The sequence below is a fragment of the Halomonas sp. Cn5-12 genome (assembly GCF_021532545.1).
In the GTDB taxonomy this organism is placed as follows: Bacteria; Pseudomonadota; Gammaproteobacteria; order Pseudomonadales; family Halomonadaceae; genus Vreelandella; species Vreelandella aquamarina.
Genome location: NZ_JAKGAY010000019.1, coordinates 1 through 56698 on the forward strand (window position 1 = coordinate 1; position 56698 = coordinate 56698).

Annotated in this window: 57 protein-coding genes and 1 tRNA gene (1 of these 58 cut by a window edge); 38 read left to right on the forward strand and 20 right to left on the reverse strand. The window is 60.6% G+C overall.

The features are described 5' to 3' along the window. A partial coding sequence (locus L1249_RS11325; protein ID WP_235253603.1) for a transposase occupies window positions 1–307 on the forward strand: 307 nt, incomplete at its 5' end. Here L1249_RS11325 and L1249_RS11330 read toward each other — a convergent pair. The 7 genes from L1249_RS11330 to L1249_RS11360 all read right to left on the reverse strand — a co-directional run bounded on the left by L1249_RS11330 (window position 281) and on the right by L1249_RS11360 (window position 8509). After that, entirely contained in the window at window positions 281–484 is a 204-nt protein-coding gene (locus tag L1249_RS11330) for a CcdB family protein (RefSeq protein WP_137095198.1), read from the reverse strand. The genes L1249_RS11325 and L1249_RS11330 overlap by 27 nt on opposite strands. Beyond that, on the reverse strand, window positions 484–729 hold the full coding sequence (locus tag L1249_RS11335) for a type II toxin-antitoxin system CcdA family antitoxin (protein ID WP_058576328.1): 246 nt from the start codon (window positions 727–729) through the stop codon (window positions 484–486). Before L1249_RS11335 ends, L1249_RS11330 begins: the two co-directional genes overlap by 1 nt. A gap of 195 nt (window positions 730–924) precedes the next feature. Further along, window positions 925–1842, reverse strand: coding sequence for a restriction endonuclease (locus L1249_RS11340; RefSeq protein ID WP_058576329.1), 918 nt, complete (start codon window positions 1840–1842; stop codon window positions 925–927). 256 nt (window positions 1843–2098) lie between these two features. Continuing rightward, window positions 2099–2965: a DUF7281 domain-containing protein gene (locus L1249_RS11345; RefSeq protein ID WP_137093026.1), complete on the reverse strand. Its 867-nt coding sequence runs from the start codon at window positions 2963–2965 to the stop codon at window positions 2099–2101. Beyond that, window positions 2962–4215 (reverse strand): hypothetical protein, encoded by a 1254-nt coding sequence (locus tag L1249_RS11350; RefSeq protein ID WP_137093032.1) that lies wholly within the window; start codon window positions 4213–4215, stop codon window positions 2962–2964. Before L1249_RS11350 ends, L1249_RS11345 begins: the two co-directional genes overlap by 4 nt. A gap of 8 nt (window positions 4216–4223) precedes the next feature. Next, window positions 4224–4853 (reverse strand): condensin complex protein MksE, encoded by a 630-nt coding sequence (locus L1249_RS11355; RefSeq protein WP_062362328.1) that lies wholly within the window; start codon window positions 4851–4853, stop codon window positions 4224–4226. Then, window positions 4850–8509, reverse strand: a complete 3660-nt coding sequence (locus L1249_RS11360; RefSeq protein ID WP_137093025.1) for an ATP-binding protein — start codon at window positions 8507–8509, stop codon at window positions 4850–4852. Before L1249_RS11360 ends, L1249_RS11355 begins: the two co-directional genes overlap by 4 nt. Before the next feature lie 89 nt (window positions 8510–8598). Here L1249_RS11360 and L1249_RS11365 point away from each other — a divergent pair, with 89 nt between their 5' ends. Next, entirely contained in the window at window positions 8599–9708 is a 1110-nt protein-coding gene (locus L1249_RS11365) for a pyridoxal phosphate-dependent aminotransferase (RefSeq protein ID WP_137093023.1), read from the forward strand. A gap of 138 nt (window positions 9709–9846) precedes the next feature. Here the strand turns inward: L1249_RS11365 and L1249_RS11370 are convergent. Continuing rightward, window positions 9847–9933: transfer RNA gene (locus L1249_RS11370), tRNA-Leu, on the reverse strand. 113 nt (window positions 9934–10046) lie between these two features. On the opposite strand from L1249_RS11370, the gene queA reads away from it, so the two are divergent. The 5 genes from queA (at window position 10047) to secF (ending at window position 15631) form a co-directional block, all read left to right on the forward strand. After that, window positions 10047–11078 (forward strand): tRNA preQ1(34) S-adenosylmethionine ribosyltransferase-isomerase QueA, encoded by a 1032-nt coding sequence (queA, locus tag L1249_RS11375; RefSeq protein ID WP_137093022.1) that lies wholly within the window; start codon window positions 10047–10049, stop codon window positions 11076–11078. Between the two features lie 54 nt (window positions 11079–11132). After that, the gene (gene tgt, locus L1249_RS11380) at window positions 11133–12260 is read left to right on the forward strand and encodes a tRNA guanosine(34) transglycosylase Tgt (protein ID WP_082051422.1); all 1128 of its coding nucleotides are present in this window, start codon (window positions 11133–11135) and stop codon (window positions 12258–12260) included. 78 nt (window positions 12261–12338) lie between these two features. Continuing rightward, the gene (gene yajC, locus L1249_RS11385) at window positions 12339–12665 is read left to right on the forward strand and encodes a preprotein translocase subunit YajC (RefSeq protein WP_044628915.1); all 327 of its coding nucleotides are present in this window, start codon (window positions 12339–12341) and stop codon (window positions 12663–12665) included. Between the two features lie 136 nt (window positions 12666–12801). Next, on the forward strand, window positions 12802–14655 hold the full coding sequence (secD, locus tag L1249_RS11390) for a protein translocase subunit SecD (protein WP_228168640.1): 1854 nt from the start codon (window positions 12802–12804) through the stop codon (window positions 14653–14655). 49 nt (window positions 14656–14704) lie between these two features. Further along, on the forward strand, window positions 14705–15631 hold the full coding sequence (secF, locus tag L1249_RS11395; RefSeq protein ID WP_062359889.1) for a protein translocase subunit SecF: 927 nt from the start codon (window positions 14705–14707) through the stop codon (window positions 15629–15631). 83 nt (window positions 15632–15714) lie between these two features. Here secF and L1249_RS11400 read toward each other — a convergent pair whose 3' ends face one another. After that, window positions 15715–16509, reverse strand: coding sequence for an inositol monophosphatase family protein (locus L1249_RS11400; protein WP_074211024.1), 795 nt, complete (start codon window positions 16507–16509; stop codon window positions 15715–15717). Between the two features lie 140 nt (window positions 16510–16649). On the opposite strand from L1249_RS11400, the gene trmJ reads away from it, so the two are divergent. The 15 genes from trmJ to L1249_RS11475 all read left to right on the forward strand — a co-directional run bounded on the left by trmJ (window position 16650) and on the right by L1249_RS11475 (window position 30946). After that, window positions 16650–17429: a tRNA (cytosine(32)/uridine(32)-2'-O)-methyltransferase TrmJ gene (gene trmJ / locus L1249_RS11405; protein ID WP_054641571.1), complete on the forward strand. Its 780-nt coding sequence runs from the start codon at window positions 16650–16652 to the stop codon at window positions 17427–17429. Window positions 17430–17592: 163 nt separating this feature from the next. Continuing rightward, on the forward strand, window positions 17593–18456 hold the full coding sequence (cysE, locus tag L1249_RS11410) for a serine O-acetyltransferase (RefSeq protein ID WP_062359893.1): 864 nt from the start codon (window positions 17593–17595) through the stop codon (window positions 18454–18456). Window positions 18457–18535: 79 nt separating this feature from the next. Next, entirely contained in the window at window positions 18536–19003 is a 468-nt protein-coding gene (locus L1249_RS11415) for a Fe-S cluster assembly transcription factor (protein ID WP_044628921.1), read from the forward strand. A gap of 25 nt (window positions 19004–19028) precedes the next feature. Further along, window positions 19029–20204 (forward strand): aminotransferase class V-fold PLP-dependent enzyme, encoded by a 1176-nt coding sequence (locus tag L1249_RS11420; protein ID WP_371827817.1) that lies wholly within the window; start codon window positions 19029–19031, stop codon window positions 20202–20204. A gap of 54 nt (window positions 20205–20258) precedes the next feature. After that, on the forward strand, window positions 20259–20585 hold the full coding sequence (locus L1249_RS11425; RefSeq protein WP_058579867.1) for a HesB/IscA family protein: 327 nt from the start codon (window positions 20259–20261) through the stop codon (window positions 20583–20585). Window positions 20586–20763: 178 nt separating this feature from the next. Then, window positions 20764–21189 carry a nucleoside-diphosphate kinase gene (ndk, locus tag L1249_RS11430; protein WP_044628924.1) on the forward strand — a complete coding sequence of 142 codons (426 nt, stop codon included), beginning with the start codon at window positions 20764–20766 and terminating at the stop codon, window positions 21187–21189. Between the two features lie 82 nt (window positions 21190–21271). Continuing rightward, complete coding sequence (rlmN, locus tag L1249_RS11435; RefSeq protein ID WP_044628925.1) at window positions 21272–22456, forward strand: 23S rRNA (adenine(2503)-C(2))-methyltransferase RlmN; 1185 nt, start codon at window positions 21272–21274, stop codon at window positions 22454–22456. 118 nt (window positions 22457–22574) lie between these two features. Then, window positions 22575–23309 carry a type IV pilus biogenesis/stability protein PilW gene (gene pilW / locus L1249_RS11440; RefSeq protein WP_044628926.1) on the forward strand — a complete coding sequence of 245 codons (735 nt, stop codon included), beginning with the start codon at window positions 22575–22577 and terminating at the stop codon, window positions 23307–23309. A 40-nt stretch (window positions 23310–23349) separates the two neighbouring features. Beyond that, the gene (locus L1249_RS11445) at window positions 23350–24336 is read left to right on the forward strand and encodes a RodZ domain-containing protein (RefSeq protein ID WP_228168639.1); all 987 of its coding nucleotides are present in this window, start codon (window positions 23350–23352) and stop codon (window positions 24334–24336) included. 8 nt (window positions 24337–24344) lie between these two features. Further along, window positions 24345–25460, forward strand: a complete 1116-nt coding sequence (gene ispG, locus L1249_RS11450) for a flavodoxin-dependent (E)-4-hydroxy-3-methylbut-2-enyl-diphosphate synthase (protein ID WP_062359902.1) — start codon at window positions 24345–24347, stop codon at window positions 25458–25460. Window positions 25461–25528: 68 nt separating this feature from the next. Beyond that, entirely contained in the window at window positions 25529–26836 is a 1308-nt protein-coding gene (hisS, locus tag L1249_RS11455) for a histidine--tRNA ligase (protein ID WP_228168638.1), read from the forward strand. Window positions 26837–26919: 83 nt separating this feature from the next. Continuing rightward, window positions 26920–27579, forward strand: a complete 660-nt coding sequence (locus tag L1249_RS11460; protein ID WP_228168637.1) for a YfgM family protein — start codon at window positions 26920–26922, stop codon at window positions 27577–27579. Next, entirely contained in the window at window positions 27579–28760 is a 1182-nt protein-coding gene (gene bamB, locus L1249_RS11465) for an outer membrane protein assembly factor BamB (RefSeq protein WP_228168636.1), read from the forward strand. Before L1249_RS11460 ends, bamB begins: the two co-directional genes overlap by 1 nt. Beyond that, on the forward strand, window positions 28757–30160 hold the full coding sequence (gene der / locus L1249_RS11470) for a ribosome biogenesis GTPase Der (RefSeq protein ID WP_054644943.1): 1404 nt from the start codon (window positions 28757–28759) through the stop codon (window positions 30158–30160). Before bamB ends, der begins: the two co-directional genes overlap by 4 nt. Window positions 30161–30331: 171 nt before the next feature. Then, window positions 30332–30946, forward strand: a complete 615-nt coding sequence (locus tag L1249_RS11475; protein ID WP_044628933.1) for a hypothetical protein — start codon at window positions 30332–30334, stop codon at window positions 30944–30946. A gap of 15 nt (window positions 30947–30961) precedes the next feature. Here the strand turns inward: L1249_RS11475 and L1249_RS11480 are convergent, their stop codons facing one another. After that, the gene (locus L1249_RS11480) at window positions 30962–31834 is read right to left on the reverse strand and encodes an ATP-binding protein (protein WP_137093011.1); all 873 of its coding nucleotides are present in this window, start codon (window positions 31832–31834) and stop codon (window positions 30962–30964) included. Window positions 31835–31931: 97 nt separating this feature from the next. Here L1249_RS11480 and L1249_RS11485 point away from each other — a divergent pair, with 97 nt between their 5' ends. Then, the gene (locus tag L1249_RS11485; RefSeq protein ID WP_137093007.1) at window positions 31932–32735 is read left to right on the forward strand and encodes a M48 family metallopeptidase; all 804 of its coding nucleotides are present in this window, start codon (window positions 31932–31934) and stop codon (window positions 32733–32735) included. Between the two features lie 26 nt (window positions 32736–32761). After that, on the forward strand, window positions 32762–33019 hold the full coding sequence (locus L1249_RS11490; protein WP_058579636.1) for a hypothetical protein: 258 nt from the start codon (window positions 32762–32764) through the stop codon (window positions 33017–33019). Between the two features lie 65 nt (window positions 33020–33084). Here L1249_RS11490 and aroE read toward each other — a convergent pair whose 3' ends face one another. The 5 genes from aroE to L1249_RS11515 all read right to left on the reverse strand — a co-directional run bounded on the left by aroE (window position 33085) and on the right by L1249_RS11515 (window position 37766). Next, entirely contained in the window at window positions 33085–33903 is an 819-nt protein-coding gene (gene aroE / locus L1249_RS11495) for a shikimate dehydrogenase (protein ID WP_044628937.1), read from the reverse strand. 9 nt (window positions 33904–33912) lie between these two features. Then, a complete protein-coding gene (gene hemF, locus L1249_RS11500) occupies window positions 33913–34845 on the reverse strand; it encodes an oxygen-dependent coproporphyrinogen oxidase (protein ID WP_137093005.1) in 933 nt (310 codons plus the stop codon). Between the two features lie 112 nt (window positions 34846–34957). After that, the gene (locus tag L1249_RS11505; protein ID WP_044628939.1) at window positions 34958–35515 is read right to left on the reverse strand and encodes an L-threonylcarbamoyladenylate synthase; all 558 of its coding nucleotides are present in this window, start codon (window positions 35513–35515) and stop codon (window positions 34958–34960) included. A gap of 48 nt (window positions 35516–35563) precedes the next feature. Further along, entirely contained in the window at window positions 35564–36685 is a 1122-nt protein-coding gene (gene dprA / locus L1249_RS11510; RefSeq protein WP_137093004.1) for a DNA-processing protein DprA, read from the reverse strand. Window positions 36686–36719: 34 nt separating this feature from the next. Next, window positions 36720–37766 carry a LysM peptidoglycan-binding domain-containing protein gene (locus tag L1249_RS11515; RefSeq protein WP_089675175.1) on the reverse strand — a complete coding sequence of 349 codons (1047 nt, stop codon included), beginning with the start codon at window positions 37764–37766 and terminating at the stop codon, window positions 36720–36722. A gap of 174 nt (window positions 37767–37940) precedes the next feature. On the opposite strand from L1249_RS11515, the gene def reads away from it, so the two are divergent. From def to L1249_RS11555, 8 genes are all read left to right on the forward strand, one after another. Beyond that, window positions 37941–38453 (forward strand): peptide deformylase, encoded by a 513-nt coding sequence (gene def, locus L1249_RS11520; protein ID WP_137093002.1) that lies wholly within the window; start codon window positions 37941–37943, stop codon window positions 38451–38453. A 149-nt stretch (window positions 38454–38602) separates the two neighbouring features. Continuing rightward, the gene (gene fmt, locus L1249_RS11525; RefSeq protein WP_228168635.1) at window positions 38603–39595 is read left to right on the forward strand and encodes a methionyl-tRNA formyltransferase; all 993 of its coding nucleotides are present in this window, start codon (window positions 38603–38605) and stop codon (window positions 39593–39595) included. Further along, the gene (gene rsmB / locus L1249_RS11530; protein WP_228168634.1) at window positions 39592–40923 is read left to right on the forward strand and encodes a 16S rRNA (cytosine(967)-C(5))-methyltransferase RsmB; all 1332 of its coding nucleotides are present in this window, start codon (window positions 39592–39594) and stop codon (window positions 40921–40923) included. The genes fmt and rsmB overlap by 4 nt, the downstream gene beginning before the upstream one ends. Window positions 40924–40965: 42 nt before the next feature. After that, window positions 40966–41172, forward strand: a complete 207-nt coding sequence (locus tag L1249_RS11535) for a dodecin (protein WP_054641697.1) — start codon at window positions 40966–40968, stop codon at window positions 41170–41172. A gap of 112 nt (window positions 41173–41284) precedes the next feature. Next, window positions 41285–42658: a Trk system potassium transporter TrkA gene (gene trkA, locus L1249_RS11540; RefSeq protein ID WP_213262770.1), complete on the forward strand. Its 1374-nt coding sequence runs from the start codon at window positions 41285–41287 to the stop codon at window positions 42656–42658. 48 nt (window positions 42659–42706) lie between these two features. After that, complete coding sequence (locus L1249_RS11545; protein ID WP_228168633.1) at window positions 42707–44155, forward strand: TrkH family potassium uptake protein; 1449 nt, start codon at window positions 42707–42709, stop codon at window positions 44153–44155. 38 nt (window positions 44156–44193) lie between these two features. Next, window positions 44194–45447, forward strand: a complete 1254-nt coding sequence (locus L1249_RS11550; RefSeq protein WP_228168632.1) for a TraB/GumN family protein — start codon at window positions 44194–44196, stop codon at window positions 45445–45447. Beyond that, a complete protein-coding gene (locus tag L1249_RS11555) occupies window positions 45444–46355 on the forward strand; it encodes a DMT family transporter (protein WP_228168631.1) in 912 nt (303 codons plus the stop codon). The genes L1249_RS11550 and L1249_RS11555 overlap by 4 nt, the downstream gene beginning before the upstream one ends. Here L1249_RS11555 and L1249_RS11560 read toward each other — a convergent pair. After that, window positions 46352–47128, reverse strand: coding sequence for a tRNA-uridine aminocarboxypropyltransferase (locus L1249_RS11560; protein WP_044628949.1), 777 nt, complete (start codon window positions 47126–47128; stop codon window positions 46352–46354). The two genes, L1249_RS11555 and L1249_RS11560, sit on opposite strands and share 4 nt — an antisense overlap. Window positions 47129–47570: 442 nt before the next feature. Continuing rightward, window positions 47571–47876 carry a nucleotidyltransferase domain-containing protein gene (locus L1249_RS11565; protein ID WP_081136616.1) on the reverse strand — a complete coding sequence of 102 codons (306 nt, stop codon included), beginning with the start codon at window positions 47874–47876 and terminating at the stop codon, window positions 47571–47573. Between the two features lie 170 nt (window positions 47877–48046). Between L1249_RS11565 and bioB the strand changes: the two genes are divergently transcribed. The 6 genes from bioB to bioA are packed head-to-tail and all read left to right on the forward strand — an operon-like array spanning window position 48047 to window position 53761. Beyond that, window positions 48047–49135, forward strand: a complete 1089-nt coding sequence (gene bioB, locus L1249_RS11570) for a biotin synthase BioB (RefSeq protein ID WP_228168630.1) — start codon at window positions 48047–48049, stop codon at window positions 49133–49135. Then, on the forward strand, window positions 49122–50267 hold the full coding sequence (bioF, locus tag L1249_RS11575) for an 8-amino-7-oxononanoate synthase (RefSeq protein ID WP_228168629.1): 1146 nt from the start codon (window positions 49122–49124) through the stop codon (window positions 50265–50267). Before bioB ends, bioF begins: the two co-directional genes overlap by 14 nt. Further along, window positions 50264–50986 carry an alpha/beta fold hydrolase gene (locus L1249_RS11580; RefSeq protein WP_228168628.1) on the forward strand — a complete coding sequence of 241 codons (723 nt, stop codon included), beginning with the start codon at window positions 50264–50266 and terminating at the stop codon, window positions 50984–50986. Before bioF ends, L1249_RS11580 begins: the two co-directional genes overlap by 4 nt. Then, window positions 50983–51768, forward strand: a complete 786-nt coding sequence (locus L1249_RS11585) for a methyltransferase domain-containing protein (RefSeq protein WP_213262779.1) — start codon at window positions 50983–50985, stop codon at window positions 51766–51768. Before L1249_RS11580 ends, L1249_RS11585 begins: the two co-directional genes overlap by 4 nt. Next, window positions 51765–52487, forward strand: coding sequence for a dethiobiotin synthase (gene bioD / locus L1249_RS11590; RefSeq protein WP_213262780.1), 723 nt, complete (start codon window positions 51765–51767; stop codon window positions 52485–52487). The genes L1249_RS11585 and bioD overlap by 4 nt, the downstream gene beginning before the upstream one ends. Beyond that, window positions 52484–53761 carry an adenosylmethionine--8-amino-7-oxononanoate transaminase gene (gene bioA, locus L1249_RS11595; protein WP_228168627.1) on the forward strand — a complete coding sequence of 426 codons (1278 nt, stop codon included), beginning with the start codon at window positions 52484–52486 and terminating at the stop codon, window positions 53759–53761. The genes bioD and bioA overlap by 4 nt, the downstream gene beginning before the upstream one ends. A gap of 41 nt (window positions 53762–53802) precedes the next feature. Here the strand turns inward: bioA and L1249_RS11600 are convergent, their stop codons facing one another. From L1249_RS11600 to L1249_RS11610, 3 genes are all read right to left on the reverse strand, one after another. Beyond that, window positions 53803–54516 (reverse strand): SIR2 family NAD-dependent protein deacylase, encoded by a 714-nt coding sequence (locus L1249_RS11600; RefSeq protein WP_213262782.1) that lies wholly within the window; start codon window positions 54514–54516, stop codon window positions 53803–53805. Window positions 54517–54548: 32 nt separating this feature from the next. After that, window positions 54549–56315, reverse strand: a complete 1767-nt coding sequence (gene aceK, locus L1249_RS11605; RefSeq protein WP_137092983.1) for a bifunctional isocitrate dehydrogenase kinase/phosphatase — start codon at window positions 56313–56315, stop codon at window positions 54549–54551. Between the two features lie 97 nt (window positions 56316–56412). Further along, on the reverse strand, window positions 56413–56698 hold the 3' portion of the coding sequence (locus tag L1249_RS11610; protein WP_062373239.1) for a CIA30 family protein. The gene runs 224 nt beyond the window's last position; 286 of the gene's 510 nt are visible here — the last part of the coding sequence; the start codon falls outside the window, past its right edge — the gene reads right to left on this strand; its stop codon occupies window positions 56413–56415.

Genomic DNA, 56698 nt, shown 5'->3' on the forward strand with positions numbered 1-56698 from the left:
TCCAACGCCCAGAGCGGCTCGGTGGCGCATCACGAACTACCTCAAGGTCATGCAGGCGGCGGTGTCTGAAAAGTCACTGCTGAAGCCGATGGGGAAAGCCCTGGCGACGCTTGAGCGGCACGCCGACACGGTGGTCAGACGCTGGCTCTCGGGACTGACGAACGCAAGACTGGAAGGAATGAATGGTCTGTTCCAAGCGGCTCGGTCACGAGCACGTGGCTACCGGAACGAGGCCAACTTTATCGCCATGATCTACCTGATTGGGAGCCCGGTGGGCCGCCTATTCGATCAGGCCAAATCCACGTGAAGTGACGAAGAACCCAATACTAAAGACAGGATTCAGCCGCTGGGCTGGGGACGGCGCAGAAGATTGGGGCAACAGAGGCACGACAACCCGGGTGTTCAAGCCGCCGAGAAGGTCTGATTGAACGTCCAGCAGATAGCCGCCCCCACCCTCATTGTCGAAGATATCGAAGCGGGCCATCAGAATTGACGGTGCCGCGCGAGAGGCAAACCGTTAGCTTCAACGTATGCGTTCGAACTTGCCAGAGATTTGGCATTCTCTTTTAGCCACTTCTCCTGTTTATGCCGTTTCACAGCCTCCGCGATCCCCGCCTCTGCGGACCGTGAGACATTGATACCCAGAGCTTTTGCCTCTTTCAGAAGCGCACTATCTAGCGATAGGTTCGTTGGCTTTCGGAGAGGTTTCGTCACTTCAGGAGCAGGCATGGCTCAGTCCTCGCGGGGAATGATGCACCTACAATATGCGCATGCTACTTGCACATCAATACTGCGCGACGGTAAGACTTTTCGCGCTATAGCCCCCATGATTCAGCGGCATAACGCCCGGCTCACGCGCCGGTTTGGAGCCGCGAAGCGGCGGAAAATCGGTCGCTGTGCAGCCGATTGTTATAGTTTTTACGGTCAATCTTCTATGAAGAAGTCCGTATCTACTTTTTTGACCTCGTATACCGCCGCAGAACTCACGCCCACACCATGATCGATCATTAGCTGAACTAGATCTGTGCCGTCGATTAGAACAACTTTGGGGTCAATCTGCCCAACATAGTCCAAAGCCTCTTTTGAAAACCGGCTGGTGGTAATGAAAACTCCCTTTTTAGCACGCTGCCCGTGAAGAGCACCGACGAACTTTTGGATCTCTGGCCTGCCAACAACTACCTCCCATCGTTTGGCCTGCAAATAGATTGCATCCAAGCCCAGGCGATCTTCTTTGATGACGCCATCAATACCTTCATCTGCCGTTTTTCTTGTGGCTTTACCAGCATCTTTAACGGAACCACCATAACCCATTGCGACAATAAGATGGACGACCAGTTTCTCGAAAAATTCCGGCGTATTGCCTTTTACCAGATGAAGTAACTCATTTGCCACTTCATCCTTCAATTGCTGATAGGCTTGCTCTAATGTTTCTTCAGGGGTGGTAGAGGACGGCTCGCTCTCAGTAGTATGGGTTACCTTTTCGGTCCTGTTTTTGCTGCTCGCCTGCCGAAATTCCTGGAACTCTTCGAACCGATCCAGATACTTGATGTCAATTCTGTTAGGTGCTTCAGCGAGAATTTTTCGGCCTCGCTCGGAAATATGAAAGCGCCCCCGCTTTGGTGACTCCAAGACTCCTGCCTGTGTGAGATAGACCTTTGCCCATGCCACGCGATTTGCAAATGTGGTTTGCCGACCACTTGGCAGCCTTTCCCGTAGATCCTCTTCGGAAAGTCCCATTACCTTCGCAAGTCCGTCACGAGCTTCTTGCATCGTATGCTCTTCGCCATCAACGGAAAACTTCAGCAATGGCAACATCAATGATTGAAAGTCTGGTACAGCCAAGTGGCACTCCTATTTTTTACCTATAACAGTGCTTATACGGAACGCTGTATAACCCCAATAAACGCGCGCGCTCATTCATTGAGGTTATATAGCCTGCTCCATTGACTCTATCCCAGTGATTCGCCTGAAAGCAAAGGGAAAATAGGCAGCACAGTCCAAAGTTGCATGCTGGCGCGTTTTGCTTTCCCCCAGCGTACCGCTAGAAAAGCACTGCACGGCTGATTCTCCCAGCCAAGCCCAGACAAGAAGCAAGCCGCTAACCAAACCCCACCGCCACCAATTCCCCCTCAAACCACTGCTGTTTGAGGCCGCGCTGTTTTTCCAGCAGCGTGAGGTAGGGCCTCAGTGGGTGTTGAGGCGATAGGCCGACATGAAGCTGTCGCAATCGTCGCTGATAAAGCAGCTGCCCCGCAGGCTGGTGTAGCGGCGTAGCGTGTTGGGTGAGCCACGCCATGTCGGGGAGCAGCAGGTGTGTGGCGCCGCTGTCCAGCGCGAGGGTAACGCCCTTGGCGTCGAAGTCGCCTGCGTAGAGGTGGGGTCGGCGGGTTTTGCGCCACACCTCGGCCAGGTGGGCGAAGCCGCCGCCGTAGTGGCTGTCACCTCGGTAGGCGATGAGCGGCTGGGCGTAGCCGCTGAGGGCGCTGATGTTCGGGTTGAAAGCGTAGAAGCTGTCGAGGTTTTCCACCTGCACCAGCGCGCCGAAGGCTCCTAGCGTGAGGTGGCGAACGTCCACGTCGCGACTGCAGCGCGGCTCGCTTGCAAGCCCCGGAGTGGGCTGGGGCGGCAGGCTGAGCAGTACGCGCCAGGCGCGGGGGCCTTCGCGGGTGGCTTTGTCCTCTTCCACGCCCTCTTTGGCCTGGGCGGCGCTGCTCAGGCCGCTGAGCGAGCGGCCCAGCGGAGCGAGGTGGGCGCTGGCCAGAACGCTATCGATCTGCGCCAGCAGCTCGGCATCGAAGCGCAGGGCCTGGCTGGAAAGCCGCATGCCGAGATCGATATCCTGCTGGCGGCACCAGGCCACCACGTCGTCTACCCACTGGCGGCGGGGCTTCTCCACCGTGGGCTGGCGGAGTAGTTCGCGGGCGACGCCGTTAAGGCCGTTGCGTGCGCGGCTGGGCAGGTTCATACCGCCACCGCCAGGGCCACATCGTGAATCAGCCGCAGGTCATTAAAGGCGCTGGCCTTGCTCTCCTCTTGCTGCAGGCGGAAGGCCTGCTGTTCGCTGCGCGGCAGCCCTTGGTACTCGGCGATCACCTGAAACAGCCAGATTTCATCTGCCCACTCTAGGCCGCTCTGTTGCAGGTAGGCCAGGGCGCTGACGGGCTCGGCGGGCGGCTGGTCGAGCACTGCGAGATAGAAGCGTTCGACGTCCTGCTTGAGCGCCTGCTGGCGGGCGGCGGCCAGGCTCTCTTCGGCGAGCTGCACGGGGTTGGCCACGGCCACGTTTTGTGCGGCGTGGCGTGGAGCGGGCAGCTCGTGCAGCAGCTCGGCCAGTACCCGGGTGTCCAGGGGGCGGTCCAGCGCCGGGGCGGCGGCGGGGTTGAGCGGTGCGGCGCGGTTGAACAGCGCGGGCACCTCGCTGCGCTGGGCGTAGTTGCCGGGCACAAAGCCCGGGTGTTCGCGCAGGAAGGCGGCCATGCCGGTCATCAGACGGCTGCGGGCCTGCTGCTTGCGGAAGCGGGCCATGAGTTCGATCAGCCGCCGCTGCACTTCCCGCAGGCTGGTGTAGTGGTGGCTCAGGCGGTTCTGAAGCTGGCTGATGAGCAGCTTGCGCAGGCTGCCGTCGCTGCCCACCAGTTCGATCAGCTCGTCGAAGTCGATCAGCGCGAGGCCATCGAGTAGCCGCACGATCTGCTTCTGGGCGCGGTCGTTCTCGCGGATCTTGTCGTTGAGCTGGCTGACGAAACCGAAATCGCTGTTGAGCCGCTGCCACAGGCTGTCGATGGCGTCGGCAAAGCGGCCGTTGAGGTCGTCTACCTCCTGGCGCAGGCGCAGTAGCTGCTGCTCCTGGCGCCAGTGTTCGCCCTTGCTGCGGGCTTCCCGGTAGCTATCTACCTGAGTGCGAATCAGCTCCAGGGTTTCGGCCACGTCGGCATTGACGTGGCGGCGGGTTTCGTCGGCGAGCATTTCGGCGATCAGGTCGCGCACCTTGGGCGAGAGTTTGACGCCGCTCTGCTCGTCGGGCCGCCATAGCACCCGGGCGGCCAGCAGCTTGCGCAACGCGCCGTCGCTCAGGCCTTCCAGCGGTACGTCGTCGCGGGTGTAGGCCTGCATCAGCCGTTCGGCGTGCTTGCCCAGCAGCGCCAGGCGTTCCGCGCCGGTCTTGAGCAGGCGGCTCTCCAGCTCGCTCACGCCACTGCCCACCCCATTGCCCATACTTCTACTCACAGCAGGGCCTCCTGCGTGCCGGTGTCCTCGTCGGCATCGATGGGCAGATTCTCTTCGTCGCGGATGAAGCGCACCACGTCCACCAGGTAGTCCATCTTGCCGGTCACCACGAACACTTGGCGTTCGCTGTGGGGCTGCATCAGGTAACCGTGCTCTTTCAGCCGTTTGAAGATCTGCTTCACCTGGGCATCCAGCTGGTCGCTCTGGGAGCCAAAGAAGTTGTCCGTGGCTAGCCGTTCCAAACGCTCGCGCAGGCTCTGGTTGTCTTCGCACTTGGCGCTGAACTCGGCGGGTTTGAGCACGTCGCCAGGGGCGGCCAGGGCGTCGCGGCCCAGCGCTTCCTGCACCAGTTGTAGCCACTCCAGCATGGGCAGCAGGCTGTTGACGGTGTCGGCGAGCTGGCGGGAGAGCTGCTCCCGCGCCGTGTCGCTGAGCTGCCGCCAGGCGAGATAGTAGACGCTGGCGTCTTCGTTGCTGGCCAGCCGTCGGTTGAGCGGGCGCAGGTAGGCGTCGATGGCCTCGCGGGTCTCTTCGTTGGCCAGGTGCCGGTAGGCGTTGTCGTCGCTGACGGCGCAGACGAAGTCGCCTGCCAGCAGGCGTTCGAGCAGGGGGCCGTGTTCGATCATGCGCTCACCTCCTGTTGGCGCTGCTTGATTTTCTGCGCCAGCGCGCTGAGACGCGGCTCGATACGCTTGAGCTGACGCTGTTGCTGGGCGTCCCGTTCGATGAGGTAGCGGTTGGCGAACAGCAGCAGTACGTCGGATTCCGGGTTGGGGAAGGCCCCGACGATATGGATGCGGTTGCTGTCGCAGGCATCGAACAGTTTTTCGACGTTGTGGTAGGCCAGGGTGCCGATCTCATCGATGGGCCAGTGGATGGCGATGTGCGCATCGCCCCGCAGCAGGCGGGTAAACGCCAGCAGGAACTTGCACAGAATCAGATACGCCATGCCGTGGCTGGAGGACTCCAGCAGCTGACGGTCGTTCTTGATCACCAGGTCCGTGCCGCCTTCGTTCAGGTGCAGCTCCAGGCGCAGCAGGCTTTCGAAGCTGTACTGCTGGTCGCTGCGCAGCAAATCGACCACGTCGGCCAGGGCGTTGAGGTAGTCGTCGCTGGGCAGCGTCTGGCCGGACTCCCGCCACGCCTTGTAGCGCTGGGCGAACAGCTTGAGCGGCTCCCAGAAGCCCAGCTCGTCGATGGTGGATTGAATGCGCACTTCCGCCTTGGTGATGCCTTCCAGGCGCAGGTCGTCGGCGACCTCTTCCGAAAGCCGACGGCTCTGGGCGCTGATGCGCCGGTTCAGGTCGCGGAAGACGATGAAGAACTTGTCCAGGTCGTCGCTGAGGTTGCGGCCTTCCTGAATCAGCTGCTGCTGTTGGTCTTCCAGCAGTTTGAGCATGCCGCGCAGCAGCGGCAGCAGTAGCCGGGGGCTGTCGCTGGGCAGCTTGTCGCGCTCGCTTTGCAGGGCATCGGCAAAGCCGCTGCTGGCGTCCTTGATCAGTTGGCTTTCGACGTCCAGGCAGCCTCGGCGCAGTTGCTCCAGCTGCTGGTGGCGGCTGGCCAGGGCCTGGCGGGTGCGTTCGATGCGTTCGTCCACATCGCCCAGGCTGGCTTCCAGCGGCGCGCCTTCAGCCACCAGCTCCAGGCTTTCCAGCTGGTTGAGCAGCGGTGTCAGGGCTTCCAGGGTGCCACGGGCGCTGTCGCGCTGGGCCTTCAGGTCGCTCACCGCCTGCTGGTGGGCCTCTCTGGCGGCGTGGAAGGCGTTTTTCAGATGCGCTTTGTCGCGCTTGAGCTGCTGGTCGCGCTGGGCCAGCTCGGCCTCTTCCGCCACCAGTTGGGGTTTGTGCTGGCCCCACTCGATGCGCATGAAGCGCTGGTACTCGGCCAGCTCCTCCTGGCGGGCAGCGGTTTTGCGAATGCGCTCGTTCTGGGCTTCCAGGCGGGTTCGCGTGGCCTTGAGCTGGGCGGGGTCGACGCCCTGCTCGGCCAGCTCCTGGCTGAAGGCCTCTTCCAGCTCGGCGCGCTGGCGCTGGTGTTCGGCATTGGCATCGCTGAGCTGCTGTTTGTAGGTGCGTAGCTGGGCATCGAGGCTATCGAGCTGGCTCTGGGCGTCGGCCTTGAGCTCCAGCAGTTGGCCCTGGTGGGTTTCGGCCAGCTCGGCCAGGGCGTCGCGCTTCTCGTCGCGCAGCTCGGTTTGGGCCTGCTCCTGGCGGGCCAGGGCGGCTTCGATGTGGGCACGGCGGGCTTTCTGGCTTTCCGCGTGGCGGGCCTGCTGTTGGCGGCGCGCTTCCAGGGCATATTCCACCTCCTGCTCGGCGCGCTGGTGGGCCAGGCGGGCGGTGTCCTGGGCGTCATCGGCCTGCTGTACCCGCTCGTTGTGCTGCTTGAGGGCCTTTTCAGCGGCGGTGCAGGCGGTGTGAGCACGGGCCTTGGCGCTCTCGGCTTCCTCGATGGCGGCCAGCAGGCTGGCTTCGTCCTGGGCGTAGTCGGGCAGCGCGATGGCGGAAAGGTCCAACGCCAGGCCGAACAGGTCGTCGCTGGCGTGGTCGGCCAGTTGGGGGGCGAGGTCGCGGCGCTCCAGCAGTTCCGGGGCGATCACCTTGCCGAGCTGCTGTTCCCAGCCGGGGCGGTGGTAGCGCAGGAAGTGGCGCAGGCTGCCCTGCTCGGGGGTCTGCTGCTGGTAAAGGGTGTAGCAGTGCTGCTCGGCACGCTCCCGCTGCTGACGGCACTGCACGAGATGCTGTTCGGCGGTGTCGCGCTCGCGCTTGTGGGCTTCCAGCTCGCGGCGCAGCGCTTCCAGGGTGGCCCCGGCCGCGCTGCGGGCCTGCTGGGCGTCGTCCAGCCGCGCCTGGGCCAGCTCAGCCTCCTGGGCTTCTTCGCGGGTTTGGCTGGGCATGGCGAGCTGCGCCTTTAGCTCGGCCAGCTGCTCGACGCCTAGCTCCAGCTGGGCCTGATACTCGCTCTCCAAGCGCTGGCGAGCCTGCTGGTAACGCTCGTTGTGCTGCTGTTCGGTTTGCCACTGCTGCTCGCGGCGCTCGGCTTTCTCCTCCACCAGCGCGTCGATCAGTTCCTGGTGCTCTTGAGTCTGGCGGGCGAGGTTTTCCGAGAGTTCGCGCAGTCGGCCATCCAGGCGCGCCTGGCTTTCCTTCACTGCGTCCTGCATCACTTGCAGGTGTTGCTGCAGCTGGTCGCGCTGTTCGCGCCACTGGGGCAGCGCGTTGATGTCCCGCTCCAGGCCGGGCATGTCGGCATCGGCGTACTGCTCGAAGCGGGTTTGCAGGTCGTTGAGGCGGTGCTGGGCGTGCTGCAGCTGGCTTGCCACTTCGCTGTGCTGGTCGTTGAGCGCATCCCGCCGTTCGCCGTAGGCCTGCTCTTCGGCCTGAAACTCCCGCTGGTGGCGGCTGAGTTCACCTTCCAGGTCGGCGACCTGCCGCTGGGCCTGTTCGCGGTCGGCGGCCAGCTGGGGTTTGAGTTGCCACAGGGTAGTGTCGAGCTCGGCCAGCTCACGGTCGATGCCGGAGAGTTTGGCCAACGCGGCCTGCAGCGGCTCCAGGCGCATGGATTGGCGCATCTGGTGAATCCACTCGCGGGCCTTAGCACTGCGAATGCGAGTAACCGGCAGCTCGACGCCGTCCTCTTCGAAAATCGCCGCCAGCATGGTCTTGAGGGTGTCCATCTTGCCCTCTTTGGCGTGCACCGCCGAGACCAGCTTTTCGATATGGCGAATGCGCCGCTCGGGGTTGACCAGGCTGAACTGGGCGGCGATCTGGCGCAGCTTCAGGCCATCGCGGCTGTTGCCGTGGAGCTGGGTAAAGTCGTTCTGGATCACCGAGCGGAACTCGGAGGTGGCCCCCAGCTTGGGCGACACCGGCGTGCCGCTGCGGCGCAGCCCGCTGGCCCACTGGGTGTAGTCCAGCGCCAGCGGGCCCTGCTCGGTCTCTACCAGGTAGTCTTCCGGGCGGTAAGGCGCGCCGATGAAGCGATACTCCACACCGCCTTCCTGCTTGCGGGTCAGCACCGCCTGGCACACGTTGCCCGCTTCGCGGCGGTATTCGTATACCAGGTAGCTGTTGCGATGGGGCAGATAGAACGCATCGAATTTCATGCGGGTTTTCGGCACCACCTTGTTGGGCAGCTCGCCGTAAAACACCGGCACCAGCCGCTGGAGCGTGGTTTTACCCGACGCGTTGGTGCCGCAAATATTGGTGTGGCCGTCCACACTGAGTTCGACCACGCCGTTCAGGTGGCCGTGAATCATCACGATGCGCAATAAGTGAGCCATGCCGTATCCTTGGACTGGTGTTGGTATTGCCGTTAATGCTTTCATTACTGTGCTAGGCGACAGTTTACGCTATCTGATTTGGAGACGTTATGCCCCGCTACCCCGAGCATCTCACAGGCGAAGGCCCCGTAAACCCTTTTCCGGGTATCAAAGTGCTGGAGCGGAAACTTGGCCGGGAGCTTCCCCATCGGCTGGGCTCTAACGAGGGATTAGACATGCCGCACCGCGCCCTGCGGGAGCACTTTGGCGATGCGGTGGCGCAGCACGTTTATTGCTATGGCGATGCCGAGGCGCTGGGGGTACGTCAACGCTTGAGCGCACAGCAGAACATTCCCCTGGATCACCTGCTGGTGGATGCCGGTGCCGATAGTCTGATCGCCCTAGCGCTGCGTACTACCTGCACGGCGGGCGATGCGGTGGTGAGCACCGCAGGCACCTACCCTACCTTCGGTTACTTCGCCCAGGGCCAGGGCTGCCACTTGATCGAGCCAAGCTACCATGAAGCCCCCGGCGTACTCGCCCCGGATTTAGAAGCGCTAGCAGCCGCCGCCCATCAGGAAGAGGCGCGGTTGGTGTACCTGGCGAACCCAGATAACCCCAGCGGCCACCTGCACAGCGATAGCGCGATTCTCAAACTGCGAGAAGCGCTGCCGGAGGCGTGCTGGCTGCTGCTGGACGAGGCCTACGGGGATTTTCGTGATGACGCGGGCAGCGAGTTCCTTGGCCAGGCGCTGCCGGGGGTGATTCGCCTACGCACGCTCTCCAAAGCCCACGGCCTTGCCGGGATGCGTATTGGCTACGCGATTGCCGAGCCTGACGTGCTGGCGATGATGATGAAGGTGCGTATTCACTACGCGGTGTCGTCGTTCACCCAGGCCGCGGCTGAAGTCGTGCTCGATCACCCGGAGGAAGTACAGCAGCACATTGCAGCGGTGAAAGCCCGCCGCGAACAGCTGACGCTGCACTTTATCGGCCTGGGTGCCGACGTGCTCCCCAGCGCGACGAACTTCATCGGCATTCGGCTCTCCAGCGCGGAGTTGGCAGCGGCGGTTCACCAGGAGCTGTTGGCCGAGGGCGTGTTGGTAGCTCGCCTCGCCCACCCTGAACTGGCCAACGTGATCCGGATTACAGCGGTCGAGGACGCGTTAGCGCCCGGCAGATTGGCCACGCTGGAGAAAGCGATTCAGCAGCACGGCTAGCGCCGTTTGCCCCGGTGCAATGCCGGGGCGATTAAAAAGCGATCAGCCACCGTTATGCCGGTGTTAGCCAATGCCGGTAGGCGTCTAAATAACAGGCATAAAAAAAGGGCCTAGCGATAAACACTAGGCCCTTGAATTTGGTGCCGGTGGCCAGACTCGAACTGGCACACCCGTAAAGGCGGCGGATTTTGAATCCGCTGCGTCTACCAATTCCGCCACACCGGCAATGGAGGCGAATTATACGCAGATCGCCCGTCAAGTCAATCATATCGCTGACTTTATCGACCTAAAGCGCTATCCTAGGCGGCTTGTTTGACCACTGAAAAGAGCTTATTCACATGCAGCGTGCGGACTTCCATTTCGAGCTACCCGATGAGCTAATTGCCCGCTATCCGTCCGAGCAGCGCAGTGATTGCCGCTTACTGTGTGTGGATGGTCAAAGCGGCGCGCTGGCTCATCGCCGCTTTCCTGACCTGCTGGACCTACTTGAGCCGGGCGACCTGCTGGTGTTTAACGATACCCGCGTGATTCCCGCCCGCCTGCATGGCCATAAGGCCAGCGGCGGCAAGGTAGAAATGCTGCTGGAGCGCCCGCTGGATAGCCACCGGGGGCTGGCGCATATCCGCTCAAGCAAGTCGCCCAAGCCGGGCACTGAGCTGATTTTCGAAGGCGACATCCACGCCGTGGTCGAAGGCCGCCGCGACGCCCTATTCGAGCTGCGCTTTTTAGGCGACACGCCAATGATCGCGCTGCTGGAAAAGCACGGCCATATGCCGCTGCCGCCCTATATCACCCGGGAAGACGAGCTGAGCGACCGCGAGCGCTACCAAACCGTCTACGCCCGCCGCGATGGTGCCGTTGCGGCACCTACCGCTGGCCTTCACTTCGACCAGCCGCTGCTGGACGCCCTAGCCGAAAAAGGCATCAACAGTGCTTTCGTGACGCTGCACGTTGGTGCGGGCACCTTCCAGCCGGTGCGGGTGGACAACATCCTCGAACACCACATGCACAGCGAGTGGATCGAGGTGACCGACTCGACCTGCCAACAGATTCGCGAGACGCAAGCCGCCGGTAAACGCGTGATCGCCGTGGGAACGACGAGCGTTCGCTGCCTGGAGAGCGCTTGCATGAAAAGTAGCGATGGCCAGATAGCGCCGTTCAGTGGCGATACCGACATCTTCATTTACCCCGGCTACGAGTGGCGCTGCGTGGATGCTCTGATTACCAATTTCCATCTACCCGAATCCACCCTATTGATGCTGGTATCGGCGTTCGCGGGCTATGAGCACATCATGCAGGCCTACCGCACGGCAGTTGAAGAGCGCTACGCCTTCTTCAGCTACGGCGATGCGATGCTGCTGACCCGCTAACCGACGCGCTTACCGATTGAACAACGAGTTATTGTGATGCGAAACGAATGCTTTATGCGCTTTGAGCGCCTAGCCGAGGATGGCCGCGCGCGTCGTGGCCGTTTGCACTTCCCCCGTGGCACGGTGGAAACCCCTGCGTTCATGCCGGTCGGCACCTACGGCACGGTCAAGGGCATGACGCCCGAGTCGGTCAAAGAGATTGGCGCCGAGATCATCCTGGGCAACACCTTTCACCTCTGGCTGCGCCCCGGCACCGATGTGATCGAAGCCCACGGCGACCTCCACGACTTTGCCCAGTGGGATAAACCAATCCTCACCGACTCCGGCGGCTTCCAAGTGTTCTCACTGGGCGAAATGCGCAAGATTACCGAGCAGGGCGTGCATTTTCGCTCGCCGGTGGATGGCAGCAAAGTGTTCATGGGGCCGGAAGAGTCCATGGCGGTTCAGCGCTCGCTGGGCTCTGACGTGGTGATGATCTTTGACGAGTGCACCCCCTACCCGGCCACCTTTGAGGAGGCCGAAAAATCCATGGAGCTGTCGCTGCGCTGGGCCAAGCGCTCCCGCGATGCCCACGGCGACTCGCCCTCTGCCCTGTTCGGCATCATCCAGGGCGGCATGCACCCAGAGCTGCGTGAGCGCTCGCTCAAGGGGCTTTTGGAGATCGGCTTCGATGGCTTGGCCATTGGCGGCCTCTCGGTGGGCGAGCCCAAAGAGGAGATGATCAAGGTCCTCGACTACCTACCCACTTGGATGCCCGACGACACGCCCCGTTACTTGATGGGCGTGGGCAAGCCAGAAGACCTCGTCGAAGGCGTACGTCGCGGGGTGGACATGTTCGACTGTGTGATGCCCACGCGTAACGCGCGTAACGGCCACCTGTTCACCTCCGAAGGCACCGTCAAGATCCGCAACGCCAAGCACCGTTTCGATACCCGTCCGCTGGATGAAGAGTGCGATTGCCACACCTGTCAGAACTTCTCCCGTGGCTATCTGCACCACCTGGATCGCTGCAATGAAATGCTCGGTTCCATGCTCAATACCATCCATAACTTGCGCTACTACCAGCGGGTGATGGCTGATTTGCGCGCGGCAATCGAAGCGGGTACATTGACGACCTTTGTGGAAAGCTTCTACGCAAGGCGCGGCCTCCCGGTGCCACCCCTTGCGGGCGCTGAGTCCTAATCCTTTTATGGCCGCCCGCCGTTGCGGGTGGCATGACCCACTCACCCATTGAGTGTTCTAACCCAGGAGTTCCCTGCAATGCTGGATTTCTTCATCTCACCAGCCCATGCCCAAGAAGCCGCCGCTGGCGGTGGCATCGCGCAAATCGTCATGCTGGTCGGCTTCGTGCTGATCTTTTACTTCCTGCTGTGGCGTCCGCAAGCCAAACGTGCCAAGCAGCACAAGCAGTTGGTATCGGGTCTAGCCAAGGGCGATGAAGTCGTGATTGGCGGCGGTTTGGTTGGCCGCGTGACCAAAGTCAGCGACGAGTTCCTGACCCTGGAAGTCTCTGAAGGTACCGAAGTCAACGTGCAGAAGAACGCCGTGGCTGCCGTACTGCCTAAAGGCACCATTAAGTCCATCTAACGCTTGCACTCCCCCCCCTGCCGACCCAGTGCCAGCCACCCCGGCAGGGGTGACATGGTAGCGTCGATGGTGAACGTTGCTGTGCCCAGCCTGTCTGTGCACAGCGATTCCGTTTGTAATTGAAGGCAGGGCTTGCATGCTCAACCGTTACCCCCTGTGGAAGTATCTGCTGATACTGGTCGTCCTGGTGGCTGGCCTTATCTACTCGCTTCCCAATCTATTCCCCGCAGATCCCGCCATTCAGGTTAGCGATGCCCAAGGCAACGCCCTGGATGAACGGCAAATTACCCGCGTTGAAGAAGCGCTCAGCGAGCGCGATATCGCCGTCAAAGCCGTTGAAGAGAACAATGGTCAATGGCTGATTCGTCTGCAAAGCGACGATGACCAGCTCGACGCGCGGGATATTGCCGCCGAAGTGCTTGGCCCCAACGCGACCGTGGCGCTCAACCTTGCCGATGCGACACCTGGCTGGCTGCAAGCTTTTTCTGCTTCCCCGATGACGCTGGGCCTTGATTTACGCGGTGGCGTTCACTTCCTACTGGAAGTGGATATGGACGCCGCGCTGACCCAGCGCCTTGAGGTGAACGCCAGCGCCATCCGCGAACTGCTGCGCAGCGAGCGTATTCGCTACCGAAACACCACCATCGACGAACGCTCGCTATCGATCGACTTCGCCAGCGCCGAAGACCGCGACGCCGCCCGTCGTTTGATCAGCCGCGACTTCCCCAACTTCGAGTACACCAGCGAAGGGGATGGCCGCGCTTCGAGCCTGGTCATGACGCTGAGCGATGTCACGGTCAACGAAATTCAGGATTACGCCATCAACCAGAACTTGACCACGCTGCGTAACCGCGTGAACGAGCTGGGCGTCGCCGAGCCCATGGTACAGCGCCAAGGCCCGAGCCAAATCGTGGTCGAGCTACCCGGCGTGCAGGACACCGTGGCCGCCAAGCGGATCGTCGGTGCGACGGCCAACCTCGAATTTCGTCTCGAGGCGCGCCACGATACACCGGATGCCGAAACCGAACGCTTCGAGTTTCGTAACGACCCGGCCCGCTCAGCGGAGCTGATGCGCGATGTGATCATTACTGGTGACAGCGTTTCCAGCGCCAGCAACAGCTTCGACGAAAACGGTCGCCCTCAGGTCAACATCAACCTGGACGGCACCGGCGGTACGCTGATGAACCGCGCCACGCGCACCAACATTGGGCGCAATATGGCGGTGCTGTTTATCGAGCATAAGAGCGAAGACCGCATCGAAGTCGATCCGGAAACGGGCGAAGAGACCATTGTTCGCGAACCGTATACCGAGCGCGGCCTGATCAGCTTGGCGACGATTCAAAGTGCGTTGGGTAACAGTTTCCGCATCACCGGCCTTGATTCCCCCACTGAAGCCGCCGAGCTTGCCCTGCTACTGCGTTCCGGTTCGCTAGCAGCGCCGATTTACTTCGTACAAGAACGCACCATTGGACCAAGCCTAGGCGCTGAAAACATCGAGCGCGGCTTGCTATCGGTGCAGATCGGCCTGCTACTAGTCGTGCTGTTTATGCTGGTGCGCTACAAGGTATTCGGTGTTTTTGCCAACATCGCCCTGGCGCTCAACCTCACGCTGCTAGTCGCCGTGATGTCGATGCTGGGCGCCACGCTCACGCTACCCGGTATTGCCGGTATCGTGTTGACGCTGGGCATGGCGGTGGACGCCAACGTGCTTATCTTTGAGCGGATACGCGAAGAACTGCGCAACGGCATGTCGATTCAGCAAGCCATTTACGCGGGTTATGAGCGGGCGTTCACCTCGATTATGGATGCCAACATCACCACGCTGCTGGTGGCGGTGATTCTGTTCTCGATTGGCACCGGCCCGGTGAAGGGCTTTGCCGTCACGCTCTCTATCGGCATTCTGACGTCAATGTTCACTGCGCTGCTGGTCACGCGCGCCATGGTCAACCTGACCTATGGTGGCAAGCCCGTCAAAAAGCTGTGGATCTAATCTCGATGGGATCTCAACACGCGCTCAGCACAGAATTTAAGAGGTGGTAATGAAACCCCTATCACAACTGCGCATCGACTTTATGGGACGGCGCAACCTTGCGTTTATCGTCTCGGCCGTGATGCTGATTGTCTCTATTGGCGCCATTTTGTTTCAGCAGCTCAACCTGGGCCTGGACTTTACCGGCGGCACCCTGGTGGAAGTGCGCTACGGCGTGGCACCTTCACTGGATGCCATTCGCCAACTGCTGGAAGACAGCGGTTTCCAAGATGTCTCGGTACAAACCTTTGGCGCTTCAACAGAAGTATTGATTCGCCTGCAGCAAGCGTTTGATGGCGACGTGGGTAACGAGGTTGTCAATCTGCTGCGTGCCAATGGCGATAGTGTCAACTTAGTGCGCGCCGAGTTCGTGGGCGCCCAGGTCGGCGACCAGCTGCGTGACCAGAGCGGCTTAGGCCTGCTCGTCGCGCTGGGCGTGGTGATGCTTTACGTAGCTTTCCGCTTCCAGTACAAGTTCGCCCTTGGTGCCCTGCTTGCCCTGCTGCACGACGTGATCATCGTGGTAGGCGTGTTCGCGCTGTTCCAGCTCGACTTCGACCTAACGGTGCTGGCAGCCATTCTGGCGGTCATCGGCTACTCGCTGAACGACACCATCGTCGTGTATGACCGCATCCGCGAGACGATCCGCACCTCGCGTATCGACGATATGCCGCAGATTTTCAACGAGGCGATTAACGCTACGTTGTCGCGCACATTAGCCACCTCAGGCACAACCGTGCTGGTACTGCTAGCGCTGCTGCTGCTCGGTGGCGATATGATCGAGAACTTCGCGATTGCCCTGCTGGTGGGTATCGTGGTGGGTACGTTCTCGTCTATCTATATCTCCGGTGCCCTGTTGATTCCGCTGAAACTCTCTCGGGAAGACCTGATTCCCACCAAGAAAGAAGTGGATGAAGAGGAAGAAGAGCTGCCCTAAACGCGTTATAGCAGCCAACGAAAAGGCCCTGCCGAAATCAACCGGCAGGGCCTTTTCATATCTTCACACCTAACGCGCTCTTCTTAGAAGTGCGGCGCCAGCTGCTTAATCAGCGCTTTGTAGAGGCGCGGGCCAGCGGCCATTAGCTGGCTTTCAGCATTCACGGTCGGCTTCCCGTCCGGAGTGCCCATCAGCGCGCCCGCTTCTTTTAGCAGCAGCGTACCTACCTGCATATCCTGCTCTTCTAAGCCCAGTACGAAGACGCTGTCTACACGTCCTGCGGCCAGCTCGCACATATCCAGCAGGCCGCTGCCGGTCGCTACCAGGGTTTCTACCTGCGGCGCAAGCTGCTGGGTAATGGTTAAGTAAGCAGGCAGATGGCTCGGACGCAGCCAGGCTTCCGGCAGGCTCATCGCCATGCGTGTGGCAGGAATAGCGGTTGGTTTGCTAACCCGCATGCGCTTGTCGTTGTGCTGAGCGCCGCGGCCGCGACTGGCGATATATTCGTCATCACCAAAGGGAGAGATCACCACCGCGTGTTCGGGGCGACCTTTAACGAGACACACCACTGAGAGTGCAAAGCCCTTACCTGCTACCGCCAAGTTGGAGTAGCCGTGCAGCGGTTCAATTTTCCATACGGTATTTTCACCTTCGCCTTCACCCGCTTTATAGGGCGTATAGCGGCCAGAGAAGCCGTGCAGAGGGTAGCCACGCTGCAGTTGTTGAATGATGGTCGCCTCGGCTTTACGCGCCGTGTCTTCCAGCAAGCGGTCGAGGTTAAATTCCTCATGGGCGTTTTCGATACGTTCGCGAACGCGTAAAAAGTGTTCAACAGCGCCACGCGCGGCGCGCAGCGTAAATTGGACCATCGGATTCATGATCGGGCCTTGTCACAGTGATGTTAAAGAACGGTTCAGGCGCAATACGCCTTTTGGCGGGCAATTCTAACAGAGGCCCCTCGGGCATGCCATCGACTCATGCTAAACTGCGCGTTTTACGCACATGAACCGGGCCTACTATGCTTGAGCGCATCCGAATTGTTTTAATTGGCACCAGCCACCCTGGCAACATTGGCGGCGTGGCACGCGCCATGCACAACATGGGCTTAGCTGATTTAGCCCTGGTCGCTCCTCGCTGCGATGTGATCACCCAAGACAGTATTTCTCGCGCCTCAGGTGCCGACCATCTACTTCACCAAGCTACAGTGCATGCCACACTTGAAGAAGCCGTGGCCGATTGCACGCTAGCTGTTGGCGCCAGCGCCCGCTCGCGCACGCTGCCCTGGCCGATGATCTCGCCTCGGGAACTTGCCGAGCGCCTACCCGGCGAATGCCAGCCAGAAAATGCCCGTGTGGCGCTGGTGTTTGGCCGTGAAGACAGCGGCTTAACCAACGCCGAGCTGCAGCGCTGCCATGCCCATGTGCATATTCCGACCAACGCTGATTTTAGCTCGCTCAACCTTGCCGCGGCGGTTCAAGTGGTGGCCTACGAGTGTCGCATGGCGTGGCTAAGCCAGGCAGATGCCCCAACTGCTGCCGATGATAATGACGAGCTAGCAACCCACGAAGAGCTTGAGCGCTACTTCGAGCACTTAGAGCGCACGCTAATCGCCATCGAGTTTCACGACCCTGCCCTGCCGCGCCAGCTCATGGCACGCCTGCGACGCCTCTATTTACGGGCACGGCCTGAAAAGATGGAGATGAACATTCTGCGCGGCATCCTCTCGGCGACTGAAAAATCCGCTAAAAAGAGTGGAACCGGTAGTGTGAACCAAGAGAACGCCGACACATCCGCGTAGCACATAACGGCGTACTAATCACAAGAGGCGCCAGCAAAGCGGCAATGGCCTAAACTTGAAGTTACAACAACGCGCCCCAACATCGTCTTTCGACTGCCGCTTTGCACTCACCATATTCCAATACTGTATTACTGCTGCCTCCCTTAACGCCCAAGGATCACCCATGTTTCAACGCCTGCGTGAAGACATCAATAGCGTATTTGACCGCGACCCGGCGGCACGTAATTTTCTTGAGGTGCTGACCAACTATCCCGGCCTGCACGCCCTGTTGCTGCACCGCTGCGGCCACTGGCTGTGGAAAAAGAACTTTAAGTGGCTAGCACGAACGCTATCGACCTTCTCCCGCTGGCTCACTGGCATTGAAATCCACCCAGGCGCAACCATTGGGCGGCGCTTTTTTATCGACCATGGCATGGGCGTGGTGATTGGTGAAACCGCACAGGTGGGCGATAACGTCACGCTCTACCAAGGCGTGACGCTAGGCGGCACCAGTTGGAACAAAGGCAAACGTCACCCTACGCTGGAAGATGGTGTGATTGTTGGTGCCGGCGCCAAGATACTGGGGCCGTTTACCGTGGGCGCAGGTGCCAAAATTGGCTCTAACGCGGTAGTTACAAAAGAGGTGCCAGCGGGAGCAACGGTGGTCGGCATCCCCGGCAAAATCGTCAAACGCGCCGCCCCGGATATGGAAGAGGCGCTGGATATCGACCCGGCCCGCCGGGAAGCCATCTGCCAGAAGTTTGGTTTCGATGCCTATGGCGTCAGCCAAGACATGCCCGACCCGGTGGCGCGCTCGATGCAGGCCATGCTCGATCATATGCACGCCGTGGACGAGCGTATCGAGCGCATGTGCTCAACGCTTCGCAAGCTCGACGCCAACTACCGCGATGGCCAGTTACCGGCTCTGCGAGATGAGGACTTTGCCGATATTCTGGATGAAAACGATACCGGCTGCCCTGGCCTTGGTCATACTGCCCAGGAACGCAGCAGCCCATCACCGGAAAGCAGCACCACGCGCAATAGTTGACCAAAGCACTCAGGATTTCCATAATGGCGCAACATTTGCTGCCAGCGCGCTGAAAGCTCAGCGACGAGGGGTACCTGCTATGCGCTTGACGACAAAAGGCCGTTACGCCGTTACGGCCATGCTGGATTTGGCGCTTAACGCCCCCAGCGGCCCTACCAGCCTGGGAGATATCTCCCTGCGACAGGAGATCTCGCTCTCTTACCTGGAGCAACTCTTCGCAAGGCTGCGCCGGGCGGGGCTAGTTAGCAGCGTGCGCGGGCCGGGTGGCGGTTACCTACTGGCCAAAGCACCCGAGGAGATCAGCGTCTCTCTGGTGATTGATGCAGTCAACGAAACCGTCGACGCGACCCGCTGCCAGGGGCTATCCGACTGCCAGCAGGGCGATACCTGTTTAACGCACCATTTATGGTGCGAGCTATCCGGTCAAATTCGCAGTTTTCTCGACGATATTACGCTGGCGCAGTTGATACAGCGCCCTGATGTGATCCGCATCGCTACCCGGCAAAAACAGCGGGTCGATGCTGGCATCCTCGCGTCTTCCCCCTGAAGGTATTTACTGCACGCTGGAATCTATGACGATGACCTCCACTCCCTCTCTGCCCATTTATCTCGATTATGCCGCCACGACGCCGGTCGATGGTCGTGTGGCTGAGGTGATGCAGCGCTACCTCACGGTAGACCAGCTGTTCGCCAACCCCGCTTCCCGCAGCCATATGCTGGGCTGGCAGGCCGAGCAGGTGGTGGAACAGGCGCGCCGCCAAGTGGCCGATATGATCGGCGCTGATCCGCGTGAAATCGTCTGGACCAGCGGCGCCACCGAAGCCAATAACCTAGCGCTAATTGGCTTTATGCGTGCTAACCGCGAACGTGGCATGCACCTTGTCACTTCCAGCATTGAGCATAAAGCGGTGGTAGACACCGCCAAGGCACTGGAGAGCGAAGGCTTCGAGATCACCTGGCTAACCCCAGGGCGCGATGGACGCATCACCCCTGAGCAACTGCGTGCCGCCATGCGCGACGACACGGCACTGGTATCGCTAATGGCGGTGAATAATGAGCTAGGCAGCATTCATGATATTGCCGCCCTAGCGGAAGTCACCCATGAGTTCGGGGCGGCGTTCCACACCGATGCCGCCCAGGCGGTGGGGCGTATTCCGCTCGACGTGGTCGCTCAGCATATTGATTTGATGTCGCTATCAGGCCACAAAGCCTACGGGCCTAAAGGGGTCGGCGCTCTGTATGTGAAACGCCACCCAGATATTCGCGTCGAGGCACTCATTCATGGTGGCGGCCACGAGCGCGGCATGCGCTCCGGCACGCTGCCGACTCATCAGATTGCCGGGATGGGTGAAGCGTTTAACGTCATGCAACAGCAGCAGGATGCGGATCAGGCCCATATTGCGGCGCTACGCGAACGCTTTCTAAGCGGCTTATCAAACCTGGAAGGCATCATCCCCAACTCCCCACTGGAGAACGCCGTTCCCAACATCTTGAACTTGGCGTTTGAAGGCGTGGATGGCGAGGCACTGCTGATGGCGCTTCGGGATGTGGCCGTGTCTACCGGCTCTGCCTGCAACTCGGCAAGCGTTGACCCGTCTTATGTACTACTGGGCATTGGTACGCCCCGTCGGCTCGCGCTCTCATCGCTGCGTATTAGCTTTGGGCGCTTTACCCAAGAGGCCGATATCGACCACGCATTAACCCTACTGCGCCACGCGGTGAGCGGCTTACGTGCGACCGCACGTTAGGCGGCTGACGCTCTCCTGACGCACTGCTAACGACTTCTTAAAGGAGAACGCTCCATGGCAACACTAAACATTACGCCCGCTGCAGCTGAACAAATTCAGCGTGTGCTCGACGAGCGCGGCCAGGGTCTAGGCCTGCGGGTATCCGTTAAACCCAGCGGCTGTTCCGGCTACAGCTATGTGCTTGATTTTGCCGATGAAGCACAGGATGACGATGTGCGTTTCGAAGATCACGGCGCAAGCGTCTACGTGGCTCCTGATGCCGTCGAGATGCTAGACGGCAGCGAAGTGGATTACGTCAACGAAGGCTTGAATCGCTTTTTCCGCTTCAACAACCCCAATGTAAAAGATCAGTGCGGCTGCGGTGAAAGCTTCACAGTCTAAGCTATCCGCCGTGGCTGTTGCGTATATCACCGGTATTCATACCCCCCGGGAGGCGCTATAATCGCGGCCACTCGGCAGCCGATGCAACATACGGCCCTAGCCGACCACTTTTTTCCTGCGCCGCCCCGGCTTTCCGGGGCGGCAATTTCTGCTTTATCCCTTTTAAGGAGATTTCTGCATGGCGACTGAACGTACTCTTTCCATCATCAAGCCCGATGCCGTTGCTAAAAATGCCATTGGCGAGATCATTGCACGCTTTGAAAAAGCGGGCCTGAAGGTCGTTGCCGCTAAAATGATGCACCTCTCCGAAGAGAAGGCTGGTGGCTTCTACGCCGAGCACAAAGAGCGTCCCTTCTTCAAAGACCTAGTTGGCTTCATGACCTCTGGCCCGGTAGTGGTACAAGTGCTGGAAGGCGAAGGCGCCATCGCTAAAAACCGTGAGCTGATGGGTGCTACCAACCCGAAAGAAGCCGCTCCGGGCACCATTCGCGCTGACTTTGCGGAAACAATCGACGCCAACGCTGTCCATGGCTCTGATTCTCCGGAAAGCGCTGAGCGCGAAATTAGCTACTTCTTCGGTAACGACGAAATCTGCCCGCGCTAAACCAAGCGCCGCCGTTTCAACCTTCGTTGCCGGCCATTTTCGCGGGGGCTTTGCCCCCGCCTCTTTCTGAACGCTGACCGCCATGACCACCACCGTAGCTCAACATACGCCTGCCCCCAACACGACTCCTGACAGCGCGACTGCTCAACAAGCGGCACCGGCACGCCAGAACCTGCTGGGGCTTTCCCGCGAGCAGATGGAAGCTTTCTTTTTATCAATTGGCGAAAAGAAATTCCGCGCCACTCAGGTAATGAAGTGGATTCACCAGGAAGGCATCGACGACTTCACGGCGATGACCAACCTGTCGAAACCGCTGCGCGACAAGCTCTCCCAAGTCGCTGAAATTCGCGGCCCGGGCGTTGTCTACGAAGGCACTTCCAGCGACGGCACCCGTAAATGGGTGTTAGAGGTTGAGGATGGCAGCTACGTAGAAACGGTGCTGATTCCCGCTGAAAACGGTAAGCGGCGCACGCTGTGTGTCTCTTCCCAAGTGGGTTGTTCGCTGGACTGTAGCTTCTGCTCTACCGGTAAACAGGGCTTCCAGCGTAACTTAACCGCCGCCGAGATTATCGGCCAGGTGTGGGTTGCCCAACGCAGTGTTGGCCCGCGCCGTGATACCGCCAATCGCCCGGTGACCAACGTGGTCATGATGGGTATGGGCGAACCGCTGCTCAATTTCGATAACGTCGTGCCCGCCATGAAGCTGATGCTCGACGATAACGGTTATGGGCTCTCCAAGCGCCGCGTCACGCTCTCCACATCGGGTGTTGTACCGATGATTGACAAGCTGGGCGATGAGATAGATGTGAGCCTTGCTATCTCGCTGCACGCCTCCACCGATGAGCTGCGCAACGAGCTAGTACCGATCAACCGTAAGTACAATATTCGTGCGCTGCTGGATGCCTGCCACCGTTATCTGGCCAAGTGCCCAGATAACCGTCAGGTCACGATTGAGTACACGCTGATCAAAGACGTCAACGATCAGCAAGAGCACGCTGAGCAGCTCGCCGCGCTGCTTAAAGAACTGCCGTGCAAAATCAACCTGATTCCGTTTAACCCGTTCCCGAATTCAGGTTATGAGAAGCCATCGCGTAACCAAGTGATGCGCTTTCAACAGTGGCTGTACGACTTAGAGTACAACGCTACCGTGCGCATGACCCGTGGCGACGATATTGATGCCGCCTGTGGTCAGCTAGTGGGCCGCGTAAAAGACCGTACCAAGCGTAGCGCACGCTATATTCAGTCCGTTCAGCTTGACGCTGACTAATCGCTGCTGTCTTGACATCCACCTGACACAGCGCTTTGATGGACACGCTTTTGCCGGGTGCTTACAAAGCATCCACCTTGCAGCACTGGCTCAATAGTTTCGACTTAAGAGGGCGTAGATGATCGGTCACCGCAGGCGCATTACCCTTTTTAGGATGCCCATGCTGTCCGTGCTTGCTGGCAGCCTGCTGCTGGCGGGCTGCGCCACCTCTGGCCAAGGGATCAGTGACGACGCCAACCCCGACGCGGCAGAAGCCTACACCCAGCTTGGCGTCGCCTACCTAGAGCGTGATAACCTGCCCCGCGCGTTGAATGCCCTTGATCGTGCTCTTGAACTGGACCCGCGCCACCCTGAGGCACTTCAGGCGCTCGCGCTGGTCTATCAACAGCAGGGAGAGAGTGATCTAGCCAACCGCTACTTCCAGCAGGCGTTGAATGCAGCGCCCTCGTTTACTCGCGCGCGTAACAACTACGCCGCGTTTTTGTATCAGCAGGCACAGTTTTCACAGGCCTGCGAACAGTTAGAAATAGCATCTCAGGATGCCCAGTACGCCAATCGTGCCCAGCTATTTACCAACCTGGGGCAGTGCTATTTGGCAATAGATGAATTTGATAAAGCGCGCGAACGTTTGCAACGCGCGCAAAGTATCGACCCGCGCAACCCACGCGGGTATTTAATGTTAGCCGAACTGGAAGTTTCACAGGGCAATTATGATCAGGCCTGGGCACCGCTGCAGAACTATCTGCAGTTAGCCGGCCCAGACCCAGCGGCACTGGAACTGGCGATTGATGTCGCCCTCGCCCGCGGTGACGACGCCGCGGCTGCCGACTACCAGCGCTTGCTAAACAACTGATTGCCGCCCTGATCACCACATTATTGAAGGATGCTCAGCTATGAGCGACACACAGTTACAAGATAGTGTTACTACGGCCCACAGCACAGCAACCCCCGGTGAGTTGCTTTCTCGTCAACGCGAATCGCTGGGCGTCCCGCTGACGGATGCCGCCCGAGCACTGAACCTGCGCCCTGCTGTGGTGGATGGCCTAGAGCGCGATAATTACGAAGAGATTCCCGTCGCTGCGTATCGTCGCGGCTACTTGCGCGCCTATGCCAAATATTTAGGCATGGACGAACGTGTGGTGCTTGAAGCTTACCAGGTTCGCCACGGCACCCGTGATGCCGAACGCAAGGTGGCCCCGGTTACCGTGACTAAGCCGCCATCCAAAGTAGGCGCATGGCTCTTTAAGTTAGTCACTCTGCTGGTGATTGCCGGGCTGATTGCCGTGACGGTTGCTTGGTGGCAAAGCAGAGGTGGCAGCGAGCCGCCGAGCATCGGCGCCTCACCCGCTATGGAAGAGAACGAAGCGTTCATCAGCGAACCCGAGCCAGCTCCAGAGCCTACTCCGGTGGTCACACCTGATGAGCCCGCCGCAACGGAGGAGTTGACTAACGATGTGGTCAGCGGCGAGCCCGCCGACAGCGATATTAGCGATAGCAGTGCGCCCGCTGCTGACAACGATGAGCCAACCGCTGCCGCTAGCGACGAACCTGCGGCCCCGGCGGTTGACGCCGACGCAGCGACCGATGTAGCTGAGGCGCCTGCTGAAGAGGTGGCCAATGCCGCCCCCGCTGCTAACCCCAACTTGCTGGAGCTGACGTTTAACGAGCAGTCCTGGACAGAGATTTTCGATGCCAACAACCAGCGTGTGTTTGTCGGTCTACAAACCCCCGGCACCACCGCGAGCGTTGAGGGCGAACCGCCTTTTCGTTTAACCGTCGGCAACGCCACCGGTGTAGAACTGCGCTACCAAGGTGAGCTCGTCAACCTTGCCGAGCGCGCCGGTACCAATAACGTTGCCCGCTTTACCCTGGGAGAGTGACTCGTCTTATGCACGCCCCTTCTCCGATTAAACGCCGTCTGTCACGCCAAATTCATGTTGGCAATGTGGCCGTGGGCGGCGATGCGCCGATTTCCGTACAGAGCATGACCAACACCAATACCCTGGATGTGGACGCCACCGTCGGCCAGATCCAGCAGTTGGAAAAAGCCGGAGCAGATATCGTACGCGTCTCTGTGCCGGATATGGACGCCGCTGAAGCCTTCGGCAAAATCAAGCAGCGCGTAGCCATCCCCCTCGTTGCCGACATTCATTTCGATTACAAAATCGCCCTGCGCGTCGCTGAGCTAGGCGTTGACTGTCTGCGCATCAATCCCGGCAATATTGGCCGGGAAGATCGCGTACGCGCTGTGGTAAGCGCCGCCCGCGATTACGGCATTCCAATCCGTATCGGGGTGAACGCCGGGTCGCTGGAAAAAGATCTGCAAAAGAAGTACGGCGAGCCTACGCCCGCCGCGCTGGTTGAGTCTGCCATGCGCCATATTGACCACCTGGACCGCCTCGATTTCCAGGAGTTTAAAGTCAGCGTGAAAGCGTCTGATGTGTTTATGGCGGTGGCCGCTTATCGCGACCTTGCCACCCGCATCGAGCAGCCGCTGCACCTGGGTATCACCGAAGCAGGCGGCTTGCGTTCGGGCACCGTGAAGTCCTCTATTGGCCTAGGCATGCTGTTGATGGATGGTATCGGCGACACCATCCGCGTCTCGCTGGCTGCCGACCCGGTGGAAGAGATCAAGGTCGGGTTCGATATGCTCAAGAGCCTGAAGCTGCGCGCCAAGGGCATTAACTTCATCGCCTGCCCCAGCTGCTCGCGACAGAACTTTGACGTCATCAGCACCATGAACCAGCTTGAAGAGCGCCTGGAAGATGTGATGACGCCGCTGGATGTCTCGGTGATTGGCTGTGTGGTCAACGGCCCCGGCGAAGCTAAAGAGACCGATATCGGCCTAACCGGCGGCTCACCCGCCAACTTGGTCTACATCGATGGCAAACCGGCGAGTAAGCTGCGCAACGATCATCTGGTAGATGACCTGGAAAAGCTGATCCGCGACAAGGTACGCCAGAAAGAGCAGCAGCAAGAGAACATGATTGCACGCAGCATTTGACACCTGCGTTGCCTGCAACAGGCGGCACGCCTTGCGCCTCGCGCTGCCGCCCAGACAAGGAGTTTTCATTGAGCAAGTCCGCCGCTAAAAAGATTCAAGCCATCCGTGGAATGAACGACCTATTGCCCAGCGACAGCCCTCGCTGGCAATTTTTTGAGGGCAAAGTACGCCAATTGATGCACCGCTACGGCTTCGATGAAATTCGTACGCCGATCGTGGAACAGACGGCGCTGTTTGCCCGCTCGATTGGCGAAGTCACCGATATCGTCGAGAAAGAGATGTACACCTTCGACGACCGCAACGGTGACAGCCTGACGCTGCGCCCTGAAGGCACCGCCAGCTGCGTGCGGGCGGCAATGGAACACGGCTTGCTGCATAACCAAACCCAGCGGCTTTGGTACCAAGGGCCGATGTTCCGCCACGAACGGCCTCAGAAAGGGCGTTACCGTCAGTTTCACCAAGTGGGCGTGGAAACCTACGGCTTTGATGGCCCGGACATTGATGCCGAAGTCATACTGCTCTCGGCACGGCTATGGCAAGAGCTTGGCTTGATGGAGCACGTCACCCTGGAGCTGAACTCCCTGGGTTCCGCTGAAGCACGGGCGGCCTACCGAGACAAACTGGTGGCCTACTTTGAGCAGCACCAAGACGTTCTCGATGAAGACTCCAAACGACGCTTAACCAGCAATCCGCTGCGCATTCTGGACTCCAAAAACCCGGATATGGCCGAGATGCTCAACGCGGCCCCGCAGTTGATGGATCATCTGGACGATGAGTCCCGCGCGCATTTCGAGCAGCTCAAAGCGATGCTGGATGCCGCCGGCATTCCGTACGTAGTCAACCCGCGCTTGGTGCGCGGCCTGGACTACTACTGCCGCACGGTGTTCGAGTGGACCACCACTGCGCTGGGCAGCCAGGGCACCGTCTGTGCCGGTGGCCGCTACGATGGTCTGGTCGAGCAGCTCGGTGGTAAGCCCACGCCCGCGGTGGGCTTTGCCATGGGTATTGAGCGCTTAGTACTGCTGCTGGAAACTCTGAATTTGGTACCAGCGGATGCCATGGGCGGATGCGATGTCTATCTGGTGCCCATGGATGACAGCGCCACTGTTGCTGCACTCATGCTAGCAGAGCAGCTGCGAAGCGCGCTGCCATCTCTACGCTTACAGCTACACTGCGGCGGCGGAAGCTTCAAAAGCCGGATGAAGAAGGCGGATAAGAGCGCCGCGCCGGTGGCAATTCTGCTGGGTGAGGATGAGCTCGCCAACCAAACCGCCACACTGAAGTTTCTGCGCGATGACCGCGAGCAGCAGCAGGTGGCCCAGGCAGCGTTGGCCGAGACGCTTCGCGAGTTACTGCCTAACCTACCGTCTCATTAACGTAACTGCCCCCAGCGATGCCTGGGGCGGATGAACACTCGTTAGCCGCAAAAGCGGCTGACCCATGAAACAGGAGGCCGCCCGTGGCGGATCTGAGAAGCGAAGAAGAGCAGCTAGAAGTCGTCAAACGCTGGTGGAAAGAGAACGGGACCTCGCTCATTGCCGGTGCCGTTCTCGCTGCGGCGGGCGTCTTTGGTTGGAACGCATGGCAGAACTACCAAGAGGGTAAGTCAGAGGCAGCTTCTGCCCGATACCAGCAGCTCATCAACATGACCGCTGGCACCACCTTGGAAGGGGATCAGTTAAGCGCGGCACAAACGCTGATTGATGAGCTCACCGACGACTACGGCAACACCCTGTATGCCGAACTGGCACAGCTGCTGGAGGCCCGCCTGGCCGTGCAGGAAGGCGATCTGGCCGCGGCCAAGCAGGCACTGCAGGACGTGGCCAGCAACTCCTCACGCCGCTATGTGCAAAGCCTGGCATGGCTGCGCTTGGCACGCATTGAAGTGGCTGAAGGTAACCCGGAAGCCGCGCTAGCGCTTCTTGATCAGCCTATTTCCGATGCGCTGGCCGCTCAACAAGCCAACGTGCGAGGCGATGCTTTCCTGGCTCAGAACCAGCCCGAGCAGGCTCGCGAAGCATGGCAAGCCGCGCTGGAGATTGCCCAAACGCAGAACCAGCCGCTTTATGGCGTGCAGTTCAAGCTCGACGATATCGGCGCCGAGGAGGCGAATCAGTGATGACCAACAGCCTGTTAAAACCACGTTTTTCCACTTCGCTGATGCGTGCCACGCTGGGTGCCGTTGCGCTGGCCTTGCTGGCGGGTTGCGCCAGCAAGGGTGAGCCTGCCTACACCCCCAAAGAGCTGCGTAGCTTCAATGAAACCTCATCACTGGATAGCCAGTGGCGGCGCAGCGTTGGCGACGGTTTTGGCCGTGCCCGCTACCCGATTGCACCGGCACGCGAGGGTAATACCGTGTTTGCCGCCGATGCCAACGGCCTGGTAGCCGCCTTCAATGCCCAGAGCGGTGAGCGTGAGTGGCAAGTCGAGCTGGATACTCCCATCTCCAGTGCACTCAACGCCATTGCCGGCCAAGTTTATCTCGGCACCCGTAACGGTGAAGTGATCGCCCTCGACCAGCACGACGGTAGCGTTACTTGGCGTTCGCGGGTCACCAGCGAAGTACTGGCAGCTCCGCAAGCCAACCAGCAGCTACTGCTGGTTCAGAGCGTGGACGGCCAAATTACCGCTCTGGACCGCGCCAGCGGCGAAGAGCGCTGGGTCTACACCAGCTCTCAGCCTGCTTTAACGCTGCGCGGCACCGGAACGCCAATGGTCATCGACCCGGTCACCTTCGTGGGTACGGCCAACGGACGCCTGGCGACGCTGGACAACCGCAGCGGCCAGCCCCTTTGGGAAATGCAGATTGCCACACCACGTGGCCGTAGCGACGTTGAGCGCCTAGTGGACCTGTCTGGCCAGCCAGTACTTAGCCCCGATGGCCTCCTGTTCGTGACTAGCTACAACGGCCGTGTGGTTGCGCTGGAAGCGACCCGTGGCGGTGTGCTGTGGGAAACCAACCTCTCCAGCCGCCACACGCCGATTCTGGTGGGCGACTTCTTATTTGTGGTCAGCGACGACAGCCACATCGTTGCCTTGGACGCCAACAGCGGCCAAGAGATCTGGCGTAACGATGACCTGGAAGATCGCTGGCTCACCGCCCCCGCCTTTGCCGATGGCCGCATCGTCGTGGGTGATTTTGAGGGTTATGTCCACCTCATCGACGCCCGCGAAGGCAACCTGGTCGGCCGCACCCGTATCGATGATTCGGGTATTAGCGTGCGCCCGGTGACTGAAGGCAGCACCATTCATGTCCAGGCCAACAATGGTCGCCTGGAAACCCTGGAAGTAACTCCATGACACCCGTCATTGCATTAGTCGGTCGCCCCAATGTGGGCAAATCGACGCTGTTTAACCGTCTGACCCGCTCGCGCGATGCGCTGGTGGCAGACTTTCCTGGCCTGACCCGTGACCGTAAATACGGTAACGGCATGCTGGGTGGAAAGGCGTACACCGTCATCGATACCGGCGGTATCAGCGGTGACGAAGAAGGCATCGATGCCGCGATGGCCGAGCAGTCCCTCGCGGCCATCGACGAAGCCGATATCGTGCTGTTCCTGGTCGATGCCCGCGCCGGGTTGAACGTCGCCGACGAAGCGATTGCCAACCACCTGCGCGTCAACCAGAAAAAGACCTGGCTGGTGGTCAACAAGACCGACGGCCTGGAAGAGCACTCGGCCATGGCCGATTTCTGGAAACTGGGCCTGGGTGACCCGTGGCCGATTGCCGCCGCTCATGGCCGCAACGTATCGCTGCTGATTGATACGGTGCTTGAACCCTTCCCCGAACGGGATGCCAGCATTCCTGCCGATACAGGCAGCAAAGGCATTCGCATTGGCGTGATTGGCCGCCCGAACGTGGGTAAATCTACGCTGGTCAACCGCCTGCTCGGTGAAGAGCGCGTGGTAGTATTCGATGAAGCGGGCACCACCCGCGACGCTATCGAAATCCCTTTCGAGCGCAACGGCAAGCCGTACGTGCTGATCGACACCGCCGGCATTCGGCGGCGTAAGAACGTGCGTGAAATCGCCGAAAAGTTCTCGATCATCAAAACGCTGGATGCGATCAAAGAGAGCCACGTGGCCGTCATGGTATTGGACGCCCGCAGCGGCTTGGTTGAGCAGGACCTGCACCTGCTGGACTACGTGCTCACCACAGGGCGTGCGTTGGTACTGGCGGTCAACAAGTGGGACGGGCTGGAGAGCGAAGCCAAAGAGAAGATGCGCGCCGACATCAAGCGCCGTCTGGGCTTTGCCGACTACGCCGAGCTGCACTTTATTTCCGCGCTGCATGGCACCGCAGTGGGCGACTTGTACCCCTCCATTGAGCGGGCGTTTAACGCCGCCAACGCGCACTGGTCGACCAACCGTCTCACCACGCTGCTGCAGGATGCGGTAAGCCAGCATCCGCCCCCCATGGTCAACGGCCGCCGCATCAAGCTGCGTATGGCTCACCAGGGTGGCAGCAACCCGCCGATTATTGTGGTGCATGGCAACCAGACAGCATCGCTGCCTGAGGCTTATCGTCGCTACCTGACCAATACCTTCCGTAAAGTGTTGAAGGTGCGCGGCACGCCGATGCGCTTTGAGTTCCGGTCGGGCAACAACCCGTTCGATAACATGGCGGGCGCCAGCGATAAAGAGAAAGCCAAAAAGCGCGAGCTTAACCGTACCAAAGAGGCGCGCAAAAGCCGCCGTTAAGCGCGGCACTTTGCTTCCCCGCCCGTTGTATACGCAGCGGGCGTTTTTGTTGGCACTACCACCGAATCTACTTGACAGAGCCCCCCTCCCGCCCTCAAATAGCGACGCTTTTCGTCACCTGCTCGACCGATCCTTTCTTATCAACACTTGCCCTTCTTAGGAGGGACGTACATGCACTACGCTTTTCGTCGCGGACGCGGCTTGGTTTTACTGCTGCTGGCGAGCCTGCTAACCGGCTGCTTGGCGTTGCCTCAAACAGGGTTGTTTGCGTTTCGTCTGGCGGTCACATCGCTGGGGATTGAGGACGTACGCATTGGCCCTTACAGCGTCAATGCTGGATTGGACACCAGCGATCTATCGAGCTTGCTGGCCTCTAGCCTGGGTGCTGGCAGCTTGCCGGTGCAAGCCACCTTGGCGATGGGGCTTGGCCTGCCCGCTGGCATGCCTCCGGTGGAGATGTCTGGCTTTCGCTGGACGCTGGACATGCCTGGCGTAGACCCAGTGCAAGGCAATTATGGGCAGAACGTTACCCTCACGTCTGGGGAAGACGCCAATCTCCGCCTGCCGGTGGCCTTTGATGTTCTAGCTGCAGACCACCAGCAAATGACGCCAATGCTAGAGCTGGCCAGCCAACTCGCCAGCCAAGGGGAGCTGCCTGCAGGCAGTGAACTGGCCATTACCCCAGGGGATTTGCGCGGCCTGGGCATGACACTGCCCGCTGGCCTGCTCACCCCGACCATTCGCTTGAACGTGGGCGCCGACGGGCAGCTCATCCCCCAACGCTAAGTCTTGCCAAGCGCGCTACTCACCGCGCTCATGAAGGCGTTTGCGGCCTACGTAGTGGGCCGCAAACTGCCACGCTGTCCGGCCGCTGCGCCCACCGCGTAGCGTGGCAAAACGTACCGCCTCCGCACGGGCGGCCTCATCCCACTCTTGCTGTCCACCAATACGACTCACCCAGTGTTCGCACACTTCAAGATAGGTGGCTTGGCTAAACGGATGAAAGCCTAACCACAGGCCGAAACGGTCTGACAGCGAGATTTTCTCTTCCACCGCATCGCCGTGGTGCAGCTCCTCGCCCACCAACCGTGAACCGCTATTGTCATCCATCGACTCCGGCAGCAGGTGACGACGGTTCGAGGTGGCATAGAGCAGTACGTTATCTGGTGGCCCGGTCAGCGCGCCATCCAGCACACTCTTCAGCGCTTTGTAGGCATCGTCATTGCCTTCGAACGAGAGGTCGTCGCAATACACCACAAAGCGGTGCGGCTGATGACGCAGTTGTTCCACCAGCAGCGGCAGGCTTGCCAGGTCATGGCGGTCGACCTGAATCAGCCGTAGGCCTTCATCGGCTAGTGAATTGAGCAGCGCGCGTATCACAGACGATTTCCCGCTACCTCGTGAGCCCCAGAGCAGCGCATGGTTAGCTGGCAGCCCCTGCAAAAATGCCCGGGTGTTATCGACCAACGCCAGCTTTTGGCGCTCAATGCCCAGCAGGTCGTCCAGCGTCATGGTGTCTCTCGGGGGTACCGGCACCAACCGCCCGCCCAGTGGGTGGCGCTGCCAGATGGCCGCTACATGGGTGTCCCACTCAACCGGCGTGGGCGCTGGCGGCAGCCAGTGGTCGACATGATCGAGTAACCGCGCTAGGCGCTGGCTTAATTCAGTATCCATCGTCATCCTCAGAGTGCGTTATGATAAGGGTTGATTTACCACTGCCAGTGGTTATCTTGTGTGCAAGGATCCCCACTCGTCTATAAGGAAACTATCTATGCGTTGGCTTCGCCCATTAGCGGTTACGGCGCTCTGCGCCTCAATCGCCGCCTGTACGACCTCCCCCACCGGTCGCTCGCAGCTATTGCTGCTCTCTGATAGCGAGCTAAACGAGATGGGCCGTCAGGCGTTCACCCAGTACCAGCAGGAGCTGCCCACTGCGAGCCAGGCAAGCCAGCGCTATGTGCAGTGTATTGCGGATGCCATTGTGGCAGAACTGCCTGCCGATCAGCAGCAGTTAGACTGGCAAATCCGGGTGTTTGAATCCGAGCAGCCCAACGCCTTTGCACTTCCTGGCGGCTACATGGGTGTGAACACGGGCATGCTGGATATTGCCACAACCCAGGACCAATTAGCCTCTGTGATTGGTCATGAGATTGGTCACGTGCTGGCCAACCACGCCAATGAGCGCGCCTCAACCGAGAGCGCCACGTCATTAGGCCTATCGGTACTCTCCAGCACCTCCGGCATGCAGTCCGCCGGTGGCCAGCAGCTGATGGGGGTACTCGGCATGGGCGCTCAGTACGGCATCGTACTACCATTCTCCCGCGCCCATGAGAGCGAGGCCGATGTGATTGGCCTAGACCTCATGGCCCAAGCAGGCTTCAACCCACGTGAAAGCGTCACTCTGTGGGAGAATATGCAGGCAGCCACAGGTGGCGGCGCGCCCCCCGAGTGGATGTCTACCCACCCTGGTCAAGGCCAGCGGATTCAAGGCCTGCAAGCGAATATGGATCAAGCCGTGGCCCTCTATGAGCAAGCCCGCAGCAATGGTCGTACGCCCAACTGCCCGCGCCCCTGATATACGCTCCTGACATTGAGGTTTAGATGATCCGACTGGGTTTACTGCTGCTGGTACTGCCGATTCTGGTGCTGCTGAGCGTCTATTTCTGGGAGCTGGGCGACGTTCGCGCCTGCCAGCTTGAGGGCGGCTACTGGAACTATCTGGAAGGAGCTTGCTACGATACGCCACAACCTTTTGTGTCGTGGCTGCAGCGCTCGCCGCTGCTGGTGAATGGCGGCATGCTGTTATCCGTGGTGGGGCTGGTGATGTGTATGGTGGGGTTTTATACCAAACCGCGTTAGCCCAAGCACAACCTGAATGGGGGCGTTCGCCCCCATTGCCTCAACTATCTCCTATTCCCTACCGGCTAATAGTTGAGCGATTGCCGCAGCAGCGTGCGCACGCTGGCCGTTTCAGGCCGCACGTTGCGCCATAGAAAAAACGACTCGGCGGCTTGCTCGACCAGCATTCCCAAACCATCCAGCAGCTTGGCGCCTCGCGGCCCCGCCCACTGTAGAAACACCGTCGGCTCTGAACCGTACATCATATCGTAGGCCCAGGCACCTTTGGCAAACAGCGTCTCCGGCAGCGGCGGCAGCTCGCCTGATAGGCTGGCACTGGTACCGTTAATCACCAGATCAAACTGCCCGTCGATGGATGCTAAACCGCCGCCCTGGATATTGCCCAAGTCGGCAAACGCTTGGGCCAACTGCTCGGCTTTCTCTGCCGTGCGGTTGACGATAACGACCTCACTGGGCTGCTCCGCCAGCAGCGGTTCCAATACGCCACGCACCGCGCCGCCTGCGCCGATGACCAGCACACGCTTACCCGCCAGAGGGACGCGGTGATAGGCCAAATCCCGCACTAACCCGATACCGTCGGTGGTATCGCCATAGGTACGCCCGTTACCGCCCACAATCAGCGTATTCACCGCCTGCGCGCGCTTGGCGCGGTGGCTCAGGGTATCGCAAAGCGCAAAGGCATCGCCTTTGAAGGGAACGGTCACGTTGGCACCACGGCCACCATCGGCGATAAACGCCCGCCATGCGTCGGCAAACCCCTCTACCGGCGCCAGCTCGGCGGTGTAACTCATGGCCTGATGAGTCTGGCTGGCAAACTCACCGTGGATCAGCGGCGATTTAGAGTGTTTGATTGGGTTACCAAACACACAGTAGCGGTCAGTCATCGAAGCTCCTTAGGCGTTGTTCTGCTGGGTGGCCTCGGCCAGCCAATCGCGTGGCACCAAATAGTCGTGCAGTTGCGCTTCACGGCTGCCCGGCTCGGGAGTGAAAGCGTACTCCCAACGGGCCAGCGGCGGCATGGACATCAGAATGGACTCCGTGCGCCCGCCGCTTTGCAGGCCAAACAGCGTACCCCGGTCCCACACCAGATTGAACTCCACGTAGCGGCCGCGGCGGTAAAGCTGGAAATCACGCTCGCGTTCGCCCCACGCGTCCTGCTTGCGGCGCTCGACAATGGGAAGGTAAGCATCCAGAAAGCTATCACCCACCGCGCGCTGAAACGCAAAACACTCTTCAAAGCCGCCTTCGTTCAGGTCATCAAAAAATAGCCCGCCGACGCCGCGGGTCTCCTCGCGGTGCTTCAGATAGAAGTAGTCGTCGCACCACGCTTTGTAGCGCTCGTAAACGCCCTCACCAAAGGGCGCGCAGGCCTCGCGGGCCACTTGGTGCCAGTGCACCACATCTTCAAACACCGGATAGTAGGGGGTTAGGTCAAAACCGCCACCAAACCACCACACCGGCGGCTCGCCCTCTTTTTCGGCAATAAAGAAGCGAACGTTGCCGTGGCTTGTCGGCACATTGGGGTTTTCAGGATGCATCACCCAGGAGACTCCCACCGCGTGGAAGCTGCGCCCGGCTAGCTCGGGCCGGGCAGCAGTCGCAGACGGCGGCAGCTGCGCACCGTGGACATGGGAAAAATTGACGCCGCCTTTTTCGAAAATAGCGCCCGACTCCATCACCCGCGAGCGGCCTCCGCCGCCCTCTTCGCGCTGCCAGCTATCCTCTTTGAACGCGGCCCGCCCATCGGCGGCAGCAAGCCCTTCACAGAGGCGCTCCTGAAGGTCGAGAAGGTACGCTTTAACGTCGTCTAGGTGCTCGTGGGCCACGGTAACTCCTGGTGAGGTGAATCGTGAATCGTGAATCGTGAATCGTGAATCGTGAATCGTGAATCGTGAATCGTGAATCGTGAATCGCTGACAGTGTGACGAAGCCGAGCGGCTAGTCACGCATCACTTTGCCGGTCACTAAATCGCGGATGGTACTGGGTTTGGCATTGCCGCCCAATTCGCCCGCCACGATAGCGGCTACGTCATCGCCAAAGATCGTGGCGACTTCTTCCGCGCTCATAGCGGGCGGATCGCCTGCACGGTTAGCGGAAGTGGAGACGAGCGGCCCGCCAAAGGCTTCGCACAGTGCTTTCATCAGCGGATGGTCGGTCACCCGCAGGGCGACGCTTTGGTGGGCACCACGCACCAAGCCGTGGCTGCGACCATTGTCCGGCACCAGCCAAGTATTCGGGCCTGGCCAACTGGCCGCCAACGGCGCATGGAGTTCCAACGGCAACTGGTTCAACCAGGGCTGAAATTGCGCGATACTCGCCGCCACCAAAATCACGCCCTTGGCCGGATCGCGCTCCTTCATACGCATGAGATGCGCCAGCGCTTCGTCGTTATCGGGGTCACAGCTTAACCCCCATACCGCTTCGGTGGGGCAGGCAATCACACCGCCTTTACGCAGCGCGCTCACCGCCGCCTTCACGTCAACCGCCGGTTTCATAGACGCTCCTGATAAGCTCTCAGCCAATCACAAAATTGAGTTTGCATCTTACCATGGCGCTGCCAGCCGCACCCAACCACCCGCCTGCTGCGTCACTTTGCCATCCAGCTCCAGCATCAATAGCCGCTGCTGGCACTCGCTGACCGAGATACCGGTGCTCTGCACCAACACATCAATGGGGGTAGGCGATGGGCCTAAGGCGTTTAACAGATTATCCGCCGACGGTAATTCAACACTCGGTTGATGAGCCAACGGCTCATCGGCTGCAACTGCTAGCGGCGCAGGCACAAAGCGCGACACCCAATGCTGTAACTCTTCGAGAATATCGTCCACATGGCGCACCAGGGTGGCGCCGCTACGCAACAGTTGCAGGCAGCCACGAGCCTGGACATTGTGTAGCGAACCCGGCAGCGCAAACAGCTCGCGCCCCTGCTCTAGGGCGAGGCGGGCGCTGACGAGCGAGCCACTCTTCTCGGCTGCTTCAACCACTAAGGTGCCTAGCGAAAGGCCCGTTACAATTCGGTTGCGCCGGGGGAAGAAGGCCGGATGGGCCACGGTGCCTGGTGGATGCTCAGAGAGCAGCAAGCCGCCGGGTAGCGTACTGAGCTGTTCATACAAATCACGATGGCGGGCGGGGTAGATGACATCAATACCACAGCCAAGCACGGCAATAGAGCTTCCACCTGCGGCGAGCGCCGCACGCTGAGCCACCCCATCCACACCCAGCGCCATCCCGCTGACAATGCACCAGCCTCGGTTGGCCAACTCCCGGGCAAACGCCTGGGCATGTCCACTGCCTTCCGACGTTGGGCGACGAGTACCTACCATGGCAAGGCCCGGGGCCTCTAACGCGCGAAGATCGCCCTGGGCCCATAGTACTGCTGGCGGGTCAGAAAGTTGGTTTAAAAGGTCTGGCCATGCAGGATGGTCGCGGTGAAGCAGATGGCGGTTGGGGCCTTCTTGTAACCAGGAGAGGGTGTCATTGACCGTTTGTTGCAGCGGGCTGCGTTCTGGCTGCGCCAGCCACAATCGCAGGGCATTGGCGGCATTGCTGGGCAAAGTCGCTAGCCACCCTTGTGGCCATTGAGGCTTGCGCGCCACCATTTGCGCAATCCGCGCAGCGCCCATACCGGGCAAAGCACTTACCGCCAGCCACTCCTTAGCGTCCATAGAGTTCCCCTTATATCAAATCTTGATGCACACCTTAACGCGTCGGCGTGTGTACACTATCCCCCACTGCCAGCACCCTTGAGGCCTGCATGACCAAGGCGTAACTCATATGATTATAGGGCCTGAACACCATCACCAATCCTGCCTCGGTATTGGGCAACCGCAGCAGCTCTTGGGTACGTGGGTCAGTTACCAACTCCCCTTGCTGGTCTACGCGCAATACATGGCCCGGCTGTAGGCCGTCTTGCGTTCCCAGATCCAGTGCCACCACTTGCAGCCGCCCAATAAATCGTACTCCGCCCGGTACCGCAACAATCTGGCCCGACACGTTATTCAACGGTGCACGGGGAACAAAGGCATCGCTTAGCTCACGATCTTCTAGAGGCAGCAGGATGTCGTTATTACGCACTTCTTGGTAGGCGCTAAGCACTTCGATGCGAGCAATATCGCCCTCGCTGCCCAGGTAGCGCGCCTCGCCAATATTGATCAACTCATCGCCCAACAGTGCGCCATTGGCTGATACATAGGGCTCGCCTGGACGGTAGATGCCCAGGCGCGTTCTGGCGGGTACGCTGCCACGCACGTACAGGGTATCGCCTGCGCCGCTAATCAAGCGCTGGTTATCGCCGCCCACCACATACGCAAGCTCCTGCGGGCTCTCTCCTGGCTCCACCACGCGATGCTCCCGTAGAAAGGCGCGCACCACCTCCATCGGAATAGGAGTAATCGCCTCTCGTTTAGGCACTGTACGCATCTGCGGCGAGAGCTTTACGACCCCTTGGCCCCGCTCCACAGAAAGGCATGGTTGGCCTTGGCATGTCCCCAATACCAGCACATCGCCGGGGTAGATAAGGTGCGGGTTACGAACTTGCGGATTCGCCTGCCATAGCGAAGGCCACTGCCAGGGCGAGCGTAAATAACGGGCGGAGATATCCCACAGCGTGTCGCCAGGCACTACTTCATAGCGCTGTGGCGCATCGTTGCGCAGCCCTTCCACGGCTAAGGCTGGCTGGCTGACCGACAGCACCCACATTAAGAGCACGCCAAAGACGCTATAATAAAGAGGTTTTAGAGCCACCATCCGATTCTCCCCGGGCAGTCGTTGGTGAAGCGGTTTAAGGGGCTGCACGGTGTCGCGCGTGCCCAGGATCGCTATCAGCATGATATAGTGGTCAATAGTAAAGTAGTTAGGCTCGCCGACACAGGTGGCAGCCAGCTCATCTTAAAGACTCAGCATAACGGTGATTGTAACGCCATGGCCAAACTTCCTATTCTCGAATTCCCCGACGAGCGCCTGCGCACCAAGGCGGTACCGGTGGAAACCGTTGACGACGAGGTCCGCCAGCTCGTCGACGATATGTTGGAGACCATGTACGACGCACGCGGCATCGGCCTTGCCGCAACGCAAGTCGATGTCCATCGCCGCGTGGTCGTCATGGATGTCAGCGACGATAACTCCCAGCCGCTGGTGCTGATCAACCCGCGCTACGAGCCCATCGATGATGCCAAAGAGCCGCTCTCCGAGGGCTGTTTGTCGATCCCTGAATACTACGCCGAAGTACCGCGCTACCTGAAAGTGAGACTCAACGCGCTGGATCGTAACGGTGAGCCCTACGAGCTGGAAGCAGATGGCCTACTGGCCCACTGCATTCAACATGAGTACGACCATCTGGAAGGCGTGCTATTTGTGGATTACCTCTCACCGCTCAAGCGCGACCGGGTGATGAAAAAAATGCAAAAGCGCCACAAGCTGATGAACGACGCCTAATCCGCGCTTTTCCATCAGGCCACTGGCCGAGCTGACACGCTGCCCGCAGGCACTCGCCTGTAACAACAGCGCTGCCTCTCGGCCTTTATGCGTTTCATACACGGCATCTTTCTCTCGTCATCCTCTCCGTCACTTAAGGGCACACCACCATGTCACCGTTACGCGTTGTTTTTGCTGGCACGCCAGACTTCGCCGCCTCCAGCCTTGCTGCCGTTCTCGACAGCGAACATGAAGTGGTGGCGGTTTACACCCAACCCGACCGCCCTGCTGGACGTGGCCGCAAGCTCACGCCCAGCCCGGTCAAACAGCTAGCACAAGAGCACGGGCTGCCGGTGGTCCAACCCGCCAGTCTCAAAGACGCCGATGCTCAAGCCGAACTGGCGGCATTGAACGCCGATGTGATGGTCGTCGTCGCCTATGGGCTGCTACTACCCCAAACGGTGCTGGACACGCCGCGCCTAGGCTGCATTAACGTGCACGCCTCGCTGCTGCCCCGCTGGCGGGGTGCGGCGCCGATTCAGCGCGCCATTGAAGCGGGCGACAGCGTCTCCGGTGTGACCATCATGCAAATGGATGCGGGGCTGGATACCGGCGCCATGCTGTATGAAGTGCGTACCCCAATTACCTCCCGCACCACCGGTGGCGACCTCCACGACCGGCTGGCCATTCAAGGTGCTAATGCGCTGATCCACGTGCTGGACAACCTCGACAACGGCAGCCTAGAGGCAACGCCTCAGCCGGAAGAGGGCGTGACCTACGCCGCCAAGCTCAGCAAGGCCGAGGCCGAGCTAGACTTTAGCCAGCCCGCCGAGCAGCTGGCGCGCAAAATCCGCGCCTTCAACCCGTGGCCGGTGGCTTGGTGCACGCTAGGTAACGACCGCCTGCGCCTACTCATGGCCAGCGTCGAGCAAGGTGAACAGCCGCCATCGCCCCCCGGTACGCTGTTGGCACATGGCGACGAACACCTGCGCATTGCCTGCGGTGCCCAGGGCCAGGAAGTGCTGTGCGTTAGCCGTGCCCAGCTGCCCGGCGGCAAGGCCATGGCAGTGCGTGATCTTTTGAATGCCCGCCAAACGCCCTTGAGCGAGGGTGTTCGCCTTGGACAGCCTTCACAGCCAGCCTCGCAAGGAGCGCGCCCATGAGCGAGCGACCCACCACAGGCGGCAGCGGCCTGGACGTGCGCGCGGCGGCGGCCAGAAGCCTGGTGCCGATCCTCACCGATAAAGGCTCCCTGGCCGGGCTCGATGAGCACAGCGTCATTGCCAGAGACCGCGCGCTGCTCAAAGAACTCTGTTACGGCACCTGCCGACGTTTGCCGCGCCTGCAAGCGTTGGCCAGCCGCCTGCTAAAGCAGCCCTTCAAAAAGCGTGATGCGGATATCCAGGCGCTGCTGCTGATCGGTATCTATCAACTGCTCTACATGCGTACCCCGGCTCACGCCGCCGTGGGGGAAACCGCCGGGGCCGCACGCCTGCTGGACAAAGAGTGGGCAACTCGCGTGCTCAACGGTTGCCTGCGCCGACTGCAGCGCGAGGCCGATGCGCTGCAGGCCGAAGTGGACCGTGATGAGAGCGTAGCTTTGGAACACCCCCAGTGGCTGCTCGGCAAGCTGCGCAGCGCCTGGCCCGAACAGTGGCGTGCCATTGCCCAGGCCAACAACGAACCGGGGCCGATGACGCTGCGCGTCAACCAGCGCCACAATGATCGTGAAGCGTACCTCACGCGGCTCACCGAGCAGGGCTTGGATGGCTACCTCTGCCTCCATGCCCCCGATGGCATCATGCTGACTCACCCTTGCGATGTCTCGGCGCTGCCTGGCTTCGAGCAGGGCCACGTCAGCGTGCAGGACGAGGCGGCACAGCTCTGCGCCGCGCTGCTGGGCCCGGCGCTCGCGCCACGCCCCGGTGCTCACGTATTGGATGCTTGCTGCGCCCCTGGCGGCAAAACCGCTCACTTGCTAGAGCAGTTCGACATTTCCCTGACTGCGCTGGATAGCGACAACCAGCGGCTGGCGCGTGTCGATGACACCCTCGCTCGGCTGGGGCTCGCTGCAGAGCTGAAACATGCCGATGCCACCACCCGCGACTGGTGGAGCGGCACGCCGTTCGATGCCATTTTGCTGGATGCCCCCTGCTCCGGCACCGGCGTGATTCGTCGCCATCCGGACATCAAAGCGCTACGCCGTAAAGAGGACATTCGCCAGTTGGCCAGCCTGCAGCAGCGCCTGCTCGACAATCTTTGGCCGCTGCTCCGCCCCGGCGGTACGCTGCTCTACGCCACTTGCTCAGTGCTGCCCGAAGAGAATGCGGCACAAATCGATGCGTTTCTGGCCCGCACACCGGATGCCAACGCCACCACGCCCCACGATGTGGCCTGGGGAGAGCAGAGCGGTCAGGGACGCCAGCTGTTTCCCGCGCAAAGCAGTCACGATGGCTTTTTTTATGCCAGACTAGAAAAGCGCACTGCCTAGGCGGTTGCCCGGCAGTAAATTCATGACAAGGATGGAGCAAACATGAGTCATCACACGTACAAACATATTGAGCTTACTGGGTCTTCCGAAAAAGGGATTGAGGAAGCCGTGCAGAACGCCCTGGCGAAAGCCTCCGAAAGCGTTCAAAACATGCGCTGGCTCGAAGTCACCGACACCCGAGGCCATATTGAAGATGGCCGCGTGGCCCACTGGCAAGTGACCGTCAAAGTCGGCTTCACTCTGGAGTAATTCCCTACCTGCTTTTCGACGGCGGCTGGTTTACACTGGCCGCCGTCTTTATTGCAGCGCACACCGCAAGCCGGAAACGCGCTGGCGCTTATAACGGAACCGATGCTTAGCGATGAAAATCATCATTCTCGGCGCCGGCCAAGTCGGCGGCACCCTGGCGGAGCACCTTGCCCGCGAGGAGAACGACATCACCGTCGTCGATACCGACGGCGCAAAACTGCGCGAGCTGCACACCAAGCTGGATATCCGCACGGTGACCGGTGCAGGCTCCTACCCCATCGTGCTGCGCCAGGCGGGCTGCGAAGACGCCGATATGCTGATCGCGGTGACCAACACCGACGAGATCAATATGATCGCCTGTCAGGTGGCCCACACGCTGTTTCGCACCCCCACCAAAATTGCCCGGGTGCGCTCCACCGCTTACCTCACTCGTAAGGGCCTGTTTGCCCACGAAGCGATCCCCATCGACGTGCTGATCAGCCCCGAGCAGGTGGTCACCGACCACGTGCGCCGCTTGATTGAGCACCCGGGCGCGCTACAGGTACTGGAGTTTGCCGGCGGGTTGGTACAGCTAGTGGCGGTGAAAGCCTTCTACGGCGGCCCGCTGGTGGGCCAGGATTTAGCCTTTCTGGGAAAGCACATGCCCAACGTGGAAACCCGCGTCGCGGCGATTTATCGCCGCAACCGGCCGATCATCCCCCGGGGCGACACGGTGATTGAAGCCGACGACGAGGTGTTTTTCCTGGCGGCCCGCCGGGATATCCGCGCGGTGATGAGCGAGCTGCGCAAGGTGGAGCGGGACTTCCGCCGCGTGGTGATTGCCGGGGGCGGCAATATCGGCGAACGCTTGGCGGAGCACTTAGAGCACAGCCATCAGGTGAAGATCATTGAGCACAGCCTGGAGCGCTGCACCACGCTCTCCGAGCGGCTGGATCGCACCGTGGTGCTCCACGGCAGCGCCACCAGCAAGCGGCTGTTGGAAGAGGAAAACATCGAAGACTGCGATATCTTCTGCGCGCTGACCAACGACGACGAAGTGAACATCATGTCGTCGCTGCTGGCCAAACGGCTGGGAGCGAAGAAGGTGCTTACGCTGATCAACAACGCGGCCTACGTGGATTTGGTGCAGGGTGGCGATATCGACATCGCCATCTCCCCCCAACAAGCCACCATCGGCAGCCTGCTGACCCACGTACGCCGGGGCGATATCGTCAACGTACACTCGCTGCGCCGGGGCGCGGCGGAGGCCATCGAGGCGATTGCCCATGGCGATAAGCAGTCGTCCAAGGTAGTGGGCCGTACCATCCGCGAGATCGACCTACCCGACGGCACCACCATCGGTGCCATCGTACGCGGCAAAGAGGTGCTGATTGCCCACGGCGATGTGAAGGTGGAGAGCGGCGACCACGTGATTCTGTTCGTGATCGACAAGCGGTGTATTCGTGACGTGGAGCGCCTGTTCCAAGTCGGGCTAACGTTTTTCTAAGGAGCGTGCCAGCGTGATGACACAGCCACAACCGGGGCGAACAGCACGATGAGTTTGCGGGTCATTCTACGTATTTTAGGGCTGCTACTGATGCTCTTCAGCCTAACGATGCTGCCACCCATGCTCATGTCGCTCTGGTTTCGTGACGGCGTTTGGCACGCCTTTATGAGCGGTATTGCGATTACCGTCATCACCGGGCTCTTGATCTACTTACCCAATCGCCGTTCCCATAAAGAGCTGCGTATCCGTGACGGCTTTATTATCGCCGCGATGTTCTGGACGGTACTGGCCCTATTTGGTTCTCTGCCGCTCATGCTGTTTGGCGAAGGCTCACTGAGCATTACCGATGCGGTCTTTGAGTCGTTTTCCGGCCTGACGACCACCGGTGCCACAGTGATTACCGGCATCGATTTTTTACCGGAATCGGTGCGCTATTATCGCCAGCAGCTGCAGTGGCTAGGTGGTATGGGGATCGTGGTACTGGCCGTGGCTATTTTGCCTACCCTGGGCGTGGGAGGGATGGCCCTTTACCGCACCGAAATTCCAGGGCCATTGAAAGACTCCAAGCTAACCCCACGAATTACCGAAACCGCTAAAGCGCTCTGGTATATCTACGCAACGCTCACGTTTGCCTGCATGGTCGCCTATATGCTGGCGGGGATGAGCTGGTTTGATGCGCTGGGGCACAGTTTTTCCACCGTCGCCATCGGCGGCTTTTCAACCCACGATGCCAGTATTGGCTACTTTAATAGCGCCGCCATCGAGCTGATCTGCATCAGCTTCATGCTGATTTCGGCGGTGAGCTTCAGCCTCCACTTCGTGGCCTGGCGCGAGAAGCGCCTGACCCACTACTTTCAGGACCCGGAAGCCCGGTTTCTGCTGCTGTTCCTGACGGGTCTGACCGTGATTACCGTGATTACCCTGTGGCTCACCAATACCTACGACGATATCGTGGGGCTACGCCATGGGCTGTTTGAGGTTGTCTCAGTGGCCACCACCGCAGGCTTCGCCGTGGCGGACTTTTCCGGGTGGCCGGGCGCACTACCGTTTCTGCTGTTTGTGGCCGCTTTTGTCGGCGGATGCTCTGGCTCTACCGCCGGGGGGATGAAGGTCATCCGTATTATCCTTATCTTGAAACAGGGCATGCGCGAAGTCATGCGGCTCATTCACCCCAATGCCGTGATTGCCGTTAAAGTCGGCAAAGTGAGCGTTCCCGATAGCATCGCCCAGGCCGTGTGGGGATTTTTCTCTGCCTATGTCATGCTGTTCTTTTTGATGCTGGTGGGCGTGATGGCGACGGGCGTCGATCAGGTGACGGCATGGTCGACCGTTGGCTCTGCACTGAACAACCTGGGCCCTGCGCTGGGCGAAGCCAGCAGCCACTATGGCGACTTACCAAGCCTGGCCAAATGGATTCTGGTACTGGCCATGCTGATGGGACGCCTGGAAATTTTTACGGTACTGGTGCTGTTTACCCCGGCTTTTTGGCGCCGTTAAACGCGCATCACTCGTTACTTTTTTGTTGAGACTTTTTAATGAATCAAGATGATGCAACACCGCTGGCCCAGGAAAGCAGTTCCCTCCCAGCTACCAGCGGCCCGCTGAAAACCATTCAGGTGGGCAGCACGTACTACACCCTGCTAGGCACCGCCCACGTCTCTACCGAAAGCGCCAACGACGTTCGCCAACTGATCGACAGCGGTCACTTCGATGCCGTCGCCATTGAACTGTGTGACGCCCGTCACCACAGCATGGACAACCCAGACGCCATGGGCGAGCAGGACTTGTTTCAGGTGTTCAAGCAAGGCAAAGCGGGCATGGTGGCGGCGAGCCTGGCGCTCGGTGCCTTTCAGCAACGGATCGCCGAGCAGTCCGGTATTCAGCCGGGGGCTGAGATGCGTGCAGCCGTTGAAGAGTGCCGTACGCGCAACCTGCCGCTACTGCTGGTAGACCGAGATGTCGGCATCACTTTGAAACGCATTTATCGCAACGTGCCTTGGTGGCAGCGCTTCTCGCTCTTCTCAGGGCTGATTGGCAGCGTGCTTTCTCGCCAGGATGTCTCCAAAGAGGACATCGAAAAGCTCAAAGAGGGCGACATGCTGGAAGCCACCTTCAGCGAGTTTGCCGCAGAGTCGGAGGCACTCTACACCCCGCTGATCCGCGAACGCGACCGCTACATGGCGCTGCGTTTGGCGGAAGACGCATCTCCCGGACGCTACCAGAACGTGCTGGTGGTATTGGGCGCCGGACATTTGAAGGGGACGAGCGAGCACCTGGAAGCACCGCTGCCGGAAAACCCCACCATCGAGAGGGCGTCACTCGAAGCGACACCGCCGCCCTCCAAGCTATGGAAAGCCATGCCCTGGCTGATTACCGCGCTGGTCATTACCGGTTTCGTGGTGGGCTTTTCGCGCAATACCGAGCTTGGCTGGCAGCTAGTCATCGAGTGGTTTTTGATCAACGGGCTTCTATCCGGCGGAGCCACCATTGCCGCTCTCGCTCACCCGGTGACGGTCATTGCCACCTTCTTTGCCGCGCCGCTCACATCGCTCAACCCAACGATTGGGGCCGGCTTCGTGGCCGCTGGGGTAGAGCTGTATATGCGCAAGCCCAAGGTGCGCGACTTCTCCACCCTGCGCCACGACGTGACGCAGCTGAAAGGCTGGTGGAAAAACCGCGTCTCTCGCACCCTGCTGGTATTCATTCTCGCTACCCTGGGGTCGGCAGTGGGCACCTGGGTCGCTGGGTTTAGAATCGCCGGCGCCCTGTTCGGCAGCGGTGCGGCGTGAATTCGATCAAACGCGCTCCCTGGCAGGCCGATGCCCTGCTCCTGCTAGTCACTGTATTAGCCGCAAGCGGCTGGATCTTTTCCAAAGAAGCACTAGCAGGCATGCCTCCGCTGCTGTTCATCGGCACCCGCTTTCTGCTCGCGGGGGTCATTCTGCTGGGCTTCGCCTGGCCGACACTGCGCCATTTGCCTGCCCGGCGTATTCGGCGCGGCCTGCTGGTAGGCGTACTGTTCAGTGCGGCCATCGCTTTCTGGGTGCTGGGATTGCATCACTCCCAGCATCTGGGAGAAAGCGCCTTTATTAACAGCCTAGGGATTCTCCTGGTGCCTGTAGTGGCACGACTGCTGTTTGGCGACCGCCCACCTCGCTCTACTTGGGTCGCGCTACCCGTCGCGCTGCTCGGGTTTGCCCTACTATCGCTCAATGCAGGCTTTAACGTCGAGGCCAGCCAGCTGCTGATGGTGTGCGCCGCGCTCTGTTTTGCGCTTTTGATCAACGTCAATACCCGCGTAGTGCGCAATGTGCCGGCGCTGCCGCTAACCACGCTGCAACTGATCTCGGTAGGCGTGGTGCTAACGGGGCTTTCCCTGGTGGTGGAGCATCAGCCGCTGGCGCTCAGCCCGTCGATTCTCGGCTGGTTCATGACCAGCGTACTACTGGCCAGCTCGCTGCGCTTCTTTCTGCAAATCAAAGCGCAGAGTATGACCACGCCTAGCCATGCGGCGGTGATTCTGATGCTAGAAGCCGTCTGGACCGCGCTGTTTGCCGCCTGGTGGTTTGGCGAAACCATGACCGCATTGCAACTGCTGGGCTGTAGCCTGATCTTTATGGCACTACTGATCAATCGCTGGTACTGGGTCCGCAAAGTGCTGCTGCGCTGGCTGCCCGGTGGCAATCCTTCCCGCTAACCATGCTCTTCTGCCCGCTGCCGCTCCAATAGCCGCTGCATGGCTGCCGTAGGCTCTTCGATCTTGCGATAATAGCGGCTCTCTGCGTAGCTATCGTTGAACACGTCAAAGTAGTCATCCAGCACGCTTGCCGCTGTTTCATCACCGCTCTGGCGCAGCAGCTCAATCGCTACCTCGGCGGTGCACAGATGCGCTTTCGAGGCGGGCTTGCGCAGCCGGTAGCGGGTCTCCCGCTCGGTGCGCAGCGGCAGTACCGGCAGTGCATCCAGGTAAGGGCTTTTGCGGAACATGCGCCGCGCCTGTCGCCAGGTGCCATCCAAAATGATGAATACCGGTATGCGCGCCTGCTGCTTGGCGGCATGCACCGCGTCAATATCCACCACGCGGTCGGCGTAATCTGGCTGGTCATCAGGAAAAATCACGAACGGCGCGTAGCGCGGATCTTGCAGCAGCGCGGCCAGCGCCTCGTCCGGCGCCGTGCGATACCAGGTAAATACGCGGGTGTTGGTGAGTACATCGCCAATCAAACGCCCGGTATTGGTCGGTTTGTAGTGTTCAATGGAGTGGGTCAACAGCCATACCTGAGCGTCGCTCTCCGCCTTCACCTGATACGGGCAGAGGCAGTTCAGCTCGGGCAAGTTGCAGCCTTCGCAGCGTTTGACGAAGCTGCCCCGCGCTTTGAATTCACGCCGAGGCGGGCGCGGATGCCCGGTGGCCGGGTCGCGGTCGGTCATTGCATCATGCTCAGGGGGCAGCGAGGTCGCGTCAGGCATCTGCGCTCCAGTGGGTCGTCAAAGGACGCAGAGTTTGACATCCTCCCCTCCCTCAGCTTGCGCTGCCGTCTAGCGACGGAAAGGAAGGGGATTCCCAGGTTGTTACCTTCCTGGTTTCTGCTTCCAAGACGATTGCCCGAGGGAATGGCTTGGTTATCGCCGTAAAAGTCCCACAGTGGGGATTTTTACGGTGGCGAACCAACTCATATCCCCCAGGTCTCACATCGTCTCCACAGACGTAACTTTCCGAGTGCCCCTCGGTAGGTCGTGTCGACGTGAGTAGTATAGCACTGTGCAAATCATCAGCAAGGGCATCCTGCGGATGCCGCGCTATCCATCCGCTCACTAAAAGTAAGCGGTTTTTCGCGCTGATTGATAAAATGCATATGCCGTTGGCACTCACGCCATGCTTCTTGCAAACGTAGTAGTGCAATATCCTGAGTCATAATGGAAGTCCTGCCCGCTCAGCAATGCTAAAAATGGCCGGATAATTCTGGCGGCTGGGATAATCAATCAGCATATCGATTTTTTGCTCGCCGAGTAGCTGCTGAAGCTTTACTTGGCAGCGCATTTCAGCCCGTACTATGTCATTGACATCGTGGATATCCGTTGTGATCAGAAGATCAATATCGCCACCTTTGGCTTGATCATCCGTGCGGGAGCCAAACAGCTTTACGTTCGCTTGCGGCCCAAAACACGACTTCACGGCGCTGACGATGGCCTGACGCTGAACATCATTTAAGCGCATCGTTGACCTCCTTAGCCTACGCACTAGCCATTTATTACTTTCAAAAGGCTAGCATATTTTAGCCTTTCTTTTCCCTGCTCATGGTAAACCAACCCTCTTCAAAAAGTTGACACCCTCAGCACAGCCCCGCTAGAGTCCTGTCAACTTTCAAAAGAATATAGGTTTACCTCGTGACCACTACCTCGACTGCTTCTTACGCGGCGGATGCCGCGCCGCGCCACGACTGGACGCTTGACGAGATCAACGCGCTGTTTGCGCTGCCCTTTAACGACCTGCTGTTTCAAGCCCAGCAGGTGCACCGGGCGCATTTCGATGCCAACGCGGTGCAGGTCTCTACTCTACTGTCGATTAAAACCGGGGCCTGCCCGGAAGACTGCAAGTACTGCCCGCAGTCGGGCCATTACAACACCCAGTTGGAAAAAGAGAAGCTACTAGAAATCAAGAAGGTAGTGGCCCAGGCCCAGGCGGCCAAAGAGGCCGGTGCCAGCCGCTTCTGCATGGGGGCCGCGTGGCGCAGCCCGCGGGATAAAGATTTAGTAGTGGTGGAAGAGATGGTACGCCAGGTGAAAGCGCTGGGGCTTGAGACCTGCATGACGCTGGGTATGGTCGACGGCGAGCAGGCCACCCGGCTGGCGGCGGCCGGGCTGGACTACTACAACCACAACCTCGACACCTCCCCCGATTACTACGGCGAAATCATCACCACCCGCACCTACAGCGACCGCTTAGAGACCCTGGACACCGTTCGCGATGCCGGTATGAAAGTGTGCTCTGGCGGTATTTTGGGCATGGGCGAAGGCGCACAGGATCGCAGCGCGCTGCTGCAGCAGCTGGCCAAGCTCTCTCCACATCCCGAGTCCGTGCCTATCAACATGCTGGTCAAAGTGCCGGGAACGCCACTGGAGAACGTCGATGATTTAGACCCACTGGAGTTCATCCGCGCCATTGCCGTGGCGCGCATCATGATGCCCCAGAGCCATGTGCGCCTCTCCGCAGGCCGGGAGCAGATGAGCGAATCCACCCAGGCGCTCGCCTTCCTGGCCGGTGCCAACTCCATTTTTTACGGCGATAAGCTGCTGACCACCGGCAACCCCCAAGCAGAGCGCGACCGCGCGCTGTTTGCCAAGCTGGGCCTGCATCCCGAGCGCCGCGACACCTGCGAAGACGATACACAGCGCGCCGAGCGGCTGGCCCAGCAAGCGCAGCGCAACGCCCAGGCAGAGCGCGCTGCGGCGCTGGCGGTGGATGCCAGTGTCTGAGGTGTGGCACCAGCGCTTAGCGGCAGCCCGCGATGAGCGCGAGCGCCAGCAGCGCTGGCGCAACCGCCGCGTCTCTGCCCATGGGGCACTCGACTTTGCAGGCAACGACTATCTGGGCCTTGCCCAGGACCCACGGGTGCAGGCCGCCCAGGCAGAAGGCGCGAAACGCTTTGGCGCAGGGGCCGGCGCGTCGCACTTGGTCAGCGGGCACCTGGGCATTCACGATGCCCTGGAAGAGGCGCTGGCCGAATGGACCGGACGCGAGAGAGCATTACTGTTCTCCACCGGCTATATGGCAAACCTGGGCGTGCTGCAGGCGCTCGCGGATTCAAACACCGCGATATTTCAGGACCGATTTAACCATGCCTCGCTGCTTGATGGTGGCGCGCTGAGCGGCGCACGCTCCCGGCGCTACCACCACCGGGATGTCAACGACTTACAGCGCCTGCTTGCGCGCAGCACGGCCACCCATAAGCTGGTGGTGAGCGACGGCGTGTTCAGCATGGATGGCGATATCGCCGATATCAATCAGCTCGCCCACCTCAGCCAGCAGCACGGCGCCTGGCTGATGATCGACGATGCCCATGGTCTCGGTGTACTGGGTGAACACGGCGCGGGCTGCGTAGAAGGTTTTGATAGCCACGCCGTGCCGATCTTGGTCGGCACCCTGGGCAAGGCGCTAGGCACCGCAGGCGCATTTGTGGCGGGTGACGCCGCGTTGATCGAACACCTGATTCAGTTTTCCCGCAGCTACGTGTATACCACCGCCCAGCCGCCCGCGATTGCTGCCGCCACGCTAGAAGCACTCGCCATCGTGCAGCGGGAGCCCGAGCACCGCCAACGGCTCACTCGCCATATTGACTACTTCCGCCAGCAGGCGGCCGCCTTAGGGCTGCCACTCGGCCACTCCCACACGCCCATCCAGCCGCTGCTGCTGGGCAGCGAGCAGCGCACCCTAGCCTGGGCGGCCACGTTCGATGAGCACGCTATCCAGGTAGGGGCGATTCGACCACCCACGGTGCCTAACGGCGAGGCGCGGCTGCGCATCACCCTGAGCGCCCGCCACACCCAAAGCGATATCGATCGGCTCTTGGGAGTCGCCGCCGCCTGCCTGCAAGAGGAGCAGCGATGAAGCTCATCCTACTCTCGGGCTGGGGCGTCGACCGCCGTATATGGCAGACGCTTTCGGAGCATTGGCCCAGCCCTGTCGAGCCCAGCGCAGTGGAGTGGCCCGGCTACGGCGATGCTCCAGCGCCACCTACCCCCACGAGCATTGCCGCGCTCGCCAAGCGTATGGCCCCCGAGCTACCCAGCGATGCCGTCTGGGTAGGCTGGTCGCTGGGTGGGCTGCTGGCCACAGCGCTGCTCGACTACTTGCCGCCGCCCAACGCCCTGCTGCTACTGGGCGCAGGCAGCCGTTTTTGTAGTGACGCGGAGAGTGATGGCGGTGTGAGGAGCGACGAGCTTGCCAGCTTTAAGCACGCCTTCCACCGTGACCCCGTTGCCACGTGGCGGCACTTTCTACGCTGGCAGGCCCAAGGCGAACCCAACGCCCGCGAGGCCCACCGCCAGCTACGAGCACAGTTAGGTGAGACTCCCCACGCCGATACCGACACGCTCGCGCAAGGGCTTATGTGGCTAGAGACGCTGGATAACCGGGCACTGCTTGCCAACCCTCCCTGCCCTATCCGCCGATTGGCAGGCGCCCACGACCCGCTGCTACCAAGCAGCACGCGCCAGCAAGCGCTTCGGCTGGAAGCCGCAGGGCACTGCCCCATGCTCTCCCAACCCGCCCCACTGGCGGCACGGCTGGCCGAGCAGGCCACGCGCGCGCTACAGGAGCCGCGATGAACACACTGGCCACCTCGCTGCCACTGCCCCGCTGGCAGGAGCGTGTTGCTCGGGCTTTTTCACGGGCGGCACCACGCTACGATGATCTCGCTAGCGCCCAGCGCGACATTGGCGAAACGCTCTGGCAAACGCTGCCCGAGAGCGCCCAGCACGTGCTCGACCTGGGCTGCGGCACCGGCTACTGGACCCAGCGGCTAGCGGAACACTATCCCGATGCTGCCATCACCGGACTCGATCTAGCGCCCGGTATGCTCGCCCACGCCCAGGCGCAGTATGGCGATGCTATACGCTGGCAACAGGGAGATGCCGCCGCGCTGCCGCTCAGCGATGCAAGCGTGGATCTCGTGTTCTCGAATCTGGCGATTCAGTGGTGCCCGGATATCGGCGCGGTGCTGCGGGAGTTGGCGCGGGTGCTCGTCCCTGGTGGGCAGGCGCGCATCACCACCCTGCTGCCCGGCACGCTGAGCGAAGTCGCCACCGCCTGGCAGCGCCCCGAGGCCTTGCTGCAAACGCCAAACGCAGCCACCGTACAGCGGGCGATTGCGCGAAGCGGCTTGCGGCTTACCCACCACGTGCGCGAGCAGCGGCGCTTTTTCTACCCCGACCTGAATGCCGTCATGGCCTCCATCAAGGGCGTGGGCGCTCAGGTGGCAAGACCCCACGCTCGGCTGACCCGCCAAGCGCTTGCCACCGCTCAGGCCCGCTATGAATCGCTACGCACGCCGCGGGGGCTGCCGGTGAGCTACCACTGCCTGACGCTACAACTGGAAAGCGCGAGATGAACAACACCTATTTTGTCACCGGTACCGACACCGACGCGGGCAAAACCCTGGCCACCAGCGCGCTGCTGGGCGCCGCCCGTCAGCGCCAGTACACCACGCTGGGGTTGAAACCCATTGCCTCCGGCAGCGAGGCCACGCTCAGCGGCCTACGCAACCGCGACGCCCTGGCGCTACAGGCGCAAAGCTTCCCGCCGGTGGAGTACCCAACGGTGAACCCCTGGGCCTTTGCCCCCGCCATTGCGCCGCATCTCGCCGCTCTGGAAGCAGGTGCCATGCTTAACGTGGCAAGCGTTACTCAGGCGCTACGCGCTACCTTGAGCCACACGCCACGCGACCTGACGCTGATCGAAGGCGCCGGCGGCTGGCGAGTGTCGCTCAATGAGGAGGAGGATTTTTCCGACCTGCCCCGTGCACTGGGCCTGCCGGTGATTCTGGTGGTTGGGCTGAAACTGGGCTGCCTTAACCATGCCCGGCTCACCGCCGAGGCCATCGCCGCCGATGGCTTAACGCTGGCGGGCTGGGTAGGCAGCGTAGTGGACTCAGCCTTTGCCGACGACAGCCCGCGCTTTGCAGCCAATGTGGCGCTGCTGAAACGCGCTCTGCCCGCCCCTTGCTTGGGCATCATTCCTCATTTGGCCACGGCGGATGCGACCACCGCGCAGCGCTACCTCTCCCTTGAAGCGCTGCTCCCCCTCGCCACCCAGGAGGCGACGCCATGAACTCCCCCGTTTGGCACCCCTATGCCCATCTCAAAACCCAAACGCCTGCGCCAAAAGTGGTCGGCGGCAGCGGCAGCTACTTTACGCTAGACAGCGGTGAACGCCTGCTGGATGCCACCTGCTCCTGGTGGTGCATGATTCACGGCTACGGCCACCCGCGCCTGGTGGCCGCCATCCGCGAACAGGCCGGCGAGCTGTGCCATGTGATGCTGGGCGGCCTGACCCACGGCCCCGCCGACCAGCTGGCACGGGCGCTGGTGCGCATTACCCCGCCGGGGCTAAACCACGTGTTCTTCTCCGACAGCGGTTCGGTGGGCATGGAGGTGGCCATGAAGATGGCGCTGCAGTATCAGGTGCTTATCGGCCAGCCCGGCAAGCGCAAGATGCTCTCGCTGATGAAGGCGTACCATGGCGACACCACCGGCTGCATGGCAGTATGCGACCCCGAAGAGGGCATGCACGGCCTGTTCGCCAGCCTGCTGCCTCAGCACCACTTCGCCCCGGCCCCCACGGCACCCTTCGATGCCACGCCAGCCCAGGTAGAGCAGGACCTCGCCGGGCTGCGGGAGGTGCTAGCGCGCCACCACCAGGAGATCGCCGCACTACTGATGGAGCCGCTGCTGCAAGCGGCGGGCGGGCTGAACATGACCTCGCCGCACTACCTGCGCGGCGCCCGGGCGCTGTGCGACGAGTTTGGCGTGCTGCTGATTTTCGACGAAGTAGCCACCGGCTTTGGCCGCACCGGCAAGCTGTTTGCCGCCGACCACGCGGGCGTCACGCCAGACATCATGGTGCTCTCCAAAGGGCTGACCGGCGGCTACTTGGGCCATGCGGCCACGCTGGCTACCGACCGGGTTCACGGGGCATTTATTGGCGACAGTGAGCACCACGCTTTCATGCACGGCCCCACCTTTATGGGCAACCCGCTAGCCTGCCGTGTGGCGCTGGAGAGCCTGCGGGTGTTCGAAGAGGAGCATTACCTGGAGAAAATCGCCGCGCTCAGCCAAGTGCTACAGCGCGAGCTGCTGGAGGACGCGGCGCTGCGCGCGCACCCGGCGGTGGCGGATGTCCGGGTGCTGGGCGCGACAGCGGTGATCGAGACCCATGGCAGCGAGGCGCTGGCGGGCGTGGCCGCGTTTGCCAGAGCACGGGGCGTGTGGCTGCGCCCCATTGGCCGCTGGCTCTACACCATGCCCGCCTATATTGCGACGGACGCCGAGATCACCCAGATTACCGGAGTCATGAAAGCGTGGTTTCTCGAAGCGCACCGGTAATCTGCCATCCATCGGTTCGCTCACTCCGCCCCGTCGTTGACTCAAGGCAAGAGCAAGTTGCCCTGCTTGCGCCACTGGTGAACCAGCGCTGGCACGCCTTCCCCCGCCGTGGTGTTGATCGCCAGCACGCCAGGCGGGCTGAGCGCATCGGCATCGGGGTCTATCAGTGCACAGGGGGTATCGTAGTCGATGTAGGTCAGCAGCGACGCGGCGGGCATCACCGCCAGCGAGGTGCCCACCACCAGCAGGAAATCGGCCTGGCTGACCAGCTCGCAGGCCTCTTCGAAGAGCGGCACGGCTTCCCCGAACCACACCACGTCCGGGCGCAGCTGGCTGCCTTTGTCGCACACCTCCCCCAGGCGGATTCCACCTTTGGGCAGCGGGTAGCGCAGCCGGGCATCGACGGATGAGCGTGCCTTGAGAATCTCGCCGTGCAGGTGCAGCACGTGGCGCGAACCGGCACGCTCGTGCAGGTCATCGATATTCTGCGTCACTACGCTGACTCGGAAGCCTTCCTGCTCCAGCGCGGCCAGCGCTTTATGGGCGGCGTTGGGCTTCGCGCGGCGGATCTGATCACGGCGCTGGTTATAGAACGCCAGCACCCGCTCTGGGTCTTGCCGCCACCCTTGCGGCGTGGCGACCTCCTCCACCGGGTGATCCTCCCAGAGGCCATCGCTGGCGCGGAAGGTTTGAATGCCGCTCTCCGCGCTGATTCCCGAGCCGGTAAATACCACCAAGTGCGGGGCTGAAGTCATGCTATCCTCGGCTTACGTCGTCCGGTAAACGCCTAATGTACCAGTTGCCCCACGGTGCCTGCGAATCGCTGCTTGTTGCGATACGGGTAAACGTCGATCACCCGCCCCTCCAGAATCGCCCGCTGTAGCGCCAGCCAGTAGTCCGGGTCGAACAGCTCCGGATGCTGCTCCATAAATAGTGCGCGCAGTTCCGGGTTGGCAAACATAAACGGGCCAAACTCTTCGGGGAAGATATCGTTGGGGCCAATGGAAAGGCTGGCACCGCCATCCATGTAACTGTCGTACCCCTGGGATTTGGGAATATGGCGGAAGCGGCACTCGGTGAGATAGCTCACCTCGTCGTAGTCGTAGAAAATCACCCGCCCGTGGCGCGTGACGCCAAAATTCTTCAGCAGCATATCGCCAGGGAAAATATTCGCCGCCGCCATCTGCTTGATGGCGTTGCCGTAATCTTTTAGCACCATCACTCGCTCATCGGCGCTGCACTGCTCCAGGTAAATATTCAGCGGCGTCATCATTCGCTCGGTATAGCAGTGCTTAATGATCACTTTATCCTCTTTCAGCGACACCGTGGAGGGTGCAACCTCCAGCAAATGGGCCAAACACTCCGGCTCGAAGTGGTCCTGGCGGACGATAAAGTTGGAGAACTCCTGGGTATCGGCCATGCGCCCTACCCGGTCGTGGCGTTTTACCAGCCGGTACTTCTCCCGCACGATGGCGTGGGTGACCTCTTTGGCGGGGTCGAACTCATCCTTGATGATCTTGAACACGGTGCGAAAGCTGGGCAGCACGAATACCGCCATTACCATGCCCCGCACCCCCGGCGCGATCATGAAGCGCTCTTCGCGCTTGGCGACCTGCTGGTTCAGGGCACGGAAAAACTCGGTTTTGCCATGTTTGAAAAAGCCAATGGCGGCATACAGCTCGCCCTCGGGCTTGTGGGGCATGAGCTGTTTTAGGTAACCGACGAACTCCCCCGGCACCGGCACCTCTACCTGGAAATAGGCGCGAGTGAACGAGAAGATGATCGACACTTCATCGGTTTCGGTGAGGACCGTATCCAAATGCAGGCAGGGGTCGCCGCCCTGCTGCTCGCCATACCCTTCCCCATGTAGAACGGGCAGCACCAAGGGGACCTGCTCGCCGCCACCTAGAATGCGCCCCACCAGATACGCCCCTTTGTTGCGGTAAAACACGCTGTTGAGTAGCTCCACCTGGGCATCGTCTGCCTGCCAAATCGCAACAGGGAGCTGAGCTTCCAGCAATCCAGCGCCGAGCTGGCTGTCGCGCTCGACGTCGGCAAAGGGGGACTCGAACGGGGCTTCACTCAGCGCCCAAGCGAGCGCCCCCGCCCAGTCGCCGTTGACGTAATACCTGCGGCACAGCTCAATGCCCGAACGGTGCGCGGCATCCTCCCGGGAGCTGTACACAAACATCCAGTCATTGCGGATATGGCGATGCTGAAACACCGAACAGAACAGCGAATTAAAGAAGGTTTCCGCCAGCTCGTAATCCAGCCGCTGGCTGATCAACTGCGCGTAGTGCCCTCGTGCTTCCCGCCATGTCTCACAGTGGGCCAGCACCTCCTGGGCAAAGGTGCGCTGTAATCGGTCGAGCGTCTCCTCGACTTTTTCACCGTACAGGTTGATCCGCGCGGCGGAGGCCTGCTGCGCTTCACGCCAGGCGGCATCGCGAAAACGGCGGCTGGCATCTGAGGTGATCTGCTTGAAACGCGCACGGTACTCATCGAAACCGTGCAGCACAGTGGCCGCTAGGCGATACGCGGGGGAGTGTTTCATCACGCTGGCTCACGTCGAAAGAGGGCTTCCCAGATTCCGTGAACGGCACACTACATACGAGACGACCTTAGTCCTGTCAGTGTCAGCCCTGTGAGTGTCAGCCCTGTGAGTGCGACGCAATGGAGGCGACCTCCAGGCGAAACGGCCCGGCAGTGCGGTCGGCAATCAAGAAACCGAGCTGGTGAATAGTATGTGGGTCGAGAGGCGGCGCGCTGAAAAGCAGCGTGCCCCGTCGCACCGCCTTAAACTGCGCCCAGGTGAATTGATGCGTTTCCCACTGGTGAGCTTTAGGCGTGAAGGCCACGCGGTAAGCGCTTGCTTCGTCCAGCGCGCTGCTTTTGAGCCTTAGCTGATAGGTGCGACCATCGCCACGCACACGAAGC

Bases quoted from the DNA above. Each gene is read 5' to 3' on its own strand.
- L1249_RS11330 (WP_137095198.1), bottom strand. From the start codon at position 484: ATGGCCCGCTTCGATATCTTCGACAATGAGGGTGGGGGCGGCTATCTG.
- L1249_RS11335 (WP_058576328.1), bottom strand. From the start codon at position 729: ATGCCTGCTCCTGAAGTGACGAAACCTCTCCGAAAGCCAACGAACCTA.
- L1249_RS11345 (WP_137093026.1), bottom strand. From the start codon at position 2,965: ATGAACCTGCCCAGCCGCGCACGCAACGGCCTTAACGGCGTCGCCCGC.
- L1249_RS11350 (WP_137093032.1), bottom strand. From the start codon at position 4,215: ATGGGCAATGGGGTGGGCAGTGGCGTGAGCGAGCTGGAGAGCCGCCTG.
- L1249_RS11355 (WP_062362328.1), bottom strand. From the start codon at position 4,853: ATGATCGAACACGGCCCCCTGCTCGAACGCCTGCTGGCAGGCGACTTC.
- L1249_RS11360 (WP_137093025.1), bottom strand. From the start codon at position 8,509: ATGGCTCACTTATTGCGCATCGTGATGATTCACGGCCACCTGAACGGC.
- L1249_RS11365 (WP_137093023.1), top strand. From the start codon at position 8,599: ATGCCCCGCTACCCCGAGCATCTCACAGGCGAAGGCCCCGTAAACCCT.
- queA (WP_137093022.1), top strand. From the start codon at position 10,047: ATGCAGCGTGCGGACTTCCATTTCGAGCTACCCGATGAGCTAATTGCC.
- tgt (WP_082051422.1), top strand. From the start codon at position 11,133: ATGCGCTTTGAGCGCCTAGCCGAGGATGGCCGCGCGCGTCGTGGCCGT.
- yajC (WP_044628915.1), top strand. From the start codon at position 12,339: ATGCTGGATTTCTTCATCTCACCAGCCCATGCCCAAGAAGCCGCCGCT.
- secD (WP_228168640.1), top strand. From the start codon at position 12,802: ATGCTCAACCGTTACCCCCTGTGGAAGTATCTGCTGATACTGGTCGTC.
- secF (WP_062359889.1), top strand. From the start codon at position 14,705: ATGAAACCCCTATCACAACTGCGCATCGACTTTATGGGACGGCGCAAC.
- L1249_RS11400 (WP_074211024.1), bottom strand. From the start codon at position 16,509: ATGAATCCGATGGTCCAATTTACGCTGCGCGCCGCGCGTGGCGCTGTT.
- trmJ (WP_054641571.1), top strand. From the start codon at position 16,650: ATGCTTGAGCGCATCCGAATTGTTTTAATTGGCACCAGCCACCCTGGC.
- cysE (WP_062359893.1), top strand. From the start codon at position 17,593: ATGTTTCAACGCCTGCGTGAAGACATCAATAGCGTATTTGACCGCGAC.
- L1249_RS11415 (WP_044628921.1), top strand. From the start codon at position 18,536: ATGCGCTTGACGACAAAAGGCCGTTACGCCGTTACGGCCATGCTGGAT.
- L1249_RS11420 (WP_371827817.1), top strand. From the start codon at position 19,029: ATGACGATGACCTCCACTCCCTCTCTGCCCATTTATCTCGATTATGCC.
- L1249_RS11425 (WP_058579867.1), top strand. From the start codon at position 20,259: ATGGCAACACTAAACATTACGCCCGCTGCAGCTGAACAAATTCAGCGT.
- ndk (WP_044628924.1), top strand. From the start codon at position 20,764: ATGGCGACTGAACGTACTCTTTCCATCATCAAGCCCGATGCCGTTGCT.
- rlmN (WP_044628925.1), top strand. From the start codon at position 21,272: ATGACCACCACCGTAGCTCAACATACGCCTGCCCCCAACACGACTCCT.
- pilW (WP_044628926.1), top strand. From the start codon at position 22,575: ATGATCGGTCACCGCAGGCGCATTACCCTTTTTAGGATGCCCATGCTG.
- L1249_RS11445 (WP_228168639.1), top strand. From the start codon at position 23,350: ATGAGCGACACACAGTTACAAGATAGTGTTACTACGGCCCACAGCACA.
- ispG (WP_062359902.1), top strand. From the start codon at position 24,345: ATGCACGCCCCTTCTCCGATTAAACGCCGTCTGTCACGCCAAATTCAT.
- bamB (WP_228168636.1), top strand. From the start codon at position 27,579: ATGACCAACAGCCTGTTAAAACCACGTTTTTCCACTTCGCTGATGCGT.
- der (WP_054644943.1), top strand. From the start codon at position 28,757: ATGACACCCGTCATTGCATTAGTCGGTCGCCCCAATGTGGGCAAATCG.
- L1249_RS11475 (WP_044628933.1), top strand. From the start codon at position 30,332: ATGCACTACGCTTTTCGTCGCGGACGCGGCTTGGTTTTACTGCTGCTG.
- L1249_RS11480 (WP_137093011.1), bottom strand. From the start codon at position 31,834: ATGGATACTGAATTAAGCCAGCGCCTAGCGCGGTTACTCGATCATGTC.
- L1249_RS11485 (WP_137093007.1), top strand. From the start codon at position 31,932: ATGCGTTGGCTTCGCCCATTAGCGGTTACGGCGCTCTGCGCCTCAATC.
- L1249_RS11490 (WP_058579636.1), top strand. From the start codon at position 32,762: ATGATCCGACTGGGTTTACTGCTGCTGGTACTGCCGATTCTGGTGCTG.
- aroE (WP_044628937.1), bottom strand. From the start codon at position 33,903: ATGACTGACCGCTACTGTGTGTTTGGTAACCCAATCAAACACTCTAAA.
- L1249_RS11505 (WP_044628939.1), bottom strand. From the start codon at position 35,515: ATGAAACCGGCGGTTGACGTGAAGGCGGCGGTGAGCGCGCTGCGTAAA.
- dprA (WP_137093004.1), bottom strand. From the start codon at position 36,685: ATGGACGCTAAGGAGTGGCTGGCGGTAAGTGCTTTGCCCGGTATGGGC.
- L1249_RS11515 (WP_089675175.1), bottom strand. From the start codon at position 37,766: ATGGTGGCTCTAAAACCTCTTTATTATAGCGTCTTTGGCGTGCTCTTA.
- def (WP_137093002.1), top strand. From the start codon at position 37,941: ATGGCCAAACTTCCTATTCTCGAATTCCCCGACGAGCGCCTGCGCACC.
- fmt (WP_228168635.1), top strand. From the start codon at position 38,603: ATGTCACCGTTACGCGTTGTTTTTGCTGGCACGCCAGACTTCGCCGCC.
- rsmB (WP_228168634.1), top strand. From the start codon at position 39,592: ATGAGCGAGCGACCCACCACAGGCGGCAGCGGCCTGGACGTGCGCGCG.
- L1249_RS11535 (WP_054641697.1), top strand. From the start codon at position 40,966: ATGAGTCATCACACGTACAAACATATTGAGCTTACTGGGTCTTCCGAA.
- trkA (WP_213262770.1), top strand. From the start codon at position 41,285: ATGAAAATCATCATTCTCGGCGCCGGCCAAGTCGGCGGCACCCTGGCG.
- L1249_RS11545 (WP_228168633.1), top strand. From the start codon at position 42,707: ATGAGTTTGCGGGTCATTCTACGTATTTTAGGGCTGCTACTGATGCTC.
- L1249_RS11550 (WP_228168632.1), top strand. From the start codon at position 44,194: ATGAATCAAGATGATGCAACACCGCTGGCCCAGGAAAGCAGTTCCCTC.
- L1249_RS11560 (WP_044628949.1), bottom strand. From the start codon at position 47,128: ATGCCTGACGCGACCTCGCTGCCCCCTGAGCATGATGCAATGACCGAC.
- L1249_RS11565 (WP_081136616.1), bottom strand. From the start codon at position 47,876: ATGCGCTTAAATGATGTTCAGCGTCAGGCCATCGTCAGCGCCGTGAAG.
- bioF (WP_228168629.1), top strand. From the start codon at position 49,122: ATGCCAGTGTCTGAGGTGTGGCACCAGCGCTTAGCGGCAGCCCGCGAT.
- L1249_RS11580 (WP_228168628.1), top strand. From the start codon at position 50,264: ATGAAGCTCATCCTACTCTCGGGCTGGGGCGTCGACCGCCGTATATGG.
- L1249_RS11585 (WP_213262779.1), top strand. From the start codon at position 50,983: ATGAACACACTGGCCACCTCGCTGCCACTGCCCCGCTGGCAGGAGCGT.
- bioD (WP_213262780.1), top strand. From the start codon at position 51,765: ATGAACAACACCTATTTTGTCACCGGTACCGACACCGACGCGGGCAAA.
- bioA (WP_228168627.1), top strand. From the start codon at position 52,484: ATGAACTCCCCCGTTTGGCACCCCTATGCCCATCTCAAAACCCAAACG.
- L1249_RS11600 (WP_213262782.1), bottom strand. From the start codon at position 54,516: ATGACTTCAGCCCCGCACTTGGTGGTATTTACCGGCTCGGGAATCAGC.
- aceK (WP_137092983.1), bottom strand. From the start codon at position 56,315: ATGAAACACTCCCCCGCGTATCGCCTAGCGGCCACTGTGCTGCACGGT.